Here is a 57,671-nt window from a genome sequence, read left to right as displayed (position 1 = left end):
TTGTTCGACCAAACCGGATAAGTATTGTTTTCACATCCCGCACTGATATTTGTGGGATTATATTCACAAATTACCCAACCATTACTCGAACTAATGCCGGGTTGATTCGGGGTCTGACGAATCTCTCCATGCGCAGTGTCTGACCATTCGCTTTCACAATTGTTTTGAATACATTGTACTTTATAGTCATATCCTCCAGCATTACTGAAGGTTTTTATCGGAGAAGTGTCTCCGTCACTCCATTTAATATTTGCCCCGATGCAGCCGTTTACAGTCATCGTCATGGAACCTGCCCCAGAACAAATATTATTGTTCGAAATACCTATAACCGGCTTGGCAGGACGGTTGTAAACAATAAGTCTAAAATTGTCACTTTGCGGTCCAATACAACCTCTTTCCTCACATTTGGCGGCAAAATTATAGTCTCCCTGTTGCCTTTGAAAATTGGCAATTGGATTTTCTCTTGAATTGTCCGTCCAATAAACCGTACCATTGCAACCAATAGCCGTAATATTGGTTTGGTTATACTCGCAAATGGGGTTACCAGACGATGAGTTTACCAATAGTTTTTGCGGAATAGGATTCACATTGACTATAATACTTGCCGGAATCTGTGACATACAATCAAAGCCAGTTTTGCAAACAGCCAGAAATTTGTCCGTATGTGCCAAACCAATTGGGTTTTCCGGTAAATTTTGCCAAACAATATCTCCGAATGAACAGGAACCGCTTAGTTGGATACGCTCTCCAGCACAAATGGTGTTATTTGTTTTATTGGTACTTAATACAGGAGATGGTGGTTCAGGATTGACCACAATATTGACCAAGGCTTCTGCTCCTAAACAGCCATTCAGGTTACATCTTACCTTGTAAGTTCCGGCAGTTGCTGCGGCATAATTCTTCGCATTACCCGAAAGTGCCGACCATATCCCATCAGGCAATTTCCATTCAGCTATACCAAAGTCACACCCGGTAGCTGTTAGCTGGCTTTTTTCATAAGTACAAATCTGCTGTTTATTAGCAACAAGCGTCATTATCATTTCAGCATCTGAAAGGGCTTTGACCTCAATGGCATCAGAAATAGTTCCCTCACACCATTTGGTATTATCTGTACTGATGCTTCTACGACATTTTGCAAGGTATTTTTGTGTATTTAAAGCAGTAAGAGTAATACTATTTCCTGTTCCAAAAGCAGTGGCAACACCTTCTTTATACCAATAAACTATATCGCCCGCCTCACAATTGTTACCAGTTAAGGTAAATGGCTTATTGACACAAACGGCATTGTTTAATAAATTACTAACCACGTTTGCTTTTTGCAGCTTATTTATCGTAATGGCAACTTCGTTAGACTTAGCACTTGAACAATAACTATCATTACACGTAGCAAAATAAGTAGTATTCACCGTTGGAGAAACCGTAATACCAGCATCTGTTGAACCGGTTGACCAGTTAAGTGTCTTGTCTGCCTGACAGGCTGTAGTAGTGTTAAAAATGATTGTTTCGCCTAGACAAATATTCCCATTTTGATTACCAGGCACATTGCTTGCAATAACGGGCTTTGTAGCTACTTCATAGTAGTTAATTTGCTTTGTCTCGGTTAAACTTTTGACTATCCCTGCTACATTTGTTGTACAGGTAAATTTAAACAACGTGTTTTTATTAATATTAACCTCTATAGCTGCCGAAGTTGCATTAGGTATAGTCAGATTATTGTCGTTGCTTGTCCAGTTAATAGTCCCCAAACACCCATCTCCAATTAATTTTGCTAACGATCCCGCACAAACATAGTTATTGCCATTACTGGTTTTAACAGTTAAGGCTTTTACTTTTATGGCCTGGCTTGTCGCATTGCTTAAACAATTGTTATTTAGACACTGGACTGAAAAATACTTGTCTTCATTGATAATTTCCGTAATTGTAGCGGTAGATTTTGCATTTGACCAGACAATTTGTCCTCCGCTACACCCGGATGCGGTTAATGTAACCGATTCTCCAAAATTTACTAATATAGCCGACGCCGTTAATGTAGGGGCATCTGGTTTTGATGCACAGTTTGTACCAGGCGGTGTTAAAATTGTGAGGCCAATATTACTTGATATAACAGAGATTCCTGTGCAATCCATTTCTTTAGAAACGCATCCATTGTTTATTTCCGATTTATCAAAATGTAAAATACTACCATTACTTAATTGAAATTTTAAACCATCATTAGGTATCTCAGATGGTATATATGTCTGGGTTTTTGTTTGATCAGTATAAAAACATATACTTAATGCCGTTTTTACCGGTTGATTATAATCCGTACGCATAACAGGTCCGCATCGTGCTTCCATAATCGGGTTACTGGCACAAAAATTTGTTTCCTGATAAATACCATTATTGATATAAATGTATTTCTTTTGATTATTGCCGTTTGAAATCACATAATACCCTGAACTAAGCAACGTAAATGGGGTACTGCTTACATTTGAATAGAATTGAGAAACTCCTTTTTGTAACTGTGATTCCGCAGTGGTCGAATAGATCCAGGAAGCATTTGCTGCACTGCATGCTTTTGTTCTGTCAGCATCATAACCTATTACTCTGTATGAAGTTGTTGGAGTTGTGATGACACTCTGAAGATTTGCCCCACAGGTTTGATTTTCAGATAATACCTTCATCCCAGAAGCTATATCCGAATCATTCATGGCTATAATTAATGAATTATCATCTTTTTTTATTTGTCCCCAGATTTGATTCGAGTTTGAGAATACAATATTTGTTAAAGCATCCAGATTTTGTGTGTTATTATAACTGTTATCTTCATAATTTTTCACCTGAATGAACTTCTTATTTGAACTAATATTTAGAGTGCTACTGCCTCCATTACTGATACAGGCTTCTATGTCATCACGGTTTTTATATGTTTCTCTACATGTTTGCTCCAATAATTCAGCAATATGTTCACGGGTAACATCTTTGTAGGCAAAACAAGTTTGCAGGTGTTCCCTGGCAATTTCAGGCGCTAAAACAAATTGATATTTATTCGGAAAATCTGTAGAGAAGTCATTAACGCTCGTTGGGCAAGAACCGCTACTCATTACTTTTGTTGAAATAAACGTAGCTAAACTTTTAGGAGCAAGAACCTTATAAGATTCCGTATTCGTATTGTTCTTAAATACAGAATAATTAGAATTCTTAATATCAAGCCCAACCGGAAATGGTACTTCTATCCCTTCTTTTGTCAGTTTAAAATTGAGTAATAATCCCTGGCTATCATATTTTTGCCTTTGACAGCTAACCTTTATTTCCTGCTGAAAAGCGCCAATATCAATTCTTCTGTCAGCTGTGTTATTAAAGCATAGGGCCGCATCTATTTTGGCAAACCTGACAGGCAATGAACCTACTACAGCTCTGTCTTTAAAGTAACTAAATTTGTTTAGCTCATACGTAATCTGAATACAATAATCCCCGCTTACAAAATTAGGTAATACCCCATTTGCTCCACTTACTCCATACGCCCCATATTTATCTCGAAAAACCTGCTGGCAACTCTGGCTGGCAGCTACGCAACGATTATATGAGTCGAGCAAGTTCATAAAAAAGTCCAAATCAAACGGCGCATACGTAAATATCGGATTTAGGTTTTGATACGCATTATTCGGTGTATTTCCCGTTACTCCATTTTTTAATTCCAGCGTTTTGTTCTGTAAAATTGAAGTCATATCACGAAGGCGACTCGTATTTCCTCTTAAACCCAATGTATTTAACATATCATCCAATATATCAAACCAGTTATCAGGTGCTATTTTTAGTTTGACAAGTTCTTCTATCTCTTCTTTACTAAAGTCAATATCCTTTGACCCAGTATAAGAAATATCAAATTTCATATCCGGTGAAGTCTGATAAGAGGCATTATGAGCATTATTAATCTCTGCTATTTTTCCTTTGAAATTGTCAAAATTTGCCGTTCTGAAAAAGTGGTCTTTGTAGCAGGTATATTCTGTGCCACTGGCAGTACCTTTTTGTATAATCCTTATTTCATAAATTGTATTCTTTAACAAAGATGGTAAAGCGATATCTTCATCCCAGGTAGTTAATTTAATAGGGCTTTCATAGGCTATACCATCTTTATAAAATTGAAGATAATATCCTGCCATAGCATCGGACTGATTAATACCGGCTGCTACTTCAGCCATTAATTTCAAATACCCTTTGCCATTAAAATCAGAGGCATATACATTATACTGATTTTTACCAGGGTAGATTATTATATCCTGTTCCTGAATATCAGTATTGTTATCAGTGGTATTTATATCATATTCATGAGTATCTTCCAATATCAAGTCGGTATTGGCACTTTCGTCATGAGACTTAACAGTTTGGTACTGAGCATCATAAATTCTGGTATAGATTTCAACTTTATAATGCTCATTCTTTTTTAAAACAGGGATAATAGTGTTAACCGGGCGTGTATATTTAGAATCAGAGTCTTTTTTTAAATTAATGATGTGATTAGAAAAGTTTTTCGGGTCAATATTATTCCTGACAATATTTTCAACATTTCCCTCAGAGTCTGTTATCTTAATCCTGATTTCCTGCCTAAAATCTGTAGAATTCATACCATTCCAGTTTTTATATGTTGCAGTTGTCTGATCCCACGGATATTCGCAAGTAAGTAAAAGACTACCTGTCGGTGCCATTTTATTTATACCATTTGGACTTAAGTCTTTTATCATTTTTACCTTCTCTGTTTTAGTCACAGTTTCCGGATCAAGACATCCCTCTCCAAATTTGCCTGTGATTTGCAGGTTTACACTTGCAAACCATATTTTGGCATATACATAAAATTGCCCTTCTGCATAAAATGGCTTGGGAACATTAGCCCTAAGTAAGAAGGCCACTCCTGCACTGGCTAATTCAAGCCCCAAAACATTCACTCCTAAATCTGCATATCCATATACTTGTGCGGCAGCTCTCCAGCTTTTATCACTGCCTCCGGATTCCCAACCAGGTTTGCTATTATCACACATACCCCTGTTTACGATCAATGCATCAACACCAACACCTGCATCAACATTTACAGAGAAGACATATGCCGCTGTAAAGTCAACATGTACACCAATAGCTGCTCCAAAGGCCACTCCTGTTCCATCCCTGACAGCACTATAATCATCAGGGTCTGTGCTTTTATTGATCTTAATATCACTCATCCTCATACCAAATGCCTGTGCTATTTTGTCAGGAACCAATGGATCCGGGAGTTCATTAGCAATCCCATAATTGCCTATCATAAAATAGGCATTTACAAAGACACTCGCATCTAAGGTCAAACCACCGCCTCCGGCAGAAACATCTAATTGCAGACCTAACCGATTATATCGGTCGGATTTTCCTAAATGCAAATACTGCCTATCCCCTCCTTTTTCATCTTTCCCAAGATATAAAATACCATATCCGGTTGTCTGAATTGAGTTATTAAAAACCTTGGTATTTATATGAACATTGATATCAGGTTTTAGAATCATCTGAAAATAACCCGGTTCATCAGCATTGCCAAAGTTTACTGTAACAACTACTCCCGCTCCTACCCTATTCCCTTTGCCATCATTTACAGGAGCTTTATTGAGCATCGTAATGGCATTTGAGGCGATGTCTTTAACTGGCTCTGTTTGTGAACCACTATTAGGATTATTAACATCTATCGGTATCTTTTGTGAAATTTTTGCTACTTGATTGGCAATGTTTGAAAGATTATCTGTCATTTTTACAGCAATAGGCGGAATGAGGTCTGTCATATCTAAATTAAATTTAGCATAAGCCATTCCCTTTATCCAATCTAACCCATGCCCATCAGTCCCTTCGGCTGCAAGCATCGCATTTATTGTAATTCCTCCGGGTTTTGCTGCAGTACTACCAGCAGCATCGGTACCCGTTACTACCATGTCTAAACCTATATTGAATCCCCATTTCCCTTTTACTACCCTATATTTGAACCCTGTCTTTGTCCCCGAAGTCTTATCATCATAATAGGTCATATTTCGATAAGCGCCGCCAAAAATACCTTTAATAGATACCGGACCTACCGGTATTGCCGAAGGAAAATTTAATGACACATCTACTGCCCAGGCTTTGTAAGCATCCGGTTTATCTTGGTTTACTGTTAAAAATATCAAGGATGCACCGGCACCAGTTGTCCCACCGGATGATGACGCCTCTTTAGTTTCAGTGGGTTTACTTGTATCTTTAAACATATTAACCCAGAATTCCGCCCCTCCTACGAAGCCGGTAGCATTTGTAATTCCGAATCTTTCCTCATTCTTAAACCAATCAATTCTACCACTAAACCCAAATGCTCCAAAATTTGCATTAACCTCGATCTGGCTTATTTTAAAGTCTTTCAGTTCAAATGAGTATTGGTCATTTGAAGCATTGTATGTTCTGTCTGCCACAAAAGACAATATTCCTCTTCCTGAAAGTCCTGTAGCATCGGCATCCCCTTTCTGGCCTAACTCAACTGTTGTAGCAGCACTTGCCGTAACTTTATCTGTGTTGGCGTCTCCTTTTAAGGTAAGATTCGAAAAGCTTAAACCAAAGCCCCCGATACTTAAACCCGAAGCCCCTGAATCAGAGTTGGTATTTGTCAAACTTTCATTTTGGGCACAGGTATAAGAATAATGGGACGGAAAAATAACCGCCTCTTTAACAAACGGTTTCTTATTGGTTATTACTAACTTTTGAAAATGTGCTCCTAAAACATCAAAATTATTTGCTTTAAATGAAAAATCGCCTCTGTCAACTTCTACAGCTAAGCCTTCAAAATCACCATTGACAATTAAAGCGTTTGCTGAAATACCACATACTTTTAAATCGGCATTAACGGTTGCTGTACTAAAAAGCCTGAAATCAAATTTATCCTGACTAGATACCACGCCAGCGGTAAAGGATAAACTTTTAAATGTCTTTGTCGTGCCAGGGGGATTATTAAATTGTATACCAAATCGTAACGCATAATCATTTTCTTTAAATGTTGGCAGGCGTAAATTGCCCTTCATCAAAAAATTGCTCAGCTGGTGTTTACTTACACCAAAACCAAGGTCTGTTAATGTAATATCAAAACCATCTCCAAGTTTATATTTTTTCCCAAATAATCCGTTGGGGTTATTCAATGCCACTATTGCATCTACACCATCTTTATCAATAAAAAAATGGTCTAAACTTACCCTTAAAGACGTAGCATTCGCTTGCCCGCTTTCCCGGACACCTTTAGGTAACCTCAATTGCATATTGTTTATTAATAAACCTTTGAAGTCTGCAGGTAATGTAAAATCGGGATTAGTGACAATAGGGTTCTTTGAGTCTGACAGGTCGAGTATAATATTAGAATTTATGTTAGCTATTGAAGTACAAAATCCACTATTAGGAATTGTTCCTACCTCACCGGTGGCATCCCAAAATCCCACTTCACTAAAGGCCTTAAATTGAATACCATATCTGGTTGGTAGTTTTAGACCTACTACCAAATCATCCCACTTCTCAAATGATAGGCCAAAAGCTAGTTGTGGCACAGAATTATCCCCATTAAAAGGAGTTCCATCCTCTTTTTCAGCAATAGCTACAGAAGGATCAAAGTCAAAAGTACCATTCAAGTTAAAAATGAAACTTTTTGTTCCATTCTCACAACCCAAGCAAAAGCCTGTTCCAACCCCTAAGTTCAATTGTCCGTAACCCCGTAAATCAAACAGTTCCAAGGTCTTGGGAGATATTAAACTAAATTGCCCTTTTATTCCGCCACCATTCGTAATTTCAATATTTCTAGCTCCCAAATAAAAAATTTCCTTGTCCCCATTGCCATTTTTAATGCTGGATGTAGAAACTACACCTATGTCCGCAAACGCAGCATTTGTTTTAAATGTCAACGATAATAATACTACATTGAAGTCCAAACTCGCACCATTAACATGTAATACCAATGGTAATGACCTAAAATCAATACGGGCAGCTCCGGTAATCAGAGACTCAATGCTATTTATCTCAACTACTTTACCTGCATTTTGGGCATTTTCAACGACAGTTTGAATGGCAAGTTTATCAGGGCTCTCTCCTGTTGCAGTATTTTGCATACCATCAACATCTATAAAATAATGCTTACCATCATACATTGGCAGCATTGTCTCCCCCGAATGCAATTTTAACCCCTTTATTCCTGTTTTTTTACAGTCTTCGTTAGAAAAGGTAACGATGGATTCATCCTTTTCATTTATGGCTTTTCCGGCAAAACTTTCAAAACCGGATGCCTGAGTAATTATGAAAACCAGTAAACATAAATATCTGTAAATCTTATTCATCTTTTTAAAATTAATATCAATTGATAATTACAACCCGGGTGCTTATTTGTTGCTTACTCGTTTCTAGTATTAATGAATATATCCCTGTAGCTAAAACAAGATTAAAGTCATATTCATGGATCACATCATTTTGATTTGTAGTCGGCTCTAATGTCTTACTAAGGACGGTTTCTCCTGTATTAGATTTTACAAGTCTCATCTTCATTGCCGCTGGTCTCCTTAATAAAACCTTTAAACTGAAATATCCATTACTCGGATTAGGATAGACAAAGACGCTTTCTATAGGCTTATTCTGATATTGATAACCAGCTCCTGTACTGTCAATATCACTTCTTTCAAAAATCTTAATATTTCTTCTTGCAACATTTTGACAATCTCCTGAAATGGCAAATAAACTGATATTCATTTCACCTGAAGAATATGGAACAAAGGCAACCGTATTTGTATTTGAATATACTTTTTGAGCATTTTGTGGTAAAAGCCAATATATACTATTTGGTACCGGCTTTGTAATATCCAATGCTACTACTGTATCACCGACAAAAGCCTGTGTCGGAATCAGGAAATCTGCCTTTAGGGCATACTTGCTGTTCTTTAATTCGAAAGTATCACTAACACTACAACCGGTTTTGTTACTTATCCTTACACTGTAAACGCCAGGTATTACCACCTGATATTGTGATTTGTTTCTGTTAGCTATTTCGGCCGACCCTTCCTGTCCATCAAAGAACCAATTGATGGTTTTGCCGGCATTTTTTACATCTAAGACAACTTGCTGACCGACACATACGGAATCTTTACCTGTGATACTCCCAAAGATGAAATGTTCTAAAGAATCCGGCTCGGCAATATTTGCTTTCAAACTTAATGAACAACCATTGGCATCACTTACCCACAAGTTATATGAACCGGCTTTTATGTTTTTAAAATTGTAATTGATATAATCTTTTTGAGCTTTCAGTGTATCTGCCGAACTTCTTAATATATAAGTATTATAACTTCCCGTTCCGCCTGATGGAATAACTTTGATCGCTCCTGTGGAATCTCCATAACATATCGGTTGGCTCGTCGATAGTTGTGCACTCATTCCTATTGGCCAGCTTAGTTTTACACTTCTGATATTATCATTACAGGCTTTTCTGTCTTCTACTTTAAAACTATATTCTCCCTGACTTAAGCCGGTAAATTGAACGCTTTGTTGCCGGAAAGCATTGTCCCTCCAATATACATTGCCTCCATTACCACCAACAGCCTTTAGCTCTATTATTCCATCCTCTGTACCTGCACAAAGCGGGTTTATTGCTTTCACTAAACTCAGCTTCAAACTATCAGGTTCGGTAATCTTTAAACTTGATGTCATCAGACATTGATGGCTGTCTTTTATCCAAAAATTATAATTTCCTGCATTTAAAGCGCTAAAGGTATTATCACTTAAATAATTAATACTGTCTTTTGAATACAGATAACCTGGTACACCGCCACTTGTCAGTAGTTGGATCGCTCCATCCGCAACACCGTGGCAGGTTATTGTATCCTTGTATATCGGTGTAGTTAGAATTTTACTTGGCTGGGTCAAGGTGACATTATGGCTTTGCAAACAACCATGCTCATCTTTGGCTGTTACTGTGTAAGTACCCGCAGATAAATTACCAAACAAGTTTTCCGTCTGGTAATCCGGAGGATTTAACGCATATTTATAGGGACTTGTTCCTCCGCTGGAACTCGCATTGATACTGCCTGTCTGATCCCCAAAACAATTATTATCTTGTTTACTCAAACTCAGATTCAGCTGGGTCGGCTGGGTAAGAATTACCTGGATACTGTCTATACAACCTACACTGTTTTGTGCATATAATCTATGCAGCCCAACCCGTAAATTACCAAAGGTATTGCTGGCACTAAAACCTTCATTATTTATTCTATACTGAAATGGGCCCATGTTATTATTGCCTATTACCACTATCTTCCCGTCGCTGCCATTAAAACAGGCTATATCCTGCTTGCTTTGAAGACTGATGTCTGATGCATTTTGTGGCTTGATTTCTATTGCTATATTCGTTTTACAACTCACCGGGTTATCTTTGATTTGTAAATTGTAAACTTTAGGCACTAAATTAGTGTAGATTCTATTTCCAGAAAATACTCCACCATCCAAGGATAATTCATAGTTGCCATTCCCTCCCGATATTGTATATACGTCAAGGCTTGCATTTGGTATCTGACAACTTACAAAGCCTAAACTGTAGGCTGCCTTAAGACTTGCGGGTATTAATAAATCGACACTTTGGTTATAGGCACAAAGTTCATCAGCGACAGTAACTACATATGTTCCGTTGGATAAATTGCTAAAGTCTGGATTGGTACTAAAGCTTGTCTGGCTGCTAATCCCATATGAATAATTTCCTGAACCTCCCCTCACATTGTTTATATTGATTGTCCCATCTGTAGAACTACAGCTACCCGGCAGGCTTTTACTTACATCAAATCTTATCTGGCTAAACTTCGGGCTTACCGTTACCGGAAAATCCGTACTACAGCCTGAGCCATCTGTGGCTGTGATGGTATAATTCCCTGATAAAAGGTTGGTAAAAGCACCACTTATATTGTTTTGTGGAGCGACCGGATTGTTTTTAAAGTCCATTCCATTCAGACTGTAACTATAGTTGCCATTACTTCCGCTGGCTATTACCGTAAACTGTCCTTTTTGCTGATATTCACAGTTAACATCTGTTTTATTTATTAAACTTACAACCAAAGGAGTAGGTTGTGTAATAGTTGTGCTTACACTGGTATTACATCCATTAGCATCTTTGGCTATGAATGTGTAGTCCTCTGCCCGAAGGCTTTGAAATACATCTAAATTTTGAAAATTGCTGTTGTCTTTTGAATATTCATAGGGAAATGTACCTCCTGAAGCATGTAATGTTACTTTCCCAGTATTATCCTGGTTACAAACCAGATTTTGTTGTGCACTGATCTGCAGTGACAAAGCCGCCTTAGGTTGGATAACTTCTATCGTTAGACTTTTTGTACAACCATTCTGATCTTTAATACTGAATGTATGATTTCCGGCTTTGAGATCATTGAAGCTTCCGCTTGTCTGCTCTGTTCCACCATCTACGGCATAGGTGTAGGCTTGAATACCTCCAGAACCCGCAACCATTACTGTACCATTATTACCTCCGTAACATTTAACATCTGTCTTATTGCTCAATGTCAGCTTCAACTCTGTCGGCTGTGTGATGCTTAATATTCCTGATTCCTTAATACATCCATTGACATCTTTTACCCATATTTTATAATTACCTTGTTTTAAACCTGAAAAAACTCCATTTGTTTGGTAATTATTCCCATCTATAGAATATTGGTACCCTCCGGCTCCACCAGTACCTGATGCAGAAATTTGTCCTGTATTTCCATTATAGCATAGTACCTGACTGTTGATGATCGTACTTAAGTCCAATGCTGATGGCTGGCTGATACTGGTAGTAAACGAGGTTTGGCAAATATTGTCTTTAATACTAATTGCATATGTACCTGCCGTCAGGTTAGTGAAGATAGATGAACTTTGATAATTTACACCGTCTTTTGAATATTGGATAACTCCTGAAGGAATAGAGCCAGTGGTTGAAACATTGATTTGTCCGTTATTACCTCCAAAACAGCTCACATTCTGTGTTAATCCGGTACTTGCCTGCAAATAACTGTCATTGCCGATTGTTACCGTCAGGCTCTTTAAACAGTTATTAGCATCTTTTAACCAAAAAGTATAATTCCCTGCTGACAGGTTGTTAAAGGTATTATCTGTTTGGTAATCTGCACCATCTACTGAGTAGCTAAATGGCGCTGTGCCACCACCTGCCTGAAAGCTTACCGAGCCATTATTGGTATTTGAGCATTGATTATTACTTTGAGAAGAAACGCTAAAGCTTAAAGCGGCGTTTTCGCTTACCGACACATCTCTTGTAGCACTACACCCTGAGGCATCCTGGACTCTTATTGTATAATTTCCGGCAGTTAAATTGTTAAAGGTATTAATGTTTGTAGATGCTCCATTGTTGAGGGCATACTGCATGGGAGATTGTCCTCCGTTGGTATTTACTATTATTCTTCCGGTATTACCACCACTGCAGGCAGAATTGATAATTGTAGGATTTATGGTGATGTCTTCCGCTACATTGAATCGCTGGGCTGCATAAACCGCTCCATCTATTAATGCTGATATGGTTTGAATGCCTGAGCCGTTAGGGGTATAGATTGCCTGAGTTCCGTAGTTTTGTGATCCGCCTGGACTGATATTGCCTCCGGTGGCACTATATACAACGAATCTACGGAGTTCACTGATAACTGTACCGTTGAGAGAAAGCCGGTAATATTCTCCATCATAGGTAATTTTGTAACTGGCATTGCTATAAGCTCCTGCAAAATCCTGTTTATCTACTTCCCCCAGATAGTTTCGCTTCCATACTGAAAAGCTTCCATTTTTGATAAAACGTATTTGCATACCCCCAATGCCGATACTAAAGTCTCCGTTATTATCCTGACCATTATGGGTATATTCAATAGTAAGGGGTGACTGACCTGAATAATAGGTATTACTGCCCAGATACGTATCATTATCAACATTTATAGAACCATCTGCATTGATGCTGTAGCTTCCGTTTGTACTTCCGTAATAATGAGCTGAAACATCAGAACTTTTCAGGGGTAATCCATTGATTTTAAATGCCCCTGTCTGATATGCTCCTGTATTAAAGCTTATAGCATATTGAAAAAGGGCATGTGAATTAACTTTTACCAGTTCACATTTACCCGATTGCACGGGGTTGACAGACCGGGCATAGGGCGAGGATGAATCATTGGGGCCGATACCATTGCCGTGATAACTTGCACCGTTTGGCACTTCAACATATACATAATCGTCCTTTACCGTCACTATATTCGATTGATGCCCGCAATCGTCTTTTACCTGCATAACATCTCCGGGTTTTAGTATACCAAATTCCACATTGATGTGATAAACCCCACCTACTTCAGGTGGAGTAGGTGCATAGAAAAAGCGTACCGTATAATCTGTAAATAGGGAGCCATTCAAATAAAAATGAAATTTTGTATTATCGTTGCCTGCACAAGACATATTTCTCAAGCTCAGAATACGGTCAGTAAACTTCATCTCATCTAAATATAGATTTTGGCTTAAGGCTTGGTTTGTCAATAAGCCAAAGCTTATTAGAAGCAGAAGGAATTTGATTTTTTGCAGGTTGTGAACTAATAGATCTTTCATTTCTTTGTCTGGATCAGGTGTTTTTTCTTTTGTATAAATGCTATTGTATTCTCAGTACCAAATCCGTTTCGAGTTGATATACAGATTGATTTGAGGCGTTGTTCAGGACTAATGAAATACTGTAATTTCCTATAGGAATTGTGTTCGGTAAAACCAAATTCAGCTCTTGTTTACCAGCATCATAAATGCCGTTGATTGAAAACGAGGTGTTTGTTCCTGAAAGCGTTACCTGATAGTATCGAGCTGATACTATCTCAAAGTTTTTCGTCTTAAATGTCAGTGATTGCCCGGGAGCATAAATACCCGTATTGTTTTTAAAGCTTGCCAAGTAGGGTTTGTTCGCATCATAAAGCCCGATCGAAAATCCCGTTTCTCTTGAGTTTTTCCTATCTGTTATGTTTCGTAAAAAGACCTGGTATGTTCCCGGTGGTATATTTTTGTTTATAATGAATGTCAATTTATTCTCTGCTTTTTTGAGAGGCAAAACTTGTTGTTCAATGGTTTGCTTTTTTAATAAAAGTGCATAATCATACCTGTCAGGCATAATAAATAAGCCTTGTGCTACCAAAGTGTCTGTCTGAATTAAGTTGCACCTTGAAAGAGTTGTAAGTTGCGGACTCGGATATTGTATATAAACTCTTTGGGTTGAAAGTACACTCTTCCCCCGTACTCCTAATTTTATCTGATAGATGCCAACCGCTGTTTGATATGGAACATTTAGTTCAATTTTGCTTGAATCTATGAGTTTAAATTCTTTTGTATCTATCGCCGTACTTTTACCTGATATATCTTGTAAACTCAACGTTATTGCCAGAGGAAACATACCAAAATTTAAGCCCTTAATACTAAAGCCTGTACCAGCCTCGATACTGTCTTTACTAAAGGATGAAATAACAGGTAAAGGCTGTTCCTGGCTGAAGACCTTTACTGTATATATTTCCTTATCGCCTTTTTGTCCTATCAGGGTATAATAAACCGTCTTGCTAAAATCCTGTGCCTCACCCGATTGTGGAACTATCGTAACATTGGCACTGGTCTCTATCCTCGGTTTTACATCTTTTAGAATTGTACCATAAGGTACTATAATTTCGATGGTCTTTGTTTCCTTTTTGATTACCACGCGATTGGTGGCAACATTATCCAGACTAAATGATAGAATGGACTTCTCTGAAATTACAGGATTTTCAGGATGACAGGACCAGATAAGAACAATCAGTCCGGCTAAAATGCATAGCGTTTTATAAAGTAATCGGGGTAGAAATTTTATCATAAATCTTATTTAAAAGACAGGTTTTAGTTATTCAAAGCATCTGAATGATTTAATTTTGATTGAAACCAGCGGGGGATGGGTATTTTTTGAAGGTTTATGACTATTGATAGTCTACCAATCAATTATCGTGGAGTGTGTTAAGAGCTATTATTATCAAAAGTGAATTTCTGTTAAAAAAGTAAAATACCCTAATTTTTATTCACATTTATTGAGTTTTTCACAATAAAATGCCATTTTTCCTGATATATGATAAGAAATTACTCCATAATGAGTACCATTAAAAAATTACAGATTACTGCGCAAACATTTGTGCAGTAATCTCAAGAGTCACCGGCTGCACCCGTAACAAAATGAGTGGATTTCATTAGAATTCGTTGTCTCATTTTCGGGAAGCTGACACTCATTTGTGTAATCGCAAACGAGGGCGGGTATTTTGTTTAACTGTTTTCACCCCAGGTTTCTGTCCCCATCTGACCACTCACGCGTTTAAGCCAATTTAAAATCTGGCTGATTTGAGAAACAAGCCAAGCATGAAATTTTGTATAAATCATGCTTATTGCATCCTATGCTTCAAATTTTCACAACTTATTTTCCGCATTCATTCACCAAACAGGTATTTTTACTTATTTTAGCTTATCGAATAGTCATAACTTTAATGAAAAATAAAAGTAGCCGAAGCTGATAATGAACTTGCTTTAAAATTCTACTCCTTCTTAATACAGATATAACCTTTTCCCCTGCCTGGTAGGTATTCATTCCGTAACGTAGAAACCTCCCGATTTTATCCAAATGAAATAGGGAATGTCTTGCTGCATTTTAACAATTTACTAAATCATCTATTTAACTGAACAAAAAATGGCTAATCCACTTACCCTTTACGTCCCTATTAAACAGGACCCTTTGACTCAGGCAGCAGCCCAGGCGGCTTATGAATCTTTTGTTGACAGTGTAAAAGCAGGGCTAGACGCTTCGAACATTCTTCATTACGCCCGTGTAGCTTTAGTACCGAACCCATCTGGAGAAGGAATCCTTGGTATTTTGCTGATTACCACATTTGATGGTGAAATGAACCCTTATCTGAAGTTTTTCTGGCAGAACGAAGGTACAAGAAAAGCTTTTGCAGGAATTGCTGCGATAGCCTTAAATCCTCCTAGTCCTCCGGTTACTGACCTTACCGGATTTGAGAACTTTATCAATGAAAATAACCTGAACAAAAGATCCAAAGATCTATATAAAGGTTATACACAATCAGTTTTACAGATCAAAGCTGCATTTCCTCCAAAATAAATCTGACTTTTCTCACCTTTTCTCTTCCCGAGAAAAGGTGAGTTTCAGCTTTCCGTCTATCCTGCTTTAAGAAAAACGATTATTTCTCCGTATTTGTCTCAAACCAAAACATGGTTATGTCAACACCCCTACCTCCTGATAAATCAACTGTGCAGGGCTTGATTATGCGTGGTTATACCCATCCCTATTCGAGTCATTTATTATTCCGGTTTTCTTCAAAAGCAGCAGCCTCACAATTTATTAAAGCCTTGTTGCCATACTTAAGGTCAGCAGAAAACTGGGGAACAAATAAACCGGATAAAATGCTGAATATCGGACTTACCTTCACAGGAATATCGATAGCTTCTTCATTAACTAAAACTGAGCTGAATGCTTTCCCTAATACATTTACTACAGGGCCTGCATCCCAGGGTTCACAAGGGTCTTTACAGGATTATGGAGAAGGGGATCCCGAAAAATGGCTATTCGGTGGCCTGCTCACTAATGGTAACCCTGATCCTGCCAAACGTGTAGATGCCATAGTGCATAGTTATGCTATGCATCAAAACTCGTTAAATGAACTTACTGATTTTATTGCTAAAGCTGCAACAGCTGCAGGAGTAGTAGAACTACTACCTTTAGATGGCGGGAAAGGAAGACTTGAACAATATCAGTTACCTGTGGATACTATCCATTTCGGATACCGTGATGGCATAAGCGAACCGGATCTTAACTGGCCGGAAACATGGCCCGCTCCCCCGGTAAATACCGATCCGGCAGACTTAAACAATTTCCTGATCGGCTATCCAAACTCTGCTTTTCAGCCAGGACCTTCTAATCCTGCAACGCCAAATGCCTCCGCTTTTGCAAAAGATGGCTGTTATAATGCCTTCAGGGTATTGTATCAGGATGTAAATGCTTTTGACAAATATTTGTCTGACAATGCTCCTGTCGTGGCTCAGACTTTAGGTAAATCCACTGAATATGCCAAAGAATGGCTGGCGGCTAAACTAAACGGGCGCTGGCGCAATGGTTCTCCGCTGATACTTTCACCGGATGCTCCCGACCCTGCTACTGCCGATGCCACTAATTTTAGTTATACAGAAGACACGAAAGGATTAAAATGTCCGTTTTCAGCACATACCCGTGTTGGCAATCCGAGGGATGAAGCACTGTTTCCAGCTGAATCTCCTGTACCGCGTCTTATCAGAAGAGGTGTTCCTTATGGAGCACCACCTGTTTCAGACAATGATAAAGGAGAACGTGGACTAATCGGTTTGTTTCTTTGCGGAGCGTTGGCCTCTCAGTTTGAATTGATTTATTCATGGATAAATACCAATAACTTCAGCCCGCTTTTCAGTCCGAATTTTGACACACAGGATGCTCTTCTGGCAAACCGTGCCACACCGGATATGGATACTACGTTTACCATTCCAATTCCCGGAGCTGCAAAGCCACTGGTATTACCCAAACTTCCTCAATTTATCGTTGCCAGGGGAACAGCCTATTGTTTGCTGCCATCTATCCCTACATTAAAAGCGATTGCAGAAGGCTGAATAATAACTTACCGGAGGTTATGATTCAAACAGATATATCCGGAAATTGCTTAAAAAAGAGCAGGCCGCAAAAAATCACGGCCTGCTCTTTTTTATTTGATTACTTCCAATTCATCTTTTGAAGGCAATTTAGGAAAATGTGCATGAGGTTCTCTCTGATACCAAAATGCGACAGAAGCAATATCAGATTGCTGGGGAAGATATCTGCCACCATGTCGCCACCCTAAATCCTGAATATTTACCTTCAAATCCTTATCAAACCTGATCGGATCCATAATATGCCATCTGTACATCCCAAAAGCCTGCTGGGATTTATATGTGCCGTCAGGTCTGATTACCTGGTGCAATCCTGCATAGGGTGTTGAAAAAGGAACATACTGTCCGCCTCTGTCGAAATTATATGAACCACAGAAATAATCTTCCGTTCCCGTTCCGGCAATCGTAGGATATTGCTGATCACCATCCATAAAAAACTTTATTTCTCCTTCTCCCCACCAGCCATTATTATTTACACCCCAAGCTATATACGTTCCGACATACTGTCCCTTTCCCTGTACCCCATCGAGTATGGTATGCATCGATCCTTTACTGGGATTCGACCGTCTGAACTGAGCATGAAAATATCCTTCATCCTCTCCAACCGGAGTTAAAGTATAATTTACCTGGTAATACAATCTCATCGCTTCGTCCCTGTTAAGGTTTTCGAGTGTGATTTTACATTTTTTACGGAAAGGCATTTTCCAGTAACAATTAAAAGCACTACCCGGATTTACACAAACTGCAAGAGAGCTGAGCGGAGCATATTCTCCCCAGCCCATGCAAAAGAAATCTCCTACAGGTGCTTCCACAGAAGGTTCTTTTTCATCATCCCAATAAATTCTCAGAATTGAAAAACGCCAGTTTCCTGTTGGTGTCATCCAGATCTGCTGAATCGCTCCGGGGCCTTCCATTTCAGCAATAGTGACGGTTTCACCCTTATCAACAATAATAAATGGATTTACCTTCCAGCCTTGTCCCAGGTCTCTGGCTTCATTGGCAGCATTGGCAACATTTCTCTGTCCTTTTTGTTTTAAAGGATCAGCCATCGCACCTTTTCCCTTTTCTCCGGTAAAGTTTTCAGGACTAATAGACCGACTTTGGGCATTTGATAAACGGGAAAGATTTCCCATGTTCATATCCAATCCGTTGAAAGGATAATTACTCTGAGCATTAACAAGAATGGCATTCACCAGAATCCACCCCAGCAGGAAAAGTTTTTTCATATTGACAGGATTGTTTTTGAACTTTTATGCCTGATTTTATTCAGGCTTCATAAAATCCAAATTAAAAAAATAATCTCAGAGATGTAACCTGTCTTTCAGGACTCCACGGTGCAAATGACATGGGTTGAAACAAATTCAGAAATGAAATACTGCAGATCAGAATTCTTATATTTTATATTAAAGGTTGTGGTTAATCTTTGTTCTGTTAATGATTATGACATCCTGAGTCATTAAATCTCAGATGTTTATGTCATTCTGAAACAGATTCGTCTTTAAAATGTAATAAAATCATGGTCAAACCCAGAAAACTTATAATTCTTTCTGCACTGCCTAAACCATTCCAGGTAGAGCTCTGCCACATTGCGAACCATTCTCCGCCTATTACTTCAAAGCCTAAAAACCAAATAATTATACCAGTTATAAGTCCGGCAACTGCCCAGTTCTTGGAAGCATGAAAAGTGCCGGGAGTACTTTTCAGGTTTTTAAAAAGCAGCCAGCTTCCTTTTAAGCAGCAAAATGTCATCGCCGTTTCCATGGTAATAATGAATATATACCCAATATGGAAAAGAACAGGGTTATCTATATGTCGATAATGAATCTTACTATCAGGAAATATGGTGTCCATTTTCATAACATGCTCTACAAAATAATAATTGGTATAATAATCAGTCGTATTGCCAATTACTATCAATAAAGCCATTATACCAATCGCAAAAACTGAAACCATTTTGGCTATACGAAGTAGCAAAGCTGTGGAGTACATTTTCTTTTAATTAAACGGTTTGGTCAATAGAGTTTACTGGTATATAAAGGTTTTCCCCTGCGATGCATATCATCACAGGGAATGTTATTATAAATATAAGATAAAAGCCTCATTGAAAACAAAATATTGACTTTTTCGCCGATCCTAGTGAGGCAAAATGAGAGTTGCAGAATTCTCTTATTCCTGTCTCATTGGTTGCAGGTTTAATATCTTATTTTTGCCGTCAAATAGTATGGCAATGTATTCTTTAGGTGGCAAATTTGTATCGTCCGAATACTTGTATTGCAGCATTGCATAGGTATTCCCATCTGGTAACATTTTCATCCTATTCATATACAAATCAAATTTTTTGTCAATATTAATACCTGTTTTGATTTGCTTCAAAATGTCTATGGTTACAGTTTTAACGATTTCATCAGAGAGCAATTTTGTAATTTCATCAAATTTGTCCTCTGATAAGAGTTTTACAAATTCATTAAAAGTTCTGTCCATCGATTTTACCTGATCAGTACTAAGTGCCAATGGTTTCTCTTCTTTTAGATTGTTTATATAAACTCTGATTTTATAAGTTGGATTTATCGTAACAAACTGGTCTTTTTTGTAAAAATTTGAAAGTGTGGTATAAGCACTTATTTTCAGGCTATCATTTGGACTCCAGGTATCTTTGCGATTAAGTCCCTGACTATTATTGATTAAAGATAAATCATTTAAATTACCCTCCGCGTTGCTCTCTCCATATTTTGAATTAATAAAATCAATAATCTGGTTATATTTTTTGATTAGATTCTCCGAAACTATTTTTGATTGTATATTATGATCTTTTTTGTCAAAATTATAAACATCCCATTCATAAAGAATTTCTGAAATGGTTGAATCCCTTTTGAAATATGTATAATAAACTAACAAGTCAGGCAAACCGGCTTCTTTCCTTCTAAAGATCTCAGGCTGTGTAGTTTGCCTACCTTTTACATAGGTCTGTTCTGTGTCGAATTTCTTACTTCCTAACTTTCGTTCAAGATTTATGTAATACCCAATTTTTTTGTTGTGAATATCTAACTCAATTAAAGGTTTTTGAGCAAAACCTACATTCCAAATCAGCAAAAAAATCAAAGTAATAATTGTTTGTCTATTCATTTTGTGGTTTGTTATAAAATATATGCAATGTTTGGGAGCCAGAAAGAGTATTTTCTTAGTATAAAAGTTCAATAGAAACACATCAGCCTATCTTTTTCCAAATTCCTGTTAGCAGTTATCTGGTCAGATCAACCTCTTAATCTTTGTATTCATATAATAAACTACTTACCAGGCATTTAGCCTAATAAGTAACGAAATGTAAAAATTCTGTAGAATCAAAAAAGGCTGCCTCATAACTTTTGCCTTTAAGGTCAGCAATCTCTGGTACAATGGGTGAATTAGAGATTCCGACCCTTTTTTCATTTCTTCCTCTAAAGTACGACCAGGTAAATTTCAATTATTCATTCTTTAGGGAATAAAATTAGTCCAGGTAAACAATTTATCAGAAGGGTATGATTTTATTGTCTCTCAGATAGGTACCGGATCTTTATCTCATCTACTGATCAATTAGTCCCAAGCTTCTTTCTATAAAGTCAGCCACAATATTTCTACAATTTCCCGCTAATTGACTGATATGAATTAGTAGGTCTTGTTTTTATTATCAAGAATGAGTGTCCCATATTTTGTCACTATGTTATCCTCACAAACTTGTTCATGACATTTTTGACAAAGTCACAAGTCATATTATACACTTCCCACATTATTTTCACTGATTAAACACCTTGTCCGAAAGTCAGCAGATTACTGTCCGGGTCAAGTAATGAAAATTCTTTTTGCTGCCATGGTTTGAATTGTAAGTGTCCCGCCTTTGGAATATCTAATTCCTTGTCCAAAGCCAACTGATACAGTTTTTCAATCTCATCTGTACGGATATATACCTGCCCGTAATTTTCTTTAGGGTCAAGTGCTGCAAACTCAAAAAAGTGAATCTGTATATTATCCTTTTGCACCATCAGATAGCCCTCGAAATCAGCACTTCCAAATTCCTGAAAATCTAATTTATTTAAGTAAAAGTCTCTTGTGGCTGCCTTATTACGCATAGGCAATTTTGGATTAATATCTGTCAGCATATTTTCTGATTTATGATACATGTAAAAATCTGATATACAATTTGCAAATCAATCCGGACATTACAAATAATCCTCAGCATTTCATATAATATAATCTCCTGGTTATCAAACCCAAGCCATTTATATTTACCTCAAACTTATGTATATTTTTTCTTAATTCAAGCAATTCTTTTCCTCCTCAGTATTCCATCTGATAATAAAACAAAAGGATTCTTTCAGCAAAAGTCTTTCCTATTGGTATTGTTTCAAACATCTAAAATCTACAGGCAAAAAAAGCCTCCGCTTATGTTTCCATAAACAGAGGCTGATATTGCTGAATTTCTATAATCTATCTCGGACGACCACCGCCTGCCGCTGGTTGTTGTCCGCCGCCTTGCTGCTGACCACCTCCGCCTTCGCCATCTTTCAGGTCGTCATTGTTGACAGATTTCTTACGTTTCGGAGCATCAAATGTCATTTTACCGATGCGGTAGCTAAAGTTGACTTTAAAGTTCATGTTGCGTAAAATCGTAGTACTTTGCTGTGCAATGACCTTGGAATTGATTTCGTTATTGATTTTAAATTCAGGGGTGAAGAAGTTTTCAGCACCAAAACCGATGCTTCCCTTTTTGTCTTTGAAATCTTTCTTCAAACTCAAACTGTAAATCCCGAAACCACCTTGTTTACCTTGTAACTGAATCTGCGTCGAACGATAGAATGTAAAGGCCTGTAATCCCCAGTTTTTACCAAGATTATAACTGGCAAAAGCACGATAGTTAGCTACCCAACCAGAATTGGAAGCATTATAAATCGGATCAGATACATTGTTTTTCAACTGTGTATGGTACACATCCCCACCTAATCCAAGTGTAAATTTGTTGGAAAGGTTAATATTTCCAAATAAGTTAAAACCATAAGCATCCTCACTACCAATGTTGTTATAAGTAGTCTGGATGGTATCACCTCTTACACTTCTCACACTCTGAATCGATCCCGTTGTATTTCTCACAAATACTGCCGCAGTAAGGAAAGTATTTTTAAAGAAGGTATTCAAAGTCATCTCATAGTTATTCGTGTATTCAGGGCTCAGTTCAGGATTACCTTTCGAAATATTCAATGGGTTAGAAGCATTGATGTTTGGATTCAGGAACTGAATAGAAGGACGCTGGATACGACGGTTATAAGCCAGTTTCAGGGTACTACCACCTTTCAGGCTTTTTGAAATATTGATACTTGGTACCAATACCCCGTAAGACGGAATATCAAGAGGTTTATCCGTTTTGAAATTTGCATCAATTGTCGTGTACTCATAACGGCTACCCAATTTAAAAGTATATTTCTTCTTGGTCGTCAGAGTATATGATAAATATCCTGCGGTAATGTTCTGATTATAATCAAAAACGTTTGTCAATGAATTATTCTGAACCGGTACATAATCGCCGGTACCCTGAGAAGCAAAATACTTATAATCACTTGATACTGTTCTGAAAATACCTTTGGCTCCAAACTCCACCAGCTGTGCTTTAGTAATCGGAGTCTGATAATCTGCCTGAATTGTAATCTCCTGGTTATAGCTTTCGTTATTATTCTTCAGACGGTTATTGATAGACTCATCAGGATTCAGAATATTATTGGTAAAATCATTGGTACGATTGTTACGGCTGAACTGCGTCAGCATACTGAATTCCTGTTGCGGTTTCTTAAAAGTATGGGTATAATCAAGGTTAAGGTCAATTGTTCCGGACAAATCCGCTACATCCACATTACGGGTGTTACTGTTAATCAGGCTTCCTGACTGGAATCTCTGGTTCAACAATTTATCCTGGTAACTGTTCTGATTTCTTACACCATATCTTACAGAAGCAGTAAGTGAATTATATTTGTTAATATCAAAATCCCAACCTAACTGGTATTGGCCAAACAATCCGTTATTACGGGTTTCAGCACTTTGTGTGTTCAGAATCGAAGGGGTTATTCCATTCGGATCCAAAGTAGTCTGGCTATTGGCAAAACTACCATTTACATTATAGTTAGCTCTCCCGAAACCACCCAAAGAAAAGCCCATTCTGCCTTTTCTGTAATTTCCGTTCAATGAAAGGTTACTTCCACGAATCCCGACACTCGAATCGAGGTTCAGAGTCAGACCCTGTAAAGTATTTTTCTTGGTAATGATATTAATAATACCTGCCGAACCTTCAGCATCATATTTGGCTGACGGGGATGTAATAACCTCCACCGACTTAATCATATCTGCCGGAATTTGTTTCAGGGCATCGGCGATACTGCTGGCAACAATGGTAGATGGTTTGTTGTTAATCAAAACTTTTACACTCTGAGAACCACGCAATGAAACATTACCATCCAAATCTACCGAAAGCATTGGTACTTTTTTCAAAACATCTGTTGCATCTCCACCCTTGTTGGTAGCATCATGCTCTGCATTGTACACCAAACGGTCAACCTTATCTTCAATCAGAACACGCTGTCCGGTAACTGTCACTTCCTGTAAAGTCTTGGTACTCAGACCCAGTTTAATAACTCCAAGATCAAGTTCATCGTTTTTATTTACGATTTTAACATCTACATTTTTAGTCTGATATCCCAGGAAAGAAATAACCAGTTTATAATCTCCGACAGAAACCTTGTTAAGGATAAATTTTCCAACCACATCACAGACAGATCCGTCCACCGGTTTATTATTTGCTTTGCTGATTAATGCGACACTTGCGAATTCAACAGCCTTGTTATCGGTAGAATCAATTACATAGCCAACGATTTTAGCAGAACCTCTCGGAGTAGCCTGAACAGTTCCGGGAATTACAGCTTCTTTTTTTGCTCCACCGCCAGGCATTCCGGGAAATTGAGCCCATACTCCGGTGGTGATGAAACAAAAGGTTAACAGTAAAAGTATTTTTTTCATTATTGTATTTTTTTAAGTTCTTCGGCAAACTACACTTTTTAAGAAAATCAAAATTCGGAAGGAGACCCTGAATAAAAAAGCGAAAAAGGATAAACGGCTTTGCAAAAGGTCAACTGGCTGATTAGGTCAAATATCATTCCAAAAGCTCCTCTGCCTGATTTATTGACAAAATAACTTAACAAAAGTTGCACTTAGTGTTGGTTTTTTCAGGCGATTGAGACAAGCTGCCTGAATCTGTAGGTGAACGGCGGTTTTCTGTTGACGAGTGGTTTTGGAGGGATTTATTAATTGTACAAAACATAGTAATAATACTTTATTTTAACAAAATAGCAAAATAATTTTCTGTCCTTTTCTGTGATTATTTTTTTATTGCTCCTCCACAGGTATGATTTTAAAGATATAAGACAGGACTTTTTCTGCTTCATATTTTTATTCCCGGTTCTTTTTTCAACTTGTCTTCTGGTAAGGAATCCTGCAAGTGTGATATTCTTCCCATAAATATTATACGGACTTTTGGCTTTTTCTGCGATAGTTGACTAATTTTGATTATTAGCTCATTGAGATAAGCTGAAGGTGTTTTACCGCTCAGTATTATTTATCCACTTCCCAACATACATGCAGTTTTTATCTTTCATGATTTTGAAGTAAATCTGCGGCTTTTTTCTAATATATAGACAATGTTCTCTTTTTTAAAAAAAATTACCGGTAATTCAGATTTGTCTAATGACTTCTCTTTTATTGGTACAGATATACATTCTCATCTGATTCCGGGCATCGACGATGGCTGTGTAGATATGGAGTCTTCTATACAATGTATTGAACGTTTCATAGCATTGGGTTATAAAAAGATTATTACAACCCCACATATCATGGCGGATGTTTATCCTAATACTCCTGAAATTATCAAAGAAGGATTGGCTAATCTGCAAAATGAACTCAATAACCGGGGAATCAGTATTGAAATTGAAGCAGCCGCTGAATATAAAATCGACGATTTGTTTGTCGATCTGCTTGAGAAAGACAATCTGCTGACTTTTGGTGATAAACATATATTGGTAGAGGTATCGTTTGTAGCAGCTCCGGTTAATATGGATGCTGTGTTATTTTCCCTTCTGACCAAAGGTTATAAACCCATTTTAGCTCATCCTGAAAGGTACAATTACTGGGCCGGGCAAATGGCTGTTTTTGAGAAAATCAGAAGTATGGGCTGTTATCTGCAACTCAATCTTATGTCTCTTTCCAATCATTATGGCCCAAGAGCCAGGAAAACAGCATTAGAGCTGCTCGACAAAGGATATATTGATTTTTTCGGAACGGATGTACATCGTCCGGCTGATCTGAAGCTACTTGAAGCGGTATTACATAGCAACGATTTGTTCCATAAAATATCAAATGTGCAATCCCTGAATAAAAACCTTTAAAAGAGAAAAGCTGACTGTTGTGCAAAGGGCTGCTTTTCTCTTTTAAAGTAAATAATCTTTATTTTTTCAGTAAATATTCATGATTTACTAAATATTCGAGTGCCTCTTTTACGGCCTGTTCAGGCTTTTTCGGGTTAAATCCTAATGCATTTCTTGCTTTCGAAATATCAAAATTCTGTTGCAATCCTGAAAACATAGCAATGTCCTTTCTCGTTAAAAGAGGGGCTTTTCCACTGAGTTTACTTCCCAGTTCCATTATTCCAGCCAGAACAAGCAGCATAAATTCAGGAACAGCCTTCGGAATCTCTATGCCACGTTCCGGATACATTTTTTGTGCTATTTTAGTCGTTTCTGTAATAGAAATACATTGCTCATTCGCCAAAATGTAACGTTCTCCGTTTCGTCCTTTTACAGCTGCCAGATAACAACCTTCTGCTACATCTTTTACATCAATCCAATTAAGTGTTATATTGGTGTCAACAGGAATTTCTTTATTCAGTATCAGCTTTAAAATACCATATGACACACTCAGCGGTGCAAAGGCCTCACTCCCAATCATAGCAGCGGGCAAGACTGCTACTAATTCAATATTATGTTTTTTTGCCAGTTCAAAAGCCAGTTTTTCTCCATCATTTTTCGAGTTATAATACATATCTCTGCGATCCGGGTTATATCCATAATCTTCCCTAGCCGGAAGTTTTGAATAATCCAGGGCGGCAATCGAGCTTACATAAACTATCCTCTTCACTCCTGCTTCTGCGGCGGCCTCAATAATGTTTCTGGTCCCGTTGATATTCACCTCATAAATTTCCTTTTGCGGATCCTTTGCCCAGAGTTTAAAAGCCGCTCCTACTGCATAAAATGTTTCCACACCTTGTAAAGCCTTTACAAAAGAGGCTTTATCGGTAATGTCTGCTTCCATTACTTCGCAATCCAGGCCTGTAAAAGGAATCTTATGCTTAATATTTCTTACAGTGGCTCTAACCGGTATTCCTTTGCTGATAAGCAGTCTGACCAGGTTATTCCCTAAATGTCCGTTGGCGCCTGAAACTAAGGCTAAATTTTGCTTTGTCATAACTTTCTGTTTTTAATAATGACACAAAATTCAGCAATGGCTTCCCGTTAATGGTTGACAATTGTTAGCTAATTATTTTTCTTCGGATCCGGCTGAGACTTTCAGGTTTCATTCCTAAAAAAGAGGCGATATACTGGATAGGCACATTTTGCAGAATATCAGGATGTTCTTCTATTAATCTTTTATAGCGCTGTCCGGCAGTAAGTGTAGCCAGTTCTTTTGAACGGTTTTCATTGTATTCTATAGATTGCTGAAAAACAGAAATACTAAAATCTTTCATCACAGAACTTTCTGCTGTAAACAGATCCAGGTTCTCTTTCGTTATCCTCAGTAATTCGCAGGCAGTGACACATTCTACATTTTCATCAGATTTTTTCCGGTTATTGAAACAAGCATACGACGTAAAAAATCCCGGAGGGCAATTGATATGCGTCGTCACTTCCTCACCCGATTCATTATAATGAAACAGTCTCAAATAACCTGAAACGATATAATAAAGATATTGAGGTATTTTTCCGGCTTCTTCAATAATCACGTTCTTAGGATATGACACAGGTTCGAAATACTCCTTACAAAGCATTATTTCATTTGTGGTCATTTCAACCTTTGAAGCGATAAAATCCAATAATTTCTCCTGCATTTGAATGGCTTAATTTAAGGATCTGATTAACCGGATTATCAATATTCTCCTCAAAATTTATCAAAGATAACCCTCGTTATATTATTCCACCCAGTCTTATCCGTACAAAATGAACAGAAATTATCAGAGTTAAAGGGGCTAAATAGATTGGAATACTTGTTTATGAAAATATAAAAAGGAAAACCTATCTGCTACATTTTTAACCAGTTTTTAAAACTTCCGGGTTTCTTCTCTAGGCAACTATAATAAACGGCCAGCGTAATATTAATACCCAAGCCAACAATAATAGCAACTAACTTTCCCCGCCAACTGCTTGTAATCATCGTAAAAAAGGCAGTTTGCCACCAGACAATGATCATGAGTATTGTAATTACAGCTTTTTTAAGATTTGTCATTTGAAGGAATTCTCAAGGGAAATTTTGTACCTCTAAGATAGAAATTAATCCTTATTCAGAGAAATTTGCTGTCATGCTAATTCAGACTAAGCCACAAATCTCCGGAACTTAAAGTCAGAAGGGTATCTGTTTACATAGCGCTGCACATTAATTTTTTAGACATACCTCTTCTTTTTATACAAAAAAAGAGACCCTGCCGAAGCAAAGTCTCGATAATAGAAACAGGAAACAATACTAACAAAGGCAATATGAAAGAGTCTTGTTTCTCAACCTTTGGCTGCAGTATTAAAAAAATCTATTTCCAGCGCTCAAACATACTTTGCCAATAACCACGATTGTACTGTCTTAGCTTTTCATCAAGCTGATATCCCAAACGATAACGCTCACCAATATTATAACCTCTGGTATAATTATATTCCCATCTGAACTCATCCACCATTCTGAGTCTGGCAGATTTACCCTGAAGAATCGGATTAGCAAAAAGCGGTACAGCCAGGTTAAAACCCAAAGTAGCCCCATTACCCGTTTTCATGACAAAAAAACCAATATCTACAGTAGAGAATTGTCTGATTAAATCTATCCTTGCACCGCGATCCTGATACATAAACTGTCCACCGGAAAGTTTTACAAGAAAATTAGCACGATCCAGTCGATAAGTCACATCTCCCAGCATCATAAACTGGTCAAGTTTTTCATAATAAATCCCATTGGCCGGGAAAAAGTAAAAACCCGTAAGAGATCCTTCCAGACCGTATGACCAATTGCTGTTAAAATCATTTTTGCGGTACTGCACATTTATACCATATTGATCATTATAAAACAATCCGCATGAAATACTCATGAAATTAGATTTCCCTAAAGCCAGAAACTGGTTCAGGTATATCGGAGCAGGTCTTATATTAAGTTGCTGGCCATCCAGGTCATTGACAATAGGAAAAGTCACTCCTCCGTTTAATACCAATCCTCTGCTAAGGTAAATCTGGGTATTCAGCAAAATATTGGTTTTACTTTGAACAGGCTGATTATAATTTCCAAAATTGGCAATAAACTGTGGCTGAATCCAAAAGTCAAATTTATACTTCCGGCTTGAAAACGGGATATTTTCCCGGCTAAAAGCACTTAATTCCCTTACCTCTATTCCGTCTTTCCCAATCTTATAAGCTGCCATCGGTACACCTTGAAATAATGGAATATAAGACGCCGAAGAGTCCCGGAGTATCGCTCTTAACTCAAGTGCTCCCATCAAAGGATTTCTGTACAACCTCTGTTCATAACTGACAAAACGTTTGATACTGTCCCGATACACATTCTCATAACGCTCAAAAGTCTTTGCAGTATATCTGTTTTTAAAGCTGAGAGGTACCTGTCCCCAAACGAGGACATTAGCTGAAAAATACAACGCAATAAAAAGTAGTAATTTCTTATTCATGAAGTTTTTCGATTCGTTTTGGAGTTTTCAAAAGAGAAACAGTATAGGAACCACCAAACATCACCTGATTTCCATTGAGCAAAGCTCCCTGTAAGGTGAGTCTTTTCCAGGGTTTCACATAGCAGCCTACATTTGCTTTCTGTGAATCCCACTCAGCCATCAGCCCGACAATGTTCTTGTATTTCAAATTTACTCCACCAAAAGCACCGACCAAATATCCATTATTGTAGACGTAATCGCTCTTCTTTTCCCATTTAAACCCTGAAAAAATATCTACATTTTCTAAGTTTTTCACATCTCTGTAAACAAAGTAAGGACTCCCGTAACCAAGAGAAGTTTCAAGACTCCAGTCTGTACTTAAATCAAAATGCTTAGTTGCCACAATTACATGTGTCAATAAGGCAGCATCAATGGTGAAAGGTGAAGACATAATAAGGGCTATCGCTGGAAACGTTTTCGACTCCTTTGCTATCAGATAACGAATATCTATCTGACGATCTCCTAATCCATCTTTAATCCCTGATTTGTCATTAGAGATTAGCTTTAAGAAATTAACATTAATTTCTAAACGTTTGGAAATAGCCAAATTCACGAAAAAAACCTGTTCATCATTTCTTCCAGTTCTTCGTAATCCATATTTTCTAGGATTATAGTTATATCCTATTCTGAAAAACCCGTCAGTAGAAGGGTTAGCGGTAGGGATGTTAATCAAACCCATTTGTCCTGACAAGTTAGCCTGGCTTCTGGCCTGAAAGCATACAAACAATAAAAGGAAAGGGAGCCAACAGACTCCCTTCCCCAACAAGTTACGGCATATCATAGGATATGTATATCTTTGATTAATTAAATTTATAACGTACAGCTAAACCAGCTTCCAATCCATTAAGACTGATGCTCTGGGTAGAAGAAGTAGTGCCTTCTGTAAATTTCTGGTTATAACTTCCCAAATGGTAACGTACATCAACACCAAGATACACTTTGCTGAAAAGTCTTTTCTCAGCTCCAACCAGGATCTGGATACCATAACTGTTACCGTTCTGGCTTTCATTTACATTTCCTGTACCATTTGCCACAGTACGTGTAAACTTGTTCTGAATAAAATATCTTGTCACACCTACTCCAAAATAAGGGATAATGGATTTAGATGAAGCACTATCCTTTTTAGAGAAGCTGAAGCTGTATTTTCCTTCTAATGAAACCGGGATAATACTTAATTCCAGTTTCTCAGTTCTGCTCACTCCGCCTGAGGAAAGTGTTCCGCTTACAGAGTTCGACCAGAAACCGGCACGGGCTCCTAACGAAATGTTTTTGCTTAATCCCAATTCAACACCAACTGTTGGCATCACAGAACCGGAGAATTTCTCACCTGTTCCATTGTAGCCAGTCAGAAATGAACTGTTATTCCAATAATCAAGAGAAGGCTTAAAATAAGAAGCTCCTACACTTACACTTTTCAGATTAATCTGAGCATAAGATGAAACAAATGCACATAGTACAACGGCCAGGGACAGAATAACTTTTTTCATGATTTTTCCTTTTGAGGTGAATGGTTAATCTAAAAGCAAGACTCCGGATGAGCTATCTCGCCGGAGTTCTGCTTTTATGGATATTTCTTAATTATTTACCGCTACCCTGGTTATGACAAGAAGCAGTAGCAGCGTTCAGTTTCGCTGTAGCATCAGCTAACACTGCATTATAGCTAGCATTAATTTTAGCTAAATCAGCATCTCTTGCAGCAGCAGCAGCAGCTAACTCAGCAGTTTGTCTTGCATCACACGCAGAAGTTTCTGCTTTTTCCAAAGCATTGATTGCCTGGATTGTTACAGCAAGGTTCACATAAATAAATACACTAAGAATGTTATAAGTAGACTGATTGATTTTGCCACTTGAAAGCAATGTACTCAAACCAGCTAAAGATTTATCAGCAGCAGCTTTTGCAGCAGTACGCAAAGCAGCAAAAGTAGCAGGTACACTTCCTTTACAAGTAGCGTTGCTGGCATTAATCGTAGTCACACGTTGGTTATAAGTAGCTGTTACCGCAGCAGTCTGAGTGTTTTTTGCAGCATCTAATGTTGCTTTGGCTGCATCAAATGCTTTTTGCGCAGCAGCTTTACATTCGTCATCTGCAGCAGCAAAATTGCTTATTACTACCGGGGCAGCTTCAGGAGCACCAGTACGGCCTCCTACTGCTTTACCGTTTACTGTTGGTAAAGTAGATGTTGGCAAATAAGCTGCCAAAGAAGGATCAGAAGCTAATTTACTTACATCAGATGCAAGACCGGCAGGCAATGCTCCACCAGAAGTAAGTGAACTTAATACTGAAGGAGTAAACTGGTCTGACAACTTCTTGGCATCATCAGAACTTACCGCTTTAGCTACATCTCCTGCTACCGCAGAAACCGCTGCAGTCAGGTTTCCTGAAGCCAGACCATCATTGGCTGCTGAAGCCGCAGGTGAAGCTGACACCGAACCATTAGTAGAGGTTACTGTTGCAGGAGCAGTTGGCGTAACATCCGGTAACTTGATGTCCTTAAACTGGTCAAACGTGTAATTGTAGGCAGGAACGGTCTCAACGTCCTTCGTCGAGCAGCCATTCAGGCTCAGTAAAGCTAAAGTGACACAGAAGCTTATAAATTTTAATTTGTTAGTTTTCATTTTCTTATTCGTTTAATAAAAGTTAAGATTCGATATTTAATTACATATTTAGGTTTCGTGATAAGAACAGTTCATTGATTAATAGCCCAACTCAGGCAAAAACAACTATTAAACTTCTAAGCAATTGAACTACAATATGTTATAAAGAAATATTCTATTCAATTTCATGATAATATATAAACTGTTCCTAAACTCAGTACTGCGCCGGCCATGAAAAACTGAAAAACATAAATGGTTCGGAATGCATTATACGTATTATCAAAATTATTATTCAAAAAATACTATACTCCAAACATTTATGGCTCATTAAATTAATAAGCCATATCCTCCCCTTTCACCATGTTATAGGCAGTCATCAGCATAATTTTCAGATCCAGCAATGGTGTCCAGTTCTCGATATACCAGATATCATGAGACACACGCTTTTTCATCAGGTCTTTATTTTTAGTTTCACCTCTCAGTCCATTCGCCTGAGCCCATCCTGTAATACCAGGTTTCACCCAGTGTCTGATTGAATAATTATCAATAAATTCCTGATTAGCAATATTATGAGGTACTGCATGCGGGCGAGGACCTACCACAGACATATCTCCCCAGATTACATTCAAAAACTGTGGTAATTCATCCAGGTTAGTTTTACGAAGGAAGCTTCCCAGTTTAGTGATCCGGTCATCATTTTTAGTAGCCTGAGGCAGCTGGCCATTTACCAGAACATCACTGTTTGCTTTCATTGTCCGGAACTTCAGACAACGGATTACCTTATTATTTTTGCCCCAGCGATCCTGAATATAAAACACACTTCCCTTTGAATCCAGTTTAATCAGCAAAGCAATAATCGGGAACAGCCATGAGAAGATAAAAACAGTAACCAATAAAGAGATGCATAAATCAATCAGACGTTTTACAATTCTCCAATGCAAATGTTTCAAAGGTTCAGTTCTTACAGATACCATCTGATAAGCACCGAAAGATTCCATCTTATATCTATTGGAATTGAAGGTAAAATAATCCGGAATAATCCGGGTTCTGATAGCGTTTCTGTCACTGGTCAGAATAATGCGGTTAATACTTTCCTTATCAAATTCCGGCAGAGCAATGATAATTTCATCTACTCTGTGTAAACTGATTACATTGTCAAGCTCATCCAGGTTTCCTTTATACAAACCATTAATAGCCGGATTTTTCCTGTTATCAACAAAACCAATTGAATTATAGCCGAATTGAGGGTTCTGATGAATAAAATCATGAAAGGATGTTCCGATTTCGGTACTGCCGACAATCAATAAATTTCTACGGTTTCTGCCACGCTTTCGGAAATACTGGAATACCTTTTTGAAAACGTATTTCTTAACAGACATCAGAAACATCAGTAATACCGAATATTCTGCCACAAAGGTTCTGGCGAAATGCCTCTGATCCATAAAGAAAAGGAAGACAACCAGCATCAGTACCTGAATCAGTACCACAGGAAAGAGCAATAAAAACTCGTCAATGAATCTTACCGTTCTGAAATCATCATAAATATTAATCAGCTTACTCGAAATATACCAGCCGGTAATTAAGACAATAAGTAGCTCTCTGTCGAATTGAAAAACCCCTCTGTCACTAATCACACTAGTGATGACAAAAGTGGCAAAAATCAGACAAAAGTCCGAAAACAGCCTGACCAGATAAGTTTCTCTGTTTAAAAGTGTGCTCATTCGTTTATAAATTTAAAGTGTGCGTCAATAACCTAATATCAGTTCACTAAGTACTCTTTTATATATTTAAAAGTTATAGTCGTAGAAAATTATTTATTAAAGCTAATTATTAGTGTTTAAATTTTCGACCATATTGAACCTATTTATTGAGTAAGCGGTCAAAAAAAGTCGAATAATTATCTTTTGTTAATTACTTTGATTAAAAAAAATAAAACAAGCATTTTCTGCTTCAAAAGGTCTTATTTTAATATTTAAATTTATTCTTAAAATAGTCACAAAGGGCAACTTTGATTTTTTTGACCCCTTTCTACCTTCACATTCATATCACTGAGTACTGTTTCCCGGTTCCTTCTGTTTCTGTCCGATTTATCAGGTACAGTACTATAACAGCGTTCTGTTTATAAAGAAACAGAACTTACACACTTCTCTACGAAGGGTGCATCAATCAATTTTATAGTATTCTCAGCAAGGATAGGATTCACCATAAATGAACCAGCCTTGTACATGCTTTTTCCCTGCCAGGCATGGAAATTTACAAGTAGAGCCGATAAGTATAGAATGATGCGAAGCGAAATAAGTACGCCGAAAACAAGTGAGAAATGTACAATTTGTCTGTTAAAAGCTTCCTTTGTAAAAGGAAGAATGAACCGCTTTGGGCTGGCAGACGTACCATGCAGGCAAGTGTATTGTCTGTAAAATTCATTCATCTTTTTATAAAAATTTAGTGTGCAAATTCATTATTAATTAATTATTAAGCACTATTACTTAATAATCTACACTTAACAACGAACCTTCTGTGCTCTTAACATTACCGAAAGATAGCAAATTCTTTCAAATTATCTAGCGCTTAATTAGTAAACGTACATAAAAGCAGAGGGTAATTACCATTTGTTAATTGGAAAAATCCAAATTTCCTCTCTCTTTCATATTCCGTTTCAGCCACTTTTATGCAAATTGTACTATTCAAATGATTCTTTTAAAAATTCAATTAGTGGTTTTTACGCGAGAAAATAATTTGTCTAACAAAAATCTTTCTTAATTTTAAGCTATTTCTTGCAAAAATCAGACCACTTTCATTTATCTTTTTTCAAACATGGTATATTCTACTTTTATCCATTAATATTCCACATTCAAAACAACCTGTTCATTAATCGGGTGTATTCAGTTATTGTTCCGAAGATCAACAGTCCCTGACTAGAAAAAACGTTTTCCGGCCCGTTTAAATGCTCTTACATCTTCAGCAGTCGGAAAGGTAAAATACGTTTTCTCATCTTCCGGATTCGGCACAAGTGTATATCCTCCTGCCTGTATTTTACCAATTGCTTCAATAATACATTCCATGCCAATCTGTTTGGTATATCTGATCAGCTCTTCCTGGGTACGATTTCCAATTTCAACCTTACGCTGCACAATGATATCACCGGCATCAATGCCTTCTTCTACAAAAAAGACTGAAACTCCCGTAAATTGCTCATTAAAACGCAATACCCAGAATGTAGGCATCAATCCTCTATATTTAGGTAATAAAGCAGTATGCAGATTCAGACAACCATGTTTTGCCAGTTCCAGCAGAGGACGTTTGAATATCTGACTTCCTAGCACTGATACAAAAAGATCAGGCTGATAAGTCTTAAGAATCCCGAGGTTCGAACGATGATTAATATTTCCGGTTATTGGTATAACCGGAATTTTATGACGTGAAAGTACTTTAGGAACAGTATGACAGGTAAATACTTTAGCAGTAATAAACTTTAAAGCATAATGCAGAAAAAAAGCCCATCCAAATACTTTGAAAATTTTCCTCATCCGATCCGTAAACGGCTCCGGTTTTCCTGCTTTCATTTCTTCCATTAAAACCGCTCCAACCACCTCAGTACCATCCGGCAGGTTTTTCAGGAGATAATCCAGGTTTTCACCCAGGTAAAAAGGTTCGTCCTGGCTGAGCAATATAATACGCATAGCAGTCATCAGGCATTATGCAATACCTTATCCTTCTTATAAATCTCAAGAAAGTGATTCAGATATTGTTCAATGATGATTTCCCATGAATAAATCTTGCGGATTTTCTCCACATTTGCCTCTGTTTTAGTCAAATGTTCTGATTTCTGTACATTTTGTAAAGCAGCAGATACCTCTCCAGATTCCTTAAAATAAAAAGCATCTTTTTCAAGAATCGCTCCGTTAAAAGTATTCTGATGGGCGCAAATCAACGCTCCTGAAGCCATAGCTTCCAGTAAGGAAGGATTGGTTCCTCCGGCAGAATGTCCATGGAAATAGAGATTAGAATAATATCTGAGATTATTCAGCACATTAATATCAAATATTCCACCGATAAACTGAATATGCGGATAATCTTTAAACTTATCTTTCAGATATCTGCCAAAACTGGTTTCATGTTTTCCGACAACCAGAAAAGGTTTATCTATTTTCGACTCCACTACTCCATCGAGAATCGTCTCAATATTATTCTCAGGTTCCAGTCTGGCAATCAACATATTATATTGAAAAGGACTCAACTGGTATTTTTCTAAAGCAGAAACATCAGGGTTTTCAAAAGCGAACGCACCATATGGAATATAAACAGATTGCAGTTTATACTCTTTTTCCAGGTATTCCTGAATTCCGATAGAATCAGAAATCCAGTGATTACTGAATTTAGTGGCCAGGTATTCAGCAAACTTCAGGAATTTTCTGACTGGTTTGGAGTATTTGGTACGTACCCATTCCAGGCCATCCATATTAGTGGTGACAATACTCTTTCTGAAAGGCAGTAACCAACCCCAAACAGTACTGCTGGTATATCCTAATTGCAGAATAATATCGAAATTTCTTTTGCGGGAATCAATGATACAATTGAGGTCATAAATAAACTGACCAATAGTACCATATTTATCTTCCGGATCGTAACAATGTACAATATCAACCCCTCTCCATACCTGCTCCTGAAAAGGATGATTATGGCTATTATAAACTGTTACTTCAATTCCTCTTTTTACCAGGCCTTCTGCCAGATATTCAGCAAACTGTTCAAATCCACCGTAGTTGTTAGGTATCCCTCTTGTGCCTATTATCCCTATTTTCATAAGTATATCTATTGTATTTTTAAAATGGACATCAAATTGTTAATATATACTTCAGGGGTATAGCTTTCCTTGTAAGCCTTAATAGCATTTGTATAAAATTTCTCCTGAACTGCGGGATTGAGTACAATACCGGAAATCTTTTCAGCCAGTTCTGCTGAGTCGTTGGGAGTAAAAAGTATCCCCGACACATTATCTTCAATAATCTCAGTCAACCCGCCATGATTTGCAGCAATTACCACCTTTCCCACACTCATTCCTTCAATAGCTACTAAACCAAACGGTTCAGGTTTCAGTGAAGGTATTACTACTATATCTGACCAGTTATAATGAATTTCCGGAGTAGGTGAAAATGGTAAAACTTTTACCAGATGTTCAAGATTTCTATGTTTAATATTCTCCAGCAAATCATTTTTAAAATGAATCTGATCTCCATAAACATCTCCGACTATCCTTACGTCGATTTGATTTTTAAGCTCATCACTAAGTTTATCCACAGCCTCCACAAGCAAATTCTGACCTTTCCAGTTATTAATCCGGCCAATTAACAAAATATTAATCTTTCCGGATGAAGTTTCTCTTACAGGTTGTTCGGGAATAGCCTGAATACCATTTGGTACTATGAAATGTCGGGTGTTAATGGTAGAGAAAGGTAACTGAACAGCCTTGGAAATATGGATTAAAGAAGCTTTACAGTATTTAATTAATGTAAAAAACAATGTTTTGCTTGCTCCTGTGGGTATTTCATGAATGTGTATAAACTTCTTGAGTTTATAGAATCTGCTATATATAATAAAGTCGAGTACCACTGCGGTATTGATATAAAGCAAATCTGTTTCTTTTAAAAGATCATGATAGAACTTTCTGTTGGTAAATAATCTTGTAAAAACAGAAAAATCCAGTTTCTTCAGCTCTGCCTTTCTCAAAATCCCCAATGGACGAATTATCAGATTCACATTAAACTTTTGCAATAATTCAGAAAGCGGCCCTTCACAGGGAAGTACAACATTTATAATAGCATCTGAATAACTTTTCCTTACGGTTTCAACGATCAGCAGAAACATTTTATCTGAGCCATAAAGTTCATTTGCAGGATGTACTAAAGTTATTCTTTTCAGGGAATTCATATATCAACTTATAATTTTTGTCTGTGTGTCGGTTTATTGTAATTATTTCCGGATTTTCAGCGCTGCCAGTAACCGAACAAAACCTTTTTTTATTTGTTCATTGCTTTCTTTAAACCATCAAGCATATTAACACCGTTAATCCCCGGAGTAAGCCACGCGCCTTCACCATTTTCATTCCAGGCATATAGCAATGCTATCTTTTCTTTAGTGGTAAACTGCGGATTGGCATTTACCCAATCAATGCATCCTTTAACTGATTTATAAACAGAATTAGGTGAATAACCTACAAAATATGGCGCACTGGCATATCCGTTTGACTTATTGGCCCATGGTCTGGGATCCCAGTTCAGCGTTGAGACAGGAATATATTTTAAGCTGCTCAATTTAGGAAACCTATTCCAGTACCTCTGTTCGGCAACTCTCATAGTATCAATTGGTACTTCTCTGTTTAACGCTTTATAAATCCCGACATCATGATAGTTATAGCCTGTTAAAACATCAAAACCACAGGATTCCGCCTGTTGAATGTTTTCTTTATTTGGTCCGATACAAACTGCAATGGAAACACCATTCAATCCGGCTTTCAGAGCTGCACTTCGCAAATTATCCAGGGCAGAATGGACATTTTCTATTGTCCCGAATTTCTTTATCAGAGAATTTATACTGAAAAATATCAGCAGTGGCTTACCATCTACTTTTAAATAGGTATCCACTTTAAACTTTTCAATCCATTCAGCTGAAACCTGATCCCATTCAGTCGGACCTATTTCGTTTCCTGCATGATTGGCTATGAGAAGGCAGTATTTTAATCTTTTCTTCTGCGGAGAAACCAGATAAAATCTTAATGCCTGATTCAAAGCCTCCGTTTTAAAATTTCCGGCTCCATAATACCAGCAAAAACTAAAAAAGGAAATTCCTGAATCTGCCGCAAGCTTAATCTGTTCATCAATAATCTCCTGAGTGCTTGTCACCCAGCCCCATTTCGGTTTTCTATCCGGAAATGAATCTTTCAGAGACTCTGTTATGTGATATGGATATTTGCCTGTCCAGCCGTCGAAATAATAGGCTCCGACCAAAGGTTTATTTTGTGAATAAGCCTGATAACTAAGGAGAATTCCACTAAAAATTATCCTTAAAAGAATTATAGATTTTTTAGACCTTTCCATAAGCTTTCTGCAATCATTTTCATTCCATCATCAGAGGGGTGCATTGCTACCCCTTTATTTTCAAACTTACCAGTGGCCATGCTCCCGTCAATGCCTGACAATTGAGACAAATTTGTCAATATACAATTATTTTCAGCCGCATAATTTTTGATCTGATCATCTATCAGTTTATTTGGCCAGAATCTTGTAGAAACGCAAACTTTTTTATTTTTATTCCCTGAAGTAATATAGTCTGATAGCCTTTTAAGTCCATCTTTAAAAGAATATTTTGCCAAAGAATCAGCCGGAACATTCTCTCCCAGGCGAATAATTAATAAATCAGGGTTAAATGAGCGAAACTGAGAGAAATCCTTTAAATCAAACTTCCAATAAGCCCGCTCAAACGACTGGGCGACATTGAAATATTCAACATTTACGTTCGGCTTCTTTTCTCTAAATTTTTTTATCAGTAAATGTACATAATCATTTTCTTCTGAACTGGCGGCCATACCCCAGTTACCTTTCCATCCAAGCGCCTGATTAGGTTCATGCTTGGTCATACTATTACCCAGAATAAGTACTTTATAAGCAAGACTATCATTATTAATATCTCCCAGGATTGTCTTTTTGGCAGAAAATTCAGGAGTAGTCAGATAACCTGTTATAAATAATGCAACAGAAAAAAACAGATATGTAACTTTCATAGCTCTATTCTCTTTTCTTAAGTAATCTGGCAGGAATTCCTCCATAAATACCATTTTCTTCATAAACCCCCGCCGATACAACGGCTCCGGCAGCAATAATACAACCGTCTTTTACTATTGCTCCGTCTAACACTGTTACTTTGGCACCTATCCAGCAGTTTTTACCTATTTTAATACCTTTATGGTTTACTCCCTGCAATCTGATTGGTATCTGTAAATCAGAAATGTTATGGTTCTCCGAATGAAAACTCACGTAATTACCAATAATAGTATCATCTCCTATTTCAATCCCGCCGGCACAGCCATAAAAACAATCGCGTCCCAAACCTACCGACTCACCAACTTTAATTCCTTTTCCGAGATGTTTTAAACTACCCGAACATTCAATAACTGTGCGTTTACCCAATGAAACATTATTACCCAGTAAAATCCCGTCTTTCGATAACGCATCAATGTAACAATCATTGTCAATGGTAACACCCTTTCCGACTTTCATCAGATTTCTTGCTTTTATCGTTACTCCTGATCCAATAAAAAAAAGCCTGCCACTTTTTATAAAAGATAAATACCCTCTGATCAGCATTAAAAAACGGCTGAATATTAACATGAGGAGATAAAACAATGAAACATTATTATCTATCACATAATCCTGCCCCTTTATTTTAGATAAAATTTTATTAACAATATTCATCTCTACAGCTTTAGCAATTCCGAAACATTTTACCTCTTAATTTTTAAAAGTTCCCTGAAAACTTTGTTTTCATTCCCTTTAAATATCCAGAGGCATATAATTGCTTTATTTGAAATAAAACTTTTTTATTTGAGGACGACATATGTTTCCCAAAACCTGCATATAACCCAAGTACTCCAAGAGATTTCATAATCTTTAAAATAAATCTCAGATTAAGCTTCTGAGACTCCAAAAGGCTTGAAGATTTACCGTTATGAAAAGCATGATTGAAAATATAATCCTTATTTAATTTATTCTCAATCTTATGAAATACGATTAATTCCGGGATATATAGAATCTTATAGTTAAGTGCCTGAGCTCTTTTCAAATAATCATTTTCTTCTCCGCCTAATAATAAATCCCCCTTACGACCAAGGTTGGGGTCATACCAGCCAACTTTATCCGCAACAGATTTTCTCATGGCATAATTGGCTCCCATCAAAGTATTTACTTCCATTCTCTGCTCTCCTAAGTCAAAAATACTCGCCAGGTAATAATATTCTTTAGGCAGCCACTCAGGAACAGCCACATTATAAGGCAACACCTTGCCACCTATAATATTAACGTCAGCTGAAGCGAATGCTTCATCACACAGTTCAAAATATGACTTATCAATATCAATGTCATCGTCCAGAAAAACTAAAATATCTCCTGAAGATTCTTTAATCCCTCTATTTCGGGCATGAGACAGTCCCTGGTTTGTTTCCAGATAATACTTAACTATATCAGACTCTTTCAGATACTCCTGAACAGCATTTAAAGTTCCGTCATTACTATTGTTATCAATAATGATAATTTCAGATTTAGAATCTATAAAATCCTGCCTGAAATACGTTAAAAGGCTATTTATAGTTTCTTTTAACAAGGGAGCACGATTATATGTTGCAATGATTACTGAAACTCTATTTTTCATAAGATTGGTTAAATTTTTTCTTTTAACAGCCTCCTTTTCAAAACCTTAACATCCAGCTTTAATTTGTTTAAAATTGAGATCTGCTTTACTGGAGGGATTTTCGCTGCTACATCAATAAAAGCACCGATATAAGCAGAAGCATTTCCGGATGTTGTTGTACCAAGATGTCTTCTCAAATAATTTTTAACCGCATTCGCTATTTCACTTTGATTATCACCTTTTGAAAGCTGGTCTAAAGCATTTAATAATTCCTGCTTGTTTGTAGCATAAAACAGACATTTGTTATCCGGTTCAAACTCATAAAAATGAGTTTCTCCATGAGGATTATAATAAATGACTGGTCTTCCCAGGCATAAAGATTCAAAGATCAATGAACTAAATCTTGTTATTAATACAGAAGAGGTTTTGAGAACATCATGAACTGTACCGGCATTTGTCTTAACTAATTTAAACTTACTTAAATCTCCTGTATCCCTCGGATGCTGTGAAATAAGATAGTCAAGATCCAATGTTGAACAGGCTTCAAGAATATTATCTATCCAGTCAGTTCTTTCGTTTTCATATATTCCATAAGTAAAGTTGACATTAATTAAGACCTTTTTCTGGCTTGATATTTCGGTCCACTCTAAATCTTCATATCTCGGATTACCAATCACTGCACAGATTTTACCATTCAGGTCAAAGTTTTTAAGTGAAACTATTCCCTGAAATACCGGAAAGCTCGAATGGCGCATTCTCATATCCGCAACATTAAAATCAAGCACAGACTCCTGAACGCAAACAGTATTTTTACCTATCTGAATAAAATCATAATTCAATTTTTGCTCTATAAGTCCCCAATCATTCCCGAGTATTAGTAACTTGTAATTATTGAATTCAGGTATTGATCCATTTATATCGCTACATTCCAGACCCAGATTAACGGCACTTGATTTAGCGCCCTCCCCTTCTTTCACAAAAAGCTTGGATTTATCAGCTAAATTCCTGTAAACTTTATTTAACAGATAAACTATTGTATCGTTTGAAGCAAAAAAACAGTACTTATCCTCTGTAAACTCTTCATTTCCCTTATCATCCTGAAAATCAAATACTTCATAATCAAACTTTTCAAGCAAATAAGAATAATCTTCAGTAAAGTCTTCCAGTATGCTCTTCTCAATGTGTATTTTAGATACAGATAAAATAGTTTCTATACCATAATAAGAAGTAAGGCCTTTTGAATACCAAAAAAAGCAGGAATTTTCTTTTCTTGGTCTCATGAATAACTTTTCGCTCGCAAAAAAAAACACATCCATTCTTTTATTGATTAAATGTTCAAATGCTTGATTATTCTGGCAGGATTCCCGGCTACCACTACATTGGAAGGTATATCCTTTACAACTATAGAGCCCGCAGCAATAACTACATTATCTCCAATTACTATTCCCCCGAGCAAACAGGATCCCGCTCCTATATTTACATTGTCGCCTATGACCGGACATTGATTTTTATCGTCCTTATTACCAATTGTAGTGGAATGTCTTAGTACACAATTCTTCCCTATTTTAGCCCCGGAATTAATAACCAACGCCTGCCCGTGCCATAATTGTGTTCCGCCTCCTAATGATAAATTCCATCTGAGTTCTGTTCCAAGCACCCATTCAACCCAAAAAACATACATGGGTAAATAAAACCATCCTATGAGAATAAGAAGTATCGGATTATATCTCAAAACCCCCGAAATCCTGAATAGCATCATAACTATTCTTCCTTTCGGATTATTTTTATTTGCCTTCCAGTCAACAAAAATATTGTACATAAATTCACTTTTATTTAGGCAATCACTCTACTTTTGACAGTTTTATATTCTTTTCTGTAATGGTCTGCAAAATAAAGATACATGCCCGTTAAAAAACTCATAAAATAAGTATTATAACTAAGAGAGAGAATACTAATGTAAAAACTTATAAAAGCCAGAGTGTATCCCAGAAAGAATTTCGGACTGATTACACTCATCTTAAGAAAGAGCTTAAGAATTCTGTAAAGAAGCAAAACGTAAAAAGTAAAAGATAACAAACCTGTCTCAAATAAAATTTCCAGATATGTACAGTGTGTTGCCAGTTTATCGATTACATCATTCTGCAATCCGTAAAATCCATTACTCTGCATATATGCCAGAATCCCTTCTATACTTTGTCCTTTGGCAATCTTAACAATATTTCCCGGACCTAATCCAAGAATTGGTTCTTTCAGGAAGGCCATCATCCCCGAATGCCATACAATCATTCTCGGCAAAATTGTCTCAGCTCCATATTCCTTCTTAAAAAAGGGTAAAGTTGTTAAAAGATTTAAAGCCGTGTAAGGGAAGAACATTACTATCGCAAAGACTGAAACCAGCATCCCTATTAATAAAATTAAAAAAAGCTTACTTTTTAAAATTGGAATTCTTTCCCGGTAATAGAGAATAAGGGTAATTAACAAGGCAGCGATCCCTCCTTTTGAACCGGTAATAAAAATTGAAATACCGATTAATACCAGCAAAAGCATTCTGTACTGTGCTTTCGAAAAATAGATTATAAAAAATGCAACTATTAAAAAACAGCTAAAAAAATTAGGGTCATTAAATAATGATATTCTTCTATAAAAAGATATTCCAAAAAAGGTTCTTTGCTCTAATTCTCCGGTTGACCCGGTTGTTCTGTAAAGAAAAAGACCTCCGATAAAAATTATAACGATTACAAAACTGAAATACTTTAGAAAAAAAAGATAGACAGAATTAAGAGTAACTTTTCTACAGGATTTAACCAGAAAAGCATAAACCAAAAAAACGAATGTATTTATCGTAACAACATCAAGCCACTTTTTGAATGAATAAAAAATATCATTAGACTTAAATACTGACATTAAAACACACCCTATATAGATCAAAAAGGCATAAAATATACTTTTAACCTCTTTGGAAGCTTCTTTTAAAAATAAATTAACCTTAAAAAACGGCAAGAGCATTACAAATAACAGCCGGGACGGATACAAGTCAAAAAAACCAATTGTAAAAGTTTTTTCTAACCGTTCTGTACACAGTACTATAATTAATGCAAAAACAAAGAATGTTTTATTCCTCATAGATTCGTTTAAATATTTCCGTCTAATTCGTTTTTATCAGAATCGGAACGATTTCAGGATTATAATTACCCGATATAACAAAATCAACCTAACGCTAAAGTTAATATTGAAAAAATAGCTAATATCATAATAAATGGAATACTCACTTTTTTCTCAAACTGCCAAAAAGAAATTCCTCCTAATGATTTATAGGAAAAAAGCGCCGAATACCATGCGTAAAAGCCCAGATAACCTGCGATCATTCCAATAGGTATCGCGTAAACTCCGACATAACTGCTTAATAAAAGCGATGTTATAATGTATATACCTCCGGAAACTCCATCTGCGATATGTGATATTACATGATTTGTAGACAGGTACACCTGTATATGCATTCCCCCGAACCGATGAATAAAAAACGCTATTCCTATTAAAAGCCAAAGGTCTTTTGAAACAAACTGCACATCGCTGTGAATAAGACCAAGCAAATAATCTGAAGAAATTCCAACTGCCAAAAAACCTGTTACAAAAATCATATGACTTAGAAACATACCCCTTTTTATAACCTTAATTAAGGTTTCTGTATCATTTTTAACCCTAAGCATAGCAAGAACAGGAAGCTTACTATAGAATGGGGCCATTGAAATATCTCTAATCTGGTTAATGATTCTTAATGCAAGTAAATATGAAGCAATTGATGATGTATTTCCAAACTGTGCATAAACCACGCCTGTTAGATTGGTAAGGCCGACTGACATAAAACCCGACAATCCACTTCTCCAGGCAGGAGACCAGATCTTATTGAACATCTCTTTATTAAAAGGAACATTTACCGAGACTTTCTGATAGAGTTTATTTTCCGTGGTCCGGCATAAATGCCAATCTCTCAACATTACAATTAAAACCCAGAACTGATTTACAATAATTAAATTAATCAAGGTCGGGGCAAATAACAAAACAAAAATACTTGTTAAAATACCTCCCAATGAAGTAAAGGTATCTACTCTTCGTACTAAAGCGATCTTAAATAGCCCCTCAAGAAAATTCATATATAATTTCCCGTAAAAGCTAATACATGAGACCAAAATAACAATTATCCAGCAAATCCAGGCCTGAGTTGGATTGGCTGCATCTTTCACAGGTTTTATAAAAGCCCAGGTTCCGAATATGCTCATTAATATAAAAACTACTAATGTCAGCCTGACATATATATACTTCATAGTTGAAACTATATCGGTCAGCAAGGCAATATTCGGTTCTAATTCCTCGTCTGTTTTCTCCTTCTGATTCGATCCGAACAGTTCTATATCTTTGGCTCCGCCAAACGCATAGGATATCACTCTCAGGAAAGTCTGCCGAAACCCAAAATCAACTATGCTCTGTAAGGAAATAATAGTAGAAAAAAGATACCACAAAACAACATCTCCCGGAGCAAATTGCTTTAAAACCAATGGAAGTACTCCAAATAATGCTAATGCCTTGGTTGAATAACTCATCCAGGTCATTAATGTAGGAGAATTCCAAATATCAATTTTCTGAAATATTTGATTTTTAATACCTCTGATTCCCACAACTCAATTTTTAGAAAGAGATAATTGCTCAATGTAGTTAGTTCCTGCCTCTTTCAGGCTTTCATTGTTATAACCACAAAAACCTATCTCATTAATCAAACTTGCTTCTTTGTCATTAATGGAATCTCCGATCAAAGTCACATTATCTTTATTATAATTATTCTCAACTAACAGTCTTCGAACGAGCTCTTTCTTAGGAGTCGGTGAACCATTAATTGATCTAAAATATTTCGATAAGTCAAGTCCTTCACAAATCTGAGCTAATTCTTTCCCATCTGAGCCTGAAACAATATGCATTTCATGATTCATCCAGTTTTCTCTGATAAAATTCACACTATCTTCAATAAGTAGTTTTTCATCAATCAAAAGAGAAAGCATTATTTTAGAGAAATTATCTGCTAATGCCAGCACCTCTTCATCTTCTATTGACTCATTTCTTATATTTTCGAAAAAATGGCGAAATTTAACATAGCGGGATAATCCTCCATTGGTATTATGAAACTCCAGTAAATTGTCAACCTGCTCTTTGGGATAATCTTTAAGAACCTCTTCAAATCCTTTTGATCTTATAGGCATAGAGTCCATAATCACTCCATCAAAATCCCATAAAATAATCTTATAATCTATAATGTTTTTCATAAATCATCTCAGCTATTTTAAAGTCATCTTCCCAATCAATATCATATGATTTCACCTTATTCATTACATAAAGAAAGGGATTGTTTCCAATTCGATTCTTTTGATTTTCATATACTTCACGGCTCGTCATAAACATCACATGATTTATTTCATACAATGTTTCCAGATCCTGTGTTCTTGGCCATGGTAATGATGTTGTATTATTTACAACTTTAGCCTGAGCATTAAGCAAAAAATTCTTAAACTCTATCACACTTAAAAGAGAATCATATCCTTCTTCAAGCTTTTCAAAATATTTACCTATTGCCTCATCATAATCATTACCATTAGCCAGCGGAGTAGTAACATGCCCCCAAAGAATATGTCTGGCATCTGTTATAGTAGGAACGTAAGCAATCAGATCTTTCAGATTTGTTGTATCCAGGCACAATTCTTCCGGTCTTTCTATAATCTTAATCTTGTCCTTATTAATATCAAGATTATTAACTATATCAATACATTCTTCATCATTAGTCGAAAGTAAAATTTCATCTACTTTCTCTGAATGCACTAATTGTCTTACTTTATTTTCAATAAGCCCCCCTTCAAACTGAGAGAAAGGTCGTGTGTTTTTATTAACTACTCTCATACTCCCTTTTCTTGTCGGGAGGAAAAATGCTACTTTATTATCCATAAATCATTGAATATATTGAATCGGCCAACAGATTTTTATATCTACTTGGAGTAAGTGCAACCAATTTTTCTTTAGACTGCTTGCCAAACAAGTCAAACAACAACTCATTTTCTTCTGTAAGATCCCGTTCTTTCTGAGTAATCGGGAAATCCTGATAGCCATCGTAACCCACCAGATAGATTTTTTCTGCTCCAAGAACTGAAGCTGTCTGAAGAGCCAGTGCAGTATGTGAATCTTTGAACTTGTCGGTAAAGGTAATCGCTTCCAATTCAAAGGTTTTATCATGCACATTTGAAGGAACATAAGTACCCATCTTCCGAGGGAAAGGAGGCAATACGCAAATTCCATTAAAATCTCCTAAATCTGTAAAAACCTGCTCCATTCTGTGTCCTTCACTTCCAACCAGACAGAATACCTGTTCTGTATCCAAATCTTTATAATGATAGGCATTTTTAGAGCTTGAGTGAATGATAGTTATATTATCACGGCTTTTAATAAACTCCTTAATTCCGGCAGCATGTTCCGATGCATTTTTCCCACCTCCGATTATCAATACTTCCTTAACAGATTTCTCCGGAGTAAATACAGGTAAGGTCTCATTATCTTTCACTTTTTCTTTTTGGTTCTGCAGAGCCTGAATAATACTATTGAAAGAATAAAAGCGAGTTGTTACCCAGTCCATTACATCCTTTTGCGGAAGCGAATTTGATCCGGAAATCATATAAGGGAGATTAGTTCCCCAACCATATTTCTCTAAAACTGCATCAAAGGCATTTACCACATTACCAAGTGCGTTAAAGTTCACAGGCAACCCGAATTTTGAATTCAGTACTGTCAGAAATAACTCAGTTTTAAGGTTCCCGGCACCTCTGCCCATTCCCCAAACAGTCGCATCTATAATTTCAGCACCATGTTCTATAGCTGTCAAAGAGTTGATTAAGGCCATTTCCAGATTATTATGACCATGGAAACCGATTTTAACACTTGTCTCAGCCTTTACTAATCCTATTGTTTCTATTACATCATTAGGATAAACCCCTCCGTAAGAGTCAACCATATAGAAATAGTCAGCAATACCGTCAACATTCTTCAGCTCTTTGATAAAATCTCCGTATTGTTTCCATTTTGACATGTACATGACATTGAAGCCGACTTCAAATCCCATCTTTTTCACTCCTTCAGCCAAAATCAAAGCCCTGCCTAAATGTTCAGGATCAATCGCTATACGTACCATATCGATTAACCCCCGGACTGGTCCCAGAACCTCATTCAAATGCTCTACCCGTATATCTTTTTCATTAAGAATAATTACAAGTTTCTTTCCGGATTTCTTTCGTAAATCTTCCAGTTCATATACAGGACTATAAAAGTATTTACCTAAATAATCCTTAATTGCAATACTTCTATATCCAATTTCAAGGTAATCAACAGGCAGTTGATTCATGGATTGGATATATTGATCAACGAGTGGTTTATCAAAATCCCAATTTGTATAATATCCTCCATCACGTATTGTGCAATCCAATATTTTAAACATATAGCTGAATTTTTTAGGTTTATTATTACTTAAACATCAAAATCTTATCTACGAAAAAACATATTTTATCAGCCTTTTGCTGACCAGGAAATTTTTTACTGAATTAATGAAATTAATTTGTCAGCCAATAAGATAGATTTTTAGATTTGGCCAAACCAGAGAAATTTATTCCCGGAATTGATACTGAATGTAGTTTTTATACGGATCGTTTCTAAGTTTTGTGTGCTCAATTTGTGTGTGTTTAATCTTTCTCAATAAAATCGAACTTCAGGACGGCCTACTCTTATTACGTCGGACAAGGCTGTCCTGAAGTCATAAAATCTATTTCCTTTCTAAAAGCTTTTTTATTTTCGAGGAAACAGAAAATCCGGATGAATTATTATCTTCAACATAACTGTAACCGTAGCCATAACCATAACCATAGCCGTAACCATAGCCATAAGTGCTGCTATAATCAATACCATTAAATACAATATTCAATGATTTAAACTTATTCTTCTCTTTTAAATCAGCAACCAATCTCAAATAAGATTTCGGAGTGTACTGATGACGCATGATATAGAACACTGCGTCAGCGTAAGCTCCTAAAATAGTAGAATCTGTTACCAAACCAACTGGCGGAGTATCCAAAATAATATAGTCGAACTCTTTCTTCAGCTCTTCAATTAAACTGCTTATTTTGCCATTTGCCAATAACTCCGAAGGGTTAGGAGGAATCGGTCCGCTAGGCATCACAAACATATTCGGATTCAGCGTCGTTGGTTTCACATATTCAAAAGCATTTCCCTGACCTATCAGATAATTGGAAATTCCCTTTTCTCTGGTTACCCCTAAATATTCTGAAATCTTTGGTTTACGTAAATCAAGTTCTAAAACAATTACTTTTTTCTCCAATAGTGCAATACTTGAAGCTAAGTTTACACTGATAAAACTTTTACCTTCTCCACCAATAGAGGAGGTAATTAGCAGGACTTTTCCGCTATCAGCGGTCATTCCGCCTGCAGCATATTGTAAATTAGTACGAAGAGTTCTGAACTGTTCAGCCAAAAAGCTGGTACTTTTCAGGTCAATGATATTATCCTTCATTTCTTTAGGTTTCTTACCAATTTCACCGAAAATGGTAACACCTACAGTACTTTCAATTTCCTTTCTGGATTGTATTTTATCATTTAAAACCTCTCCTATATTGATAGCTGCCGCCGGTAAAACGATTCCAAGTAACAAGGCAACCATAAAAAACATCTTTCTGTTAGGTTTAATCGGCTCAGGTGTACCATATGGCTCATCTACAATTCTACTGTCCGTCACCGTTGATGCGTAAGAAATAGCTGTTTCTTCTTTCTTTTGCAAAAGCATTAAGAATAAACTTTCTTTAATCCCTTGCTGACGTTTGATATTGACAAACTCTCTTTCTTTTTTAGGAATCGTTCTGATCGAAGATTCAAAACGATTGTTCAGTGTTTTCAAACTGCTTTTGGTTACCACTAAACCCTGTTTCTGGTTAGCAATACTTTCACGGATAGCAGCTTTAGTATTGGCAATCTGAGTATTAATAGTTTCCAATAAGGGGTTACCAGGCTGGGTAGTCCTTACATATTTCTCTCTTTGAATATCCAGTTCATTCAATTTCCCTAACAATCCGATCAACACCGGATCATTTACCATCAAGGTTGCCGGGGCTACTCCGGTCTGACTGCTTCTCAGGTAGCTTTCTACACCATCTAATACTTTTAGCTGAATATCAACTTCATTGAGCTTAGTATCGTTTTCCTTTACCTTCTCCAAAAACAAGTTGGCTTCTACACTCAGGTCAGTAATTCCCTGAGAACTTTTATAAGTTTCTACATCTTTCTCTACAGAACCTAATTCTCCGGTAATCAGACGTAAACGCTGATCAATAAATTGAAGGGTATTAGTTGCCTCCATATTTTTATCTGCTAAGGCAGAATAAGTATAGGCTTCTAATAATTTGGCCAGAATAGCTTTTCCTTTCACTGGTAAGGCATCTTCTAAAGAAAGTTTTAATACCGTACTTTTCTGATTCATTAGCTCCACCTGAATCTCTTTCTGATATCTTTCAACCAAAGACTCCTTTTCAAAGAATTTCACCCTGATTAAATCATCATCCTGTCTGTAAAGAGAATCATTCAAAAAGACACGGAAAGCACCATATCTGCTGCGAATATTCTGGCTGTAACCAAAAGTTCCCATCACATCTCCGTCCTCGTTCTGCAGCTCAAACTTCTGCTTATTAATAATACGAATAAACACGGGCTCTTTATAAGCAACCTCATTCAGATTACCATGCTGCACCCAAATAGGAGAAGTACGAAAGATCTCATCATATTTACGAACCTTCCCTTTTTGAAAATAGGCTACAGTAAGGTTAAGGTCGTTTACTACTTTTTCTATGAGGTTACGAGATTTCAAAACTTCCATCTCATTTTCTACAATCTTATTACCGGAGAACATCTCAAGTTCTTTCAGCATATCATTCCCTCCAATACCCTTTTTCTCATCCTTAATCAACAATACAGAGCTCACATTATAAATAGGAGTTGTATAACGCAAATACAAAAAAGCCACAGATAAGCAAACTACCACCGAGATTACAAACCAATACCAGTGTCTTAAATATTTAATCAGGAAACCTTTGATATCAAAATCCTGACCATTGTCATCAGAAAAATCTATTGAATTATCTGCCATTTTAAAATTTATGGAAATGTTAATGTTATATCAATATATAAGCCAAGGTGATCAAATGAAAACCGGCTCAGCTCATTCGTATTCTAAAATGTAATTTGGGAAAACAATGAATGTAATACATCGAAATTTCCCGGATTATATATTACTTCTTAAATATCAGATTCAGCAAAAGAACTGTGGTGGTTGCGATACCTGTTACAATTGGAATCAGCTGAATTGTTCTGTCAGAAGAAGTAATTTTACCTTTGGTAGCTTCTACATAAACCACATCATTATTCTGAATATAATAGTAAGGAGATTCCAGTACTTTTCTGGAAGTAAGATCTAATTTTACCAATTCTCTTTTGTCTCCCGTAGTACGCATTATCATCACATTATCTCTGCGCCCGAAAATAGTCATATCACCCGCTGTTCCCAGAATTTCAGGTAAGGTAGTATGGTTATCCAAAAGGTTATATACCCCGGGGCGGGCCACTTCACCGATAATAGTAAATTTATGATTGAGTTGTCTGACATTGACAGTAGGTTCTTTCAAAAATTTGGTTAACTCACCCTGAATTTTAGTCCCTGCCTCTTCCAAAGCCAAACCGTTTACCTGAATCCGGCCAATTAAAGGCATATCAATAAACCCTTTCGGATCTACCAGATAACCCAGGGGCTGCTGACGCGCCATGCCGTTATTGCTTCCACCGGGAAAGTTGGATGTAATTAAAGGATTGATATTAGCAAAATTGAAAACTAAATTGGACTCTTCACTTAAGCTGCTGACCGTAACCGCTAAGATATCATCAGGCTGGATTTTAGGGATCCGGGGTTCAAGACTATTGAGTGTTGTATAGCGTATAGTATCAACTACGCCTGGTCCCTGAAAATAAGTGATATTCTTTGTAGAAACACAAGAATAAAAAAAAGGCGTGCAAAGAACAGCAAGCAATATACGAAGCTTGGCTATTTTTTTTACCTGGTGTGTAATCAAATTCATTTAGTGTTAATTTAAAAAGATTAAAATCAAGCAGGGCTTTTACATAAAAAACCGGAAATTATTTTAATCCAATTTTTTGGATGTTAACAAATATACAAATAGATCATCGTATTCTTTAACATTTAAATCCAAATTTCGTCGGATAAATTATTAAGTGGACAAAATCCCAATCTATTGTCAAGACAAATTCACAAAACAAATTCGAACACAATATCTTTTATTCTTCGCCAATCACTCTTTCTCTTCAATAATTAGGGAAATCTCCGGCATTTCCTGCAAAAGCTTTACCTCGAAAAATTATATTATATAGTTTCCTTCGAAACTATATAAAAGTTATCGTTTGGCTATCCTCTTCTCTGCTTATTGTCCACAAAACTAAAAGACAAATTGTACTCATTGGTTAAGCCATTGTTAAAATGAAAAACTTTAACGGTTAAGAACAATACGTTATTTTAGTTAAGATGTACCTGTCAGATATTCATAATCCTGTGGACCTGAACGATCAAAACAGCAACAGAAACATTCTCTATCTGTTATCCGGTGGATAAATAAAGAATTACAGTAAAAACTAATCAAAAGATAGCAAGTGTATAACGAAGCCCAAGGGTTTGAAATAATAGTGCTCAGATATTACTTCAGTACTTCTATTAAAAATATTATAATTTAAGCTGTATGGTAAAACGAGCTTAACATTGACAAATTACTCGATTTTTCATTTATTAACAGCGAAAATTTTCCATAAACGAAGAAAATTTGGATTTATTATTTTTCCAAACATTACTGAATTTGAAACAATAGTCATGTAAATATACAAATGGTAATCAATTCGGCAAAAAAAAAAAGCAAAACTTTTGATATTTGAAAAATTTAAATTTCAATCTTTATTACTTACAGAACTATTCAAACAATTAGTTGATTTTAACTAATAAATAAAAAGTAAATACATCTTTAACCCCGAGACAAGTATAAGATGTTTATTAAAATAGTTTCAATATACGTTATTCCAAAAATAAATAAACAGGCCTCCTTTTGACATATCCGGAGACCTGTTCATTATTGTTCTAATAAGTTCTACCTGAGTTTGCTGATAATCACAGGTTTTATTTTAGAAGCATCTCCATTCATTATATCAGCTTCTGTAAATTTTGCAAAAATTATCTCCCCAAGATAAGGTCTGGAATTATCATAAATCAAGCATATCTCATCTTTATCATTTTGAATTACGTCAGGATAAGAAACCCCGTTTCTCCCGTCTATTAACAACTTATATTGCCAGGTTTTACCGTTATCTGTAGACAAACAGGCTGTAAGCTTTTCTCTGTTCAAACTATTATTAAAAATAAATAATATATTTCCTGACTTCAATCTGCCAAAATAAAACCTGCTTGAAGGTGACGGCCCAAGAGTTTTAAACTGTGTTTCAGTCCCCCATGTTACTCCACCATCCTCACTTGATATTGTGCAAATACCATCAGACTCTGATCTCCGCATACAAATCAATGAATTATTCCCCAGATCAAGAACCATAGGTTCATCGAATGTTCTTGCAAATTTAGTTGGAATTTTAGCAAATTTATGCGGAAGTAAAATCCTTTTTCCTGTCTGGTTATAGGTAGACTTATATAAAAATATACCATTCCAATCAACTGGTGTGAGAGTATAATTCGGCAATCCAGCCACACCAATATTCCAGCCGGAAACAGGAAAAAGTATTTCCGTACTATCTTTATTCAAATGAATGGGTTTGACGTTCATTACACCATGGAAAAGCGGGTATGGCTTTGTTATCTGTATTTTATCAGATACCTGTTTAATTTTGACATGCCATGTACCATTTGCAGCACCATCCCATATTCCTTTACTTACCAGCCAGGAAAGATGAAGGGCTCCAAACTTATCTTTCCAGAAAGAAGGATCTATCTGCCTTACACTATCAATCAGAGGAGCTATTAATAATTTATTCTGCCCCCAGGTTTGTCCATTATCACTACTTGTTGCAATAGTAATATAATTATTCAGCTCCTCTCCTTTTACACCTGCAAACCAGGCTGCATAATAAATGCCATTATTAAATCCGATTGCCGGACATCCCTGATATCCTCTTTTAAGTCCCTGAGGATTGCTGGTAGCATCATAGGTAAAAATGGCCTTTGACGCTGAGTCCATTTCAAGAACAGCATATCTGTTGGAGGAAACATCATCAGGATCAGGCACCGGGGTTACTATTGGCGTATTGACAGGAGAATTATCCTTACATCTGATACAAGTAAATAAAACAGAAATTAAGAGTGAGATTTTAAAGAGTTTTTTTAACGGCAAGTACATAATTTTTAATTTTTTATGGTAGTTAGTATATTGAAAATAAGAAAACAGGAATCTTATCTGGGTAATCTAATTATGCTTTTTATCAGTAATCATATCCTTAAGTGTTTTTGTTTAATTATTACGAGGCTTATCTTTAATCAGGATTATACTACATACTTTTGATTCTTTCTTCAGACAATTTACAATCCTCAAAACTTCTAAGGATTCAGAGTACTGATTACTTTATATTTCACCGCCTTTGTATTTCCCTTAGTGATATCCTCTTCACTAAATCTGGAAAAAATTATCTGCCCGTCATAATTGCGTGAATAATCATAAACCATGCATATTTCACTTCTATCGTTCTGTACTACATCCGGGTAAGAAATTCCTAAACGATCATCAATCAGCAATTTAAATGGCCAGGTTTTTCCATTATCTTTCGATAAATAAGCCATAAGTTTTTCACGATTGGCACTATTATTCAATACCAGTAATAAATTCCCGGATTTTAGTTTTCCTAAATAAAATCTGCTGGATGCTGCCAGTCCTACTTCTTTAAATATCTGTTCTGTCCCCCAGGTTCTGCCCCCGTCATTACTTCTGTTTAAACTTATCCCTTCTGAGGCGGTTCTTTTCATGAGCAGCAATGCATTATTATTCAAATCGACGATCATCGGTTCATCAAAATCCCGGGAAAATACGGTTGGAATTCTTGCAAACTTTTGGGGCAGCATAATCCTTTTATTAATAGGATGATAGATAGATTTGTATAAAAACACACCATTAAGCTCTGAAGGCGTAAGGGTATAGTTGGGCAATCCTTCAATACCAATATTCCAGCCTGATACCGGAAATAGTATCTCTGAGCTATCCTTTCCAAAATGTATCGGTTTTACATTCATTACGCCGTGAAAAAGCGGATTCGGATTTGTAATAAATATCCTCCCTCCTGCTTCTTTAATTTTCACATGCCAGGAACCATTGGCTGCTCCATCCCAGATACCTTTACTTACAAGCCAGGATAAATGAAGTGATCCATACTTATCATTCCATAATGAGGGGTTAATATGTCTGATACTGTCGCTGGCCGGAGCTATCATCAATCTGTTTTGCTTCCATGATAACCCGCCGTCTGCGCTGGTAGCTACTGTGATATAATTGTTGGAGTCTTCCTCCTTTGTACCGGCAAACCATGCCGCATAGAAAATACCATTATTGTAGCCAATTGAAGGGCATCCCTGAAAACCTCTTCCCAAACCTTTTGGGTTAGATCTCTGGTCATATGTAAACACGGATTTAGAAACGGTATCAATCTCAATCGCCATATACCTGTCGGACGAGCTCGCCTCAGCCTCCAGCATAGAAACTACATGCAGGGAAGTAGGTTGGATGGTTTCACTACATTGAACAAAAACAATAAGCCAAAATAATGAAACTGAAGTTTTAAAGAGTCGTTGCAATTGACGATACATAAATTTAATATCTTATGGGCTAAGAATACTAATGTAAAGTTATGGAAAAAATAAAAAGCTCTATGCTCTGATAATCAATATTTTAACAAATCTTAATATCCCGGGATAAAATATGAGTAATTACCATCAGATAATTCTTTATCCATTTAGTTTAATGAGATTTAAGTAATAACAAAAAAAAAGACACTGCGATGCAGCGTCTTTTTTCGGGTATTAATATTTGACTATTTTTTAGTAAAATAGTTCCAGAATCAGGCAATCATCCTCCGTAGTGCTGCGGGATTCTCCCTGATGTCCTTCCCTCGAAACACCAATGGTTTTATCATGGTTACTCAATCTTGTCTCAAGCTTTTCTGAAACTTTGATATTACCACTCTGATCCTTCACTTCAATCAGGTAAGTACCCGCTTCCAGAGAAACAAAAAGTGCCTTCTTTTTAGAAGCATCGTTGTCGCAAACGGGTGCTTCAGACAAAGCCGGTAACACTCCCTTATTTACCTCATCAATAAACAGATAAAGCGTTTTTCCGGTTTGATTACTCGTCCAGAAATATGTTTTAAATGGTTTGGTACCTAAATGACATTGTGCAAATGTCAGAATAACAATCAGAATTAATGCGGATGCGATAGTCTTTTTCATAGGTCTTTATTATGAGATTTATGGAATGGTGATATTTATGAATCAAAGATAAAGATATTTTCCATTACTATGCAATACATAGTACTATTTATTGTATAATTCATTTAATCAACACCTCAAATCTTATGTGGTTACAATAAATAGAATACAAAATCCCAAACAATCTAAACTCATCCCGTACTATGTGCCCTATGATCCTATGTGGTTACAATGAATGGAATACAAAATCCCAAACAATCCAAACTCATCCCATACTATGCGCCCTATGATCCT

At 36.7% G+C, this 57,671-nt stretch carries 39 protein-coding genes (1 of these 39 cut by a window edge); 3 read left to right on the top strand and 36 right to left on the bottom strand.

The features are described from left to right. From BM179_RS23630 to BM179_RS23620, 3 genes are all read right to left on the bottom strand, one after another. On the bottom strand, window positions 1-8,330 hold the 5' portion of the coding sequence (locus BM179_RS23630) for a hypothetical protein (protein ID WP_092019645.1). Its footprint begins 1,708 nt before the window's first position; only the first 8,330 of its 10,038 coding nucleotides appear in the window; it begins with the start codon at window positions 8,328-8,330; its stop codon lies beyond the left edge, outside the window. 16 nt (window positions 8,331-8,346) lie between these two features. Further along, window positions 8,347-13,425: a SprB repeat-containing protein gene (locus BM179_RS23625; protein ID WP_177219502.1), complete on the bottom strand. Its 5,079-nt coding sequence runs from the start codon at window positions 13,423-13,425 to the stop codon at window positions 8,347-8,349. A gap of 229 nt (window positions 13,426-13,654) precedes the next feature. Continuing rightward, complete coding sequence (locus BM179_RS23620) at window positions 13,655-14,884, bottom strand: SGBP N-terminal domain-containing protein (RefSeq protein WP_092019643.1); 1,230 nt, start codon at window positions 14,882-14,884, stop codon at window positions 13,655-13,657. A gap of 855 nt (window positions 14,885-15,739) precedes the next feature. On the opposite strand from BM179_RS23620, the gene BM179_RS23615 reads away from it, so the two are divergent. Then, entirely contained in the window at window positions 15,740-16,171 is a 432-nt protein-coding gene (locus BM179_RS23615) for a hypothetical protein (protein ID WP_092019642.1), read from the top strand. Between the two features lie 116 nt (window positions 16,172-16,287). Next, window positions 16,288-17,706 (top strand): Dyp-type peroxidase, encoded by a 1,419-nt coding sequence (locus BM179_RS23610; protein WP_092019641.1) that lies wholly within the window; start codon window positions 16,288-16,290, stop codon window positions 17,704-17,706. A gap of 92 nt (window positions 17,707-17,798) precedes the next feature. On the opposite strand, the gene BM179_RS23605 is transcribed toward BM179_RS23610, so the two are convergent. From BM179_RS23605 to BM179_RS23585, 5 genes are all read right to left on the bottom strand, one after another. Beyond that, entirely contained in the window at window positions 17,799-18,968 is a 1,170-nt protein-coding gene (locus tag BM179_RS23605) for a glycoside hydrolase family 172 protein (RefSeq protein ID WP_092019640.1), read from the bottom strand. A gap of 250 nt (window positions 18,969-19,218) precedes the next feature. Beyond that, a complete protein-coding gene (locus BM179_RS23600) occupies window positions 19,219-19,731 on the bottom strand; it encodes a DUF2165 family protein (RefSeq protein ID WP_092019639.1) in 513 nt (170 codons plus the stop codon). Between the two features lie 177 nt (window positions 19,732-19,908). After that, window positions 19,909-20,841, bottom strand: a complete 933-nt coding sequence (locus BM179_RS23595) for a hypothetical protein (RefSeq protein WP_143095309.1) — start codon at window positions 20,839-20,841, stop codon at window positions 19,909-19,911. Between the two features lie 677 nt (window positions 20,842-21,518). Continuing rightward, entirely contained in the window at window positions 21,519-21,875 is a 357-nt protein-coding gene (locus tag BM179_RS23590) for a bleomycin resistance protein (protein WP_092019655.1), read from the bottom strand. A gap of 328 nt (window positions 21,876-22,203) precedes the next feature. Beyond that, window positions 22,204-24,774: a TonB-dependent receptor gene (locus BM179_RS23585; protein ID WP_229633024.1), complete on the bottom strand. Its 2,571-nt coding sequence runs from the start codon at window positions 24,772-24,774 to the stop codon at window positions 22,204-22,206. Window positions 24,775-25,451: 677 nt separating this feature from the next. Between BM179_RS23585 and BM179_RS23580 the strand changes: the two genes are divergently transcribed. Further along, window positions 25,452-26,195, top strand: a complete 744-nt coding sequence (locus BM179_RS23580) for a tyrosine-protein phosphatase (protein WP_229633023.1) — start codon at window positions 25,452-25,454, stop codon at window positions 26,193-26,195. 58 nt (window positions 26,196-26,253) lie between these two features. Here BM179_RS23580 and BM179_RS23575 read toward each other — a convergent pair whose 3' ends face one another. The 28 genes from BM179_RS23575 to BM179_RS23440 all read right to left on the bottom strand — a co-directional run bounded on the left by BM179_RS23575 (window position 26,254) and on the right by BM179_RS23440 (window position 57,398). Further along, window positions 26,254-27,270, bottom strand: a complete 1,017-nt coding sequence (locus BM179_RS23575; protein WP_092019637.1) for an NAD-dependent epimerase/dehydratase family protein — start codon at window positions 27,268-27,270, stop codon at window positions 26,254-26,256. A gap of 64 nt (window positions 27,271-27,334) precedes the next feature. Continuing rightward, window positions 27,335-27,910, bottom strand: coding sequence for a Crp/Fnr family transcriptional regulator (locus BM179_RS23570; RefSeq protein ID WP_092019636.1), 576 nt, complete (start codon window positions 27,908-27,910; stop codon window positions 27,335-27,337). A gap of 191 nt (window positions 27,911-28,101) precedes the next feature. Next, the gene (locus BM179_RS23565) at window positions 28,102-28,305 is read right to left on the bottom strand and encodes a hypothetical protein (protein ID WP_092019635.1); all 204 of its coding nucleotides are present in this window, start codon (window positions 28,303-28,305) and stop codon (window positions 28,102-28,104) included. A 295-nt stretch (window positions 28,306-28,600) separates the two neighbouring features. Next, the gene (locus BM179_RS23560) at window positions 28,601-29,734 is read right to left on the bottom strand and encodes a YjbH domain-containing protein (protein ID WP_092019634.1); all 1,134 of its coding nucleotides are present in this window, start codon (window positions 29,732-29,734) and stop codon (window positions 28,601-28,603) included. Beyond that, a complete protein-coding gene (locus BM179_RS23555; protein ID WP_177219501.1) occupies window positions 29,727-30,452 on the bottom strand; it encodes a YjbH domain-containing protein in 726 nt (241 codons plus the stop codon). The genes BM179_RS23560 and BM179_RS23555 overlap by 8 nt, the downstream gene beginning before the upstream one ends. Before the next feature lie 121 nt (window positions 30,453-30,573). Further along, window positions 30,574-31,260 (bottom strand): OmpW family outer membrane protein, encoded by a 687-nt coding sequence (locus tag BM179_RS23550; protein ID WP_092019632.1) that lies wholly within the window; start codon window positions 31,258-31,260, stop codon window positions 30,574-30,576. A gap of 91 nt (window positions 31,261-31,351) precedes the next feature. Continuing rightward, window positions 31,352-32,389 (bottom strand): hypothetical protein, encoded by a 1,038-nt coding sequence (locus BM179_RS23545; RefSeq protein ID WP_092019631.1) that lies wholly within the window; start codon window positions 32,387-32,389, stop codon window positions 31,352-31,354. A gap of 311 nt (window positions 32,390-32,700) precedes the next feature. Then, window positions 32,701-34,089, bottom strand: coding sequence for an undecaprenyl-phosphate glucose phosphotransferase (locus BM179_RS23540; protein WP_092019630.1), 1,389 nt, complete (start codon window positions 34,087-34,089; stop codon window positions 32,701-32,703). A gap of 398 nt (window positions 34,090-34,487) precedes the next feature. Further along, complete coding sequence (locus BM179_RS23535; protein WP_092019629.1) at window positions 34,488-34,796, bottom strand: hypothetical protein; 309 nt, start codon at window positions 34,794-34,796, stop codon at window positions 34,488-34,490. Window positions 34,797-35,283: 487 nt separating this feature from the next. Next, a complete protein-coding gene (locus tag BM179_RS23530; RefSeq protein WP_092019652.1) occupies window positions 35,284-36,048 on the bottom strand; it encodes a methionyl-tRNA formyltransferase in 765 nt (254 codons plus the stop codon). A gap of 8 nt (window positions 36,049-36,056) precedes the next feature. Next, window positions 36,057-37,172 (bottom strand): DUF1972 domain-containing protein, encoded by a 1,116-nt coding sequence (locus BM179_RS23525; protein ID WP_092019628.1) that lies wholly within the window; start codon window positions 37,170-37,172, stop codon window positions 36,057-36,059. A gap of 8 nt (window positions 37,173-37,180) precedes the next feature. Beyond that, window positions 37,181-38,296 carry a glycosyltransferase family 4 protein gene (locus BM179_RS23520; protein WP_092019627.1) on the bottom strand — a complete coding sequence of 372 codons (1,116 nt, stop codon included), beginning with the start codon at window positions 38,294-38,296 and terminating at the stop codon, window positions 37,181-37,183. Between the two features lie 89 nt (window positions 38,297-38,385). Next, window positions 38,386-39,462 (bottom strand): glycoside hydrolase family 99-like domain-containing protein, encoded by a 1,077-nt coding sequence (locus BM179_RS23515; RefSeq protein WP_092019626.1) that lies wholly within the window; start codon window positions 39,460-39,462, stop codon window positions 38,386-38,388. Further along, window positions 39,438-40,145 carry an SGNH/GDSL hydrolase family protein gene (locus tag BM179_RS23510; RefSeq protein ID WP_143095308.1) on the bottom strand — a complete coding sequence of 236 codons (708 nt, stop codon included), beginning with the start codon at window positions 40,143-40,145 and terminating at the stop codon, window positions 39,438-39,440. Before BM179_RS23510 ends, BM179_RS23515 begins: the two co-directional genes overlap by 25 nt. A gap of 4 nt (window positions 40,146-40,149) precedes the next feature. Next, window positions 40,150-40,836 (bottom strand): acyltransferase, encoded by a 687-nt coding sequence (locus BM179_RS23505; RefSeq protein WP_092019624.1) that lies wholly within the window; start codon window positions 40,834-40,836, stop codon window positions 40,150-40,152. A 43-nt stretch (window positions 40,837-40,879) separates the two neighbouring features. Continuing rightward, complete coding sequence (locus BM179_RS23500; protein WP_092019623.1) at window positions 40,880-41,788, bottom strand: glycosyltransferase family 2 protein; 909 nt, start codon at window positions 41,786-41,788, stop codon at window positions 40,880-40,882. Between the two features lie 8 nt (window positions 41,789-41,796). Next, complete coding sequence (locus BM179_RS23495) at window positions 41,797-43,047, bottom strand: CDP-glycerol glycerophosphotransferase family protein (RefSeq protein WP_177219500.1); 1,251 nt, start codon at window positions 43,045-43,047, stop codon at window positions 41,797-41,799. 47 nt (window positions 43,048-43,094) lie between these two features. Then, on the bottom strand, window positions 43,095-43,586 hold the full coding sequence (locus BM179_RS23490) for a serine acetyltransferase (RefSeq protein WP_092019621.1): 492 nt from the start codon (window positions 43,584-43,586) through the stop codon (window positions 43,095-43,097). Between the two features lie 14 nt (window positions 43,587-43,600). Then, the gene (locus BM179_RS25465) at window positions 43,601-44,314 is read right to left on the bottom strand and encodes an O-antigen ligase family protein (protein ID WP_177219499.1); all 714 of its coding nucleotides are present in this window, start codon (window positions 44,312-44,314) and stop codon (window positions 43,601-43,603) included. Window positions 44,315-44,973: 659 nt separating this feature from the next. Continuing rightward, window positions 44,974-46,365: a hypothetical protein gene (locus tag BM179_RS23480; protein ID WP_143095307.1), complete on the bottom strand. Its 1,392-nt coding sequence runs from the start codon at window positions 46,363-46,365 to the stop codon at window positions 44,974-44,976. Between the two features lie 78 nt (window positions 46,366-46,443). Continuing rightward, window positions 46,444-47,079: an HAD family hydrolase gene (locus BM179_RS23475; RefSeq protein ID WP_092019618.1), complete on the bottom strand. Its 636-nt coding sequence runs from the start codon at window positions 47,077-47,079 to the stop codon at window positions 46,444-46,446. Beyond that, the gene (locus tag BM179_RS23470; protein WP_092019617.1) at window positions 47,057-47,752 is read right to left on the bottom strand and encodes an acylneuraminate cytidylyltransferase family protein; all 696 of its coding nucleotides are present in this window, start codon (window positions 47,750-47,752) and stop codon (window positions 47,057-47,059) included. The genes BM179_RS23475 and BM179_RS23470 overlap by 23 nt, the downstream gene beginning before the upstream one ends. Next, entirely contained in the window at window positions 47,745-49,289 is a 1,545-nt protein-coding gene (locus BM179_RS23465) for an aldolase catalytic domain-containing protein (protein WP_092019616.1), read from the bottom strand. The genes BM179_RS23470 and BM179_RS23465 overlap by 8 nt, the downstream gene beginning before the upstream one ends. A gap of 321 nt (window positions 49,290-49,610) precedes the next feature. Beyond that, window positions 49,611-51,998 (bottom strand): GumC family protein, encoded by a 2,388-nt coding sequence (locus BM179_RS23460; protein WP_092019615.1) that lies wholly within the window; start codon window positions 51,996-51,998, stop codon window positions 49,611-49,613. A 142-nt stretch (window positions 51,999-52,140) separates the two neighbouring features. Next, a complete protein-coding gene (locus BM179_RS23455; RefSeq protein WP_092019614.1) occupies window positions 52,141-52,980 on the bottom strand; it encodes a polysaccharide biosynthesis/export family protein in 840 nt (279 codons plus the stop codon). Window positions 52,981-54,051: 1,071 nt separating this feature from the next. After that, on the bottom strand, window positions 54,052-55,305 hold the full coding sequence (locus tag BM179_RS23450; protein WP_092019613.1) for a sialidase family protein: 1,254 nt from the start codon (window positions 55,303-55,305) through the stop codon (window positions 54,052-54,054). Between the two features lie 197 nt (window positions 55,306-55,502). Further along, window positions 55,503-56,759 (bottom strand): sialidase family protein, encoded by a 1,257-nt coding sequence (locus BM179_RS23445; RefSeq protein ID WP_092019612.1) that lies wholly within the window; start codon window positions 56,757-56,759, stop codon window positions 55,503-55,505. Window positions 56,760-56,990: 231 nt separating this feature from the next. After that, window positions 56,991-57,398, bottom strand: coding sequence for a hypothetical protein (locus BM179_RS23440; RefSeq protein ID WP_092019611.1), 408 nt, complete (start codon window positions 57,396-57,398; stop codon window positions 56,991-56,993). Window positions 57,399-57,671: the final 273 nt, after the last annotated feature.

The sequence above is a fragment of the Pseudarcicella hirudinis genome, from assembly GCF_900115665.1.
Lineage (GTDB): Bacteria > Bacteroidota > Bacteroidia > Cytophagales > Spirosomataceae > Pseudarcicella > Pseudarcicella hirudinis.
Note: the sequence above shows the minus strand (reverse complement) of the source record. Positions and strands in the feature narration are given on the sequence as shown.

Excerpts from the sequence above, each read along its gene's own strand:
- BM179_RS23555 (WP_177219501.1), bottom strand. The coding sequence starts at position 30,452 with ATGGGTTTGATTAACATCCCTACCGCTAACCCTTCTACTGACGGGTTT.
- BM179_RS23450 (WP_092019613.1), bottom strand. The coding sequence starts at position 55,305 with ATGTACTTGCCGTTAAAAAAACTCTTTAAAATCTCACTCTTAATTTCT.
- BM179_RS23515 (WP_092019626.1), bottom strand. The coding sequence starts at position 39,462 with ATGGAAAGGTCTAAAAAATCTATAATTCTTTTAAGGATAATTTTTAGT.
- BM179_RS23520 (WP_092019627.1), bottom strand. The coding sequence starts at position 38,296 with ATGAATTCCCTGAAAAGAATAACTTTAGTACATCCTGCAAATGAACTT.
- BM179_RS23585 (WP_229633024.1), bottom strand. The coding sequence starts at position 24,774 with ATGAAAAAAATACTTTTACTGTTAACCTTTTGTTTCATCACCACCGGA.
- BM179_RS23605 (WP_092019640.1), bottom strand. The coding sequence starts at position 18,968 with ATGAAAAAACTTTTCCTGCTGGGGTGGATTCTGGTGAATGCCATTCTT.
- BM179_RS23545 (WP_092019631.1), bottom strand. The coding sequence starts at position 32,389 with ATGAAAACTAACAAATTAAAATTTATAAGCTTCTGTGTCACTTTAGCT.
- BM179_RS23535 (WP_092019629.1), bottom strand. The coding sequence starts at position 34,796 with ATGAATGAATTTTACAGACAATACACTTGCCTGCATGGTACGTCTGCC.
- BM179_RS23575 (WP_092019637.1), bottom strand. The coding sequence starts at position 27,270 with ATGACAAAGCAAAATTTAGCCTTAGTTTCAGGCGCCAACGGACATTTA.
- BM179_RS23590 (WP_092019655.1), bottom strand. The coding sequence starts at position 21,875 with ATGCTGACAGATATTAATCCAAAATTGCCTATGCGTAATAAGGCAGCC.
- BM179_RS23465 (WP_092019616.1), bottom strand. The coding sequence starts at position 49,289 with ATGTTTAAAATATTGGATTGCACAATACGTGATGGAGGATATTATACA.
- BM179_RS23480 (WP_143095307.1), bottom strand. The coding sequence starts at position 46,365 with ATGAGTTATTCAACCAAGGCATTAGCATTATTTGGAGTACTTCCATTG.
- BM179_RS23510 (WP_143095308.1), bottom strand. The coding sequence starts at position 40,145 with ATGAAAGTTACATATCTGTTTTTTTCTGTTGCATTATTTATAACAGGT.
- BM179_RS23530 (WP_092019652.1), bottom strand. The coding sequence starts at position 36,048 with ATGCGTATTATATTGCTCAGCCAGGACGAACCTTTTTACCTGGGTGAA.
- BM179_RS23455 (WP_092019614.1), bottom strand. The coding sequence starts at position 52,980 with ATGAATTTGATTACACACCAGGTAAAAAAAATAGCCAAGCTTCGTATA.
- BM179_RS23570 (WP_092019636.1), bottom strand. The coding sequence starts at position 27,910 with ATGCAGGAGAAATTATTGGATTTTATCGCTTCAAAGGTTGAAATGACC.
- BM179_RS23565 (WP_092019635.1), bottom strand. The coding sequence starts at position 28,305 with ATGACAAATCTTAAAAAAGCTGTAATTACAATACTCATGATCATTGTC.
- BM179_RS23475 (WP_092019618.1), bottom strand. The coding sequence starts at position 47,079 with ATGAAAAACATTATAGATTATAAGATTATTTTATGGGATTTTGATGGA.
- BM179_RS23615 (WP_092019642.1), top strand. The coding sequence starts at position 15,740 with ATGGCTAATCCACTTACCCTTTACGTCCCTATTAAACAGGACCCTTTG.
- BM179_RS23490 (WP_092019621.1), bottom strand. The coding sequence starts at position 43,586 with ATGTACAATATTTTTGTTGACTGGAAGGCAAATAAAAATAATCCGAAA.
- BM179_RS23440 (WP_092019611.1), bottom strand. The coding sequence starts at position 57,398 with ATGAAAAAGACTATCGCATCCGCATTAATTCTGATTGTTATTCTGACA.
- BM179_RS23600 (WP_092019639.1), bottom strand. The coding sequence starts at position 19,731 with ATGTACTCCACAGCTTTGCTACTTCGTATAGCCAAAATGGTTTCAGTT.
- BM179_RS23505 (WP_092019624.1), bottom strand. The coding sequence starts at position 40,836 with ATGAATATTGTTAATAAAATTTTATCTAAAATAAAGGGGCAGGATTAT.
- BM179_RS23540 (WP_092019630.1), bottom strand. The coding sequence starts at position 34,089 with ATGAGCACACTTTTAAACAGAGAAACTTATCTGGTCAGGCTGTTTTCG.
- BM179_RS23460 (WP_092019615.1), bottom strand. The coding sequence starts at position 51,998 with ATGGCAGATAATTCAATAGATTTTTCTGATGACAATGGTCAGGATTTT.
- BM179_RS25465 (WP_177219499.1), bottom strand. The coding sequence starts at position 44,314 with ATGCTTTTGCTGGTATTAATCGGTATTTCAATTTTTATTACCGGTTCA.
- BM179_RS23470 (WP_092019617.1), bottom strand. The coding sequence starts at position 47,752 with ATGGATAATAAAGTAGCATTTTTCCTCCCGACAAGAAAAGGGAGTATG.
- BM179_RS23550 (WP_092019632.1), bottom strand. The coding sequence starts at position 31,260 with ATGAAAAAAGTTATTCTGTCCCTGGCCGTTGTACTATGTGCATTTGTT.
- BM179_RS23500 (WP_092019623.1), bottom strand. The coding sequence starts at position 41,788 with ATGAAAAATAGAGTTTCAGTAATCATTGCAACATATAATCGTGCTCCC.
- BM179_RS23495 (WP_177219500.1), bottom strand. The coding sequence starts at position 43,047 with ATGAGACCAAGAAAAGAAAATTCCTGCTTTTTTTGGTATTCAAAAGGC.
- BM179_RS23525 (WP_092019628.1), bottom strand. The coding sequence starts at position 37,172 with ATGAAAATAGGGATAATAGGCACAAGAGGGATACCTAACAACTACGGT.
- BM179_RS23610 (WP_092019641.1), top strand. The coding sequence starts at position 16,288 with ATGTCAACACCCCTACCTCCTGATAAATCAACTGTGCAGGGCTTGATT.
- BM179_RS23580 (WP_229633023.1), top strand. The coding sequence starts at position 25,452 with ATGTTCTCTTTTTTAAAAAAAATTACCGGTAATTCAGATTTGTCTAAT.
- BM179_RS23560 (WP_092019634.1), bottom strand. The coding sequence starts at position 29,734 with ATGAATAAGAAATTACTACTTTTTATTGCGTTGTATTTTTCAGCTAAT.
- BM179_RS23445 (WP_092019612.1), bottom strand. The coding sequence starts at position 56,759 with ATGTATCGTCAATTGCAACGACTCTTTAAAACTTCAGTTTCATTATTT.
- BM179_RS23620 (WP_092019643.1), bottom strand. The coding sequence starts at position 14,884 with ATGATAAAATTTCTACCCCGATTACTTTATAAAACGCTATGCATTTTA.